This is a genomic window from Shewanella sp. SM101 (assembly GCF_025654465.1).
GTDB lineage: Bacteria > Pseudomonadota > Gammaproteobacteria > Enterobacterales > Shewanellaceae > Shewanella > Shewanella oncorhynchi.
This window is the reverse complement of the sequence record NZ_JAKKRH010000035.1, coordinates 1-50,307: the sequence shown is the minus strand read 5'-3', so window position 1 is coordinate 50,307 and position 50,307 is coordinate 1. Positions and strand designations below refer to the sequence as shown.

The following is a 50,307-nucleotide window of genomic DNA, read 5'->3' as shown; positions in this document are numbered from 1 at the left end:
TCGTCGCGGGAATTGTTGGGATAACGCACCAATGGAGCGTTTCTTTAGAAGTTTGAAATCTGAGTGGATACCCGCCAGTGGTTATGGGAATTTTACAGAAGCAGATAAAGAGATCACAAATTACATCACTGGATATTACAGTGAGACCAGACCCCATCAATATAATGGTGGGTTAACGCCAAATGAGTCAGAACGTTTATATTGGAATGACTCTAAAACCGTGGCCAATTTTACTTGACCACTACACTCGCTCGCGGGATGCAAGCGTAAAATAACAAGGATCTGTTATGAACTCACATCGAAAAGGCTTTAGCCTGATAGAAGTTATCACTACGATATCGATTTCAACAATCTTGTTAACAGTTGGAGCTCCTTCCTTGACCGAGCTCAGCGATCAGATAAGAGCTGATACCAATATTAAAACTATCCAGCAGACACTTCAATTTGCGCGAAATACAGCTGTTAGTTATGGTTATAGGGTCACAGTATGCCCACTCGTAAATGGGAAATGCACTCAAGATTGGCAAAAGGGATTAACAGTTTTCATTGATACAGGTGTAGTCGAAAGCTTCGATGCTAACGATAAAATTATTCGGGTCATTGATGAATTCGATTCGAAAGATTTTTTAACATACAATAAAAGTTCGATAAAATTTCAACCTGATGGATTAGCTTCTGGAAGTAATGGTACTTTCAAGTATTGCCCACGAACAATTGATAGCAAAAACTCCCGTGCAATCGTTGTTAATCAAGCGGGTAGAGTTCGCCTTTCTACCGCCAAAAATATCAATTGCAATTAAATTTAATTATATAAAAGCATAAAAATCAATTTATTGGGTATATTGAAAATATAGAATAGATACTGACCATTAGAGTCTCCTCGCATATACTTAGCTAAGTTTAACGAGGATAGCTACATGTTAATTATTTCAAGAGGATTTACCTTAGTCGAGCTGATGGTCACAATTGCCGTAGCAGCAATCTTACTAGCCATAGGGGTTCCATCACTTACGTCGCTATACGAAGGAACACGCAGTGCTAATGAAATACGAAAAATTAGTGATGTGTTTGCTTTTGCAAGAAACCAAGCTGTCAACTATGGCGCTACAGTAACAGTCTGCCCATACGCGGCATCACCATGCGGCACAGACTGGAATAAGGGGTTCAGTGTATATATTGACAATGGAGGTGCCAAGAATGTATTGAAAGTGATCGATAGTTTCAATACACACGATGTAATTTCCCTATCAGGGCCCGCCGATAAAAAAATTGATTTTACACCCGATGGTTTAGTCTCAGTTGAAACATCAATTATCTATTGTTCAAATGGGCAAAGTGACAATTCTAAAAGCATCAACATTAGCACTTCAGGTTTAATAAAAGAGGGCGCAGATGGGAAAAACTGCACATAAACTGTGGGAGACTAAATCTACCGTTCACTACCCTAAAATAATATTATCCTTAAATCGTTCGTTGTTAACATTTAAAAAATACATGCTGATGTTTATCTAGGTGTTAACTTATCCAACACTTGTGCCTTAGTATTAGTAAATTCCGCGTTTAATGCGACACACTCCTCAACACTATAGATGTAATATTTCGATCCATCATTTGATTGGCGAGTAGTACCAACAAGGCTAGCCATTCTCACATTCATTTCACTACTCTTCCAATGATAGAAGGCAATCTCAGCACTTTTCTTTGATGTAATGTAGCATTTGAAGTCTTGTTCGCTGACTGTCGCTCCAGAGTCAGCCCAAACTAAGCTTGGTAAGAAAGCCACCGTTATAAAGAGGTTTATTAATTTCATTTCCAACACTCCGCACTCGGACCTTTTGCCCCAGTATCTGATATTGTTAAAGGAGAGCACGAGGCATCACGGCTAGCCTGAACCCCTTGAGCAACTGCCTTAATCGTAAAGCTTGATGCACCACTTGATGATACAGAGTAATGTTTGTGTTCAGTGATATAAGGGTTGGCCCCTACAAGTTTTGTTAAATCTGTAGCATATTTTTTATTATCGAGATAATACTGTTCCTGCAAGTTTGCTATACGCATCAAAGCAGCTAACCCTTCTGATCTTGCACTCTGAGCAATGTACTGCGTATAAGAAGGGTATGCAATCGATGCCAAAATACCAATGATCACGACGGCGATCATCACCTCTATCAGGGTAAAACCTTTAAGTTGAACCTTCATAAATTAATAACTCATTCATTTATATGATAATAAATTTTATTAACACCTAACCCAGAAGCAACGTTGATTGTACCTGTATAATCCCCATTTTCATTTTTATCACCTTTACCAACTCCAATAATATAGATATAGGGATCTTTACCGGATTCAGGTGCAGGAATAACAATCTGTGGTGTATCCGGTACACGTTCACCCAGTTCATAATATAATTGAGAAAAGGATCTCGTTCCTTTGTGCAGATCGAACGGATATAATTTGCCAGAACCAGACACCAAACACACGTTATCGGCAACCGAGTCTGCAGGGGGAGAATAAGAAGTGAAATAAACTTTGCCTTGGACAATCAAGGCAGCAGTTAAACTCTTTTCACCTAGACCACTAAAATCATAGAACCAGCCGAGTTTTTTACCGAAACTTATGTTGTCGGCTTCAGACGCAGGTGCATTAGAAGTCACATCATAGAGATCATTGATTGTGATCGCCTCGGGAACATCACCGCCAGTAAAACTCTTAGTCACCACATTACGATCTTGCAATGTAAAAAACATATCATTGATATCAGTAGATGATGGGTGGGGTCGCGTTCCACTTCCAATCACCACCGCATCATAGGGAACATTTTGATAAGTTTTAGTCGTAGTAGTACCACTCTCTGTTGTCACCTTAACTTCGGATAAATTAGTAAACATCGTTTGTGCTACAACAGGTTCTGCATAAAAACGACGATTATTACTATCAGTACCACCTAAAGAAGCAAATTTAAATGCACTCCAACTCGACTTACTTGCACTTGGAAGATCAATACGCCAGACATTTGCACCGACATCGGAGGCATAAATCCTATCTGTATACCCATCATTATTACTATCAAGTACGGCGACTGAGTTTGGAATGCTATCCTGAATTCCCGAAAGTACTGTTGCACCCGATGCAGAGCCACCAAATGAATGAATCAAAGTTCCCTTCTCTGCATCGACAATATAAACCGCACGACCTACCGGAGAAGATGAAGGAGTTGCATCAAAACTAACATCGTAGCCACCACCAAAAATGAGTACAGGCTTTTCATAACCAACGATTTTCGTCACTATAGGTTCCGACCATGTTTGTCCAAGATCAGAAAAACCATCCGTTGATGGGTTAATAGTCCACATTAGAGAAGGGCTATCAGGGTTTGTCACATTGAGGGCATAATAAGACGATCCACCTCGACGCATCCCCATATAGACCCATGCTTTAATCACTTTACCCTCAGCATCAGTTTCTGTGTAAGCAACTGGAGATGAATCCATTCCGTATACTGTGTGTACACCTGAAGGATCATTACTTCTCAGTTCTGTTAAATTAGGCAATAACTCATAGGGAATAAAGCCCCAAGTCTCTGATACAGATTCGCCCGCATCTTTAAACATATGCACAACACCTTGATTAGTGCCAAGCATGATACGAATATCAGTCGCGCTTTTTGTGCCGAAATTGAGTGCTAGTGGCTTAGAATGAAGAGGATCACCCATAACATCATTACGTTTATCTGTCGTACTACCATCTTTATTATCGTCGTCGACATCTATCCCATTAAGCCAATTTAACGTATTAGCAAGCTCATCTACGCTAGTTCTCATATAGCTAGCTAGCGCAGCATCACCTCCTGCTGCAGTTTGTGCATTAGCAAGTGTTAAGGGCGTTAAACTGGAGGACCCATTTAAGTTACTTACAATATTCCTAACATCTTGCTTTCTAATTTGTGCCGCGACTCCGCCGACCTCAACTTTATTCCCATCCTTTTGCGCAACACAATCCGACCATATAGTACAGGCACCATCTTTAATATTGCCGTTATCTGCTATAGCTGCATTTCCTTTACTATCAACCAATGTACCATCTGCGGTTACTTTTAATTTTTTTAAATTACCGCTCCAACGAGGTCCTTTGCCTGGGAGAAACATAGCGTAATAAGCAGCATCAAATGTCTGAGTCCTATCAAAATTATTACTAGCAATACTTGGAGATGTAAAACTTGAATCAATATTCAAAATATTTGATAACGCATCATTAAGTGCATTCTGTAGTTCAAGACTGTTCTGAGCAGCAAAATATAAACCACCACCTCTTTTAGCCGTCTCAGCAAGTAAAGGTGCGGCATCTTCTGCACCTTTACTAAAACCAATAGTATAAGTACGAACATTCTGCATTTGCTCAGTATTTGAACTGTCCAATTTGTTAATTAAGTCGTTATTAAACATATAACTAGCTAATGCGGGCAAATAGCTTGCTGTATCTAGATTTTTAGAAAATGAAGAGTAATCCCCTTCCTTACTTCCAGTGGCAGTTAAACTAATAACGTCATTATTCGCATTTTTATCAACTGTTGGAGAGCCATCAGTGACATAGATAACATAAGCAATATCCGTACATACTTTAAATGGACTTGCGTAGTTACCACTCTTCTCCACTAAGCTGTCATACGGTGGTTTATTTCCAACATAAGAGCCATAATCTGTATCACTATGACCATATTTAACGCCCTTACCGGCAAAATAACGGTAAGCTTCATACATAGTCTCACATAGTGGTGTATTTGTTTTTGCCAGCAAATTATCAATAGTAGTTAATAAACTCGCACGCGTACTATCCGTCATCTGAGTAATGCCAGAGACAATTCGACCACCGTCTCGATTACCTTCATTTGGATAATTATAATTAAATACAGCAAGTCCAAAATCCACTGTTGGAGTTGAACTAATAATATTAGAAATCGCTTTCTTCGCAATTTCTAGTCTTGAAACTTTTACCGTTGGTAATTTTCCCGCTTTAGATAATCCGTACCATCTTAGGTAATTATCAGTGTACAAGGTAATAGGTTGTCCAACACCAAAGTCAGTATTATTGGCTGCGGCTAAAGCATTGGTCCAAGTTGTTCCTGGTAGTGAGGAAGTAAAATATGGATATGCTTTCTTTTTACTACCTGACCCCGTTGTTACCCCGTTAGCAGGAAATCCATTAGGATATGATGATGAATTACTCGGATTTATTTGAGAAATATCTTCCCAACAATCAATTACTTTTATTGCAGTACCATTTGTTTCAGGTAGTTCTTTCCAAACGCCAGTAGTACCACTTGATGTGAACTCTCTTATATACCCAGTAAAACGACCAAACTCTGCTAATGCAGCTTTGCTTTGACTACATCCATTTAAACTAGCTTTAAAATTACGCTTATCAGAGCTAGTATCAGGGGTGGGTAATCCCCCACCGCCAACAGCATAATAAATAAGAGTATCACTATACCCAGAACCACTTACGGCTGGGTAGTCATAGTTAGGGTCATAATCTACAACCTGAGTAATTTCTTCAGTTGACATACTTCCTGAGTTATCAAATATAACGAGCACTTTAGGTCTTGCACCCGTTCGAGTTGTTGATTCTTTTACATATAACTCAGTATCGTCACTAAAGGAGAAAGCCGACACAAAAGTCAGCGCAAGTAGTATAGAACAAGCCAGCTTTTTAATAATCATATCTAACTCCCAGTTAAAACTTCTTGCTCCACACCTGCGACAACAGTGAGTTGGCCCAGTTTATCTCTACCAAATTCTGCTGTACTACTAATCTCAACACGCCGACAGCTGATTAAATTACCACTATTTGGCCTTGTACTCCGCTGGCATCCAACATCTTTTGCACTAATGACAACATTACCTGCAGCATCAACTTCATAAGGAATTGGCATTAACGTTTGGTTAGAACCAAATTCAACCACAGATGAAATCTCAGATAGTTTGGCTAAGCTAGCACCTTTATTGGCTTCGATTGCCGCCTCTAAGCCACCATCAGCAATTGATTTAGCCTCAATCCGCTCAGAGCCTGCTCCAGACATACGCATAGATTGGGTCGAAATAACAGCCAAAGCGACACCAATAATAGTCATAAGCAACAATATGATAAGTGCAAAAAATAATACAATTCCTTTTTGTTTTTTCATCTTACCAACCTTCTAATTTCTAATTAACACTGGATTAGCAAGCACCATAGTCGTCGAAACTATCTTGCGTCGATAATGATCATTCAAATTTTTAATTTCCTTATCGCCCAGAGTATAAGTAGTTTCATTGGTGTAACTTTTATCTTCATCAATAGCACGAACCAACAAGAAAACCCTTAAGGCAACAAGCCTTTGAAATAATTCGTTGTCCCACATTAATGTGGTTACATTTTCTGCAGGCATAAAACTATCGGCGGTATCATCTCCATTACTATCAAAACCATAAAGAATACGCATATTCTCAATGCCTTCAACTAACTGCTCTTCGTTATTCATGCCATTATTCTTGGTTAATGTTTTTCGGCGTAGAACAGGTACAGAACCATCATTTTTAATAAAATAAATATGATGCTGATATTCCCAAAAACGAGAATTTTCGAGTACTGGATTGGGAGGATTACCGCCTTTAAACATCACAGCTTCATTCGAAGTTGCAGCCATATAAAAACGCTCGCCATTGGGATTAGTCACTGGTGGGCCAACTAATCTTTTAATTTGAATGACATCCGTATTCTGATTCACACCTGATAAGCAACTTAATGTATCCCCACTCTCGCCCTCTTCATATCCCCATAGACGCCTAAAGTGTGCAGGTTCAGCATTAGGTAAAGTACCGTTATTTACACCTGCACCAATACAATCATTTGCAACACCATCCCTCAAGGTCATATTGGTTCCAAGTACAAAATCAGTTCCCGTTATGTCCCCCATAAAACCTAACTGACTAATGTCTCTTTCCATGAGCGACAAAGCTATTCGTCCATTTTCTTGCAATTGGTTAAACTGGCTCGTTGTGATCACATTGGAAGAAGACATACTAAACATGCCAAAAAGCCCAAGAGTGAGAAATAAGCCAATGACCATAGAGACCATTAGCTCAACCAGCGACATCCCTTTCTCACAGTTTTTTAAATTATCCATACATAGTTAACCTAAATAATCATTGTCGAAAGAATAAAAAGCCGCCTACGCGTACCAATATCTTCTCCACATTCACTCCCAGAATAACTTGTACCCGCGCCCTCTCGGATCCCTCTCCACGCAATTGCGACCGTTACAGTTGAACCATCTACATTAATGCATGCTGTTGGAGAGTCTAACCCACCAACATTCTGGCTATCCATAACTTCAGCAGCCCCCATAAAACTCTGTTCCCACTGGTAAAGATCCCAAGCTTCAGTCTCTTCTGGAGTACATATACTCACTGCGCCAACAGCAACGTCACAAACATTACCGGGTTTACCCAGAGAGCCTGTATACTCACCATCGTAATTGACCAGTTGTGTTCTATTAAGCTTCATCCGGTTGATAATATCATTTGCATAATAGGAGGCTTGAGTTTGCTGAAAGGATTCAAAGCTGCCACGCTTTGCAACAATATGCAGATTAAAAATACCAATTAAGCCAATGACTAAGATCACTAACGCAACAAGCACTTCAATTAATGAGAAGCCCCGTTGAAATCCCCTTTGTGTCAACCTTTCGATTTTAGCCATAATTTTGACAAGCTTTTCAGCTATTTACCTTTTAAAATCTTAGTATTACGATAAAAATCACCAACAGTTAATAATAGATGAGTAAAATGTAAGTAGCCAGTAACATTAGCACATAAGCATTGACATCATTATGCTTTGAATGAATTTGAGACAATAAAAAAGAGGCTTATAGCCTCTTTTTTATTGTCGATTAAACAGTACACAGATTTAACGTAATTCGGCTGGCACAGCAAAAACAGTGTCTTCTTTACGCCCTTCAACTTCAGTCACAACACTAGGGGCAAGTTTAGCGATTGCTTGAACCACTTGTTGGACTAGGACCTCGGGGGCTGAAGCTCCTGCGGTGACGGCTACACGTGTAACATTATCAAACCAACTAGACTCAACATCATCTGCAGTATCCACCAGATAAGACTGGGTTCCTGTTTTCAATGCTAGCTCGCGTAAACGATTAGAGTTAGAGCTGTTTTTTGAGCCAACAACAATCAACAAATCAACGTCTGCAGATAAATTGCGTACCGCATCTTGACGATTCTGCGTTGCATAACAAATATCGTCTTTTCGCGGACCTTCTATAGAGGGAAACCTTTTTTGTAACGCAACAATAATGTCCAAAGTATCATCTACAGACAAAGTAGTTTGTGTCACGAAGCAGAGATTATTAGGATCGCGAACTTCCAAGGCTTCAACATCTGCAGGCGATTCAATCAGATAAACGCCACCATTAGGATTATCGTATTGCCCCATAGTACCCTCGACTTCAGGGTGCCCTTCATGGCCAATCAGGATGCACTCAATACCTTTGCGGCTGGCACGTGTCACCTGAAGATGTACTTTAGTCACTAAAGGACACGTTGCATCAAAGACTCTCAGCCCTCTCGCCTTTGCTTCTTGTCTCACCGCTTGAGATACACCATGGGCACTGAAAATAACAATGTTGTTATCAGGCACTTGATCTAACTCTTCGACAAAAACCGCACCGCGATCCTTCAGATTCTGCACGACATAGCGGTTATGCACGACTTCATGGCGAACATAGATAGGAGGCGAAAATAATTCCAACGCCCGTTCAACAATACTGATAGCACGATCAACACCCGCACAAAAACCGCGCGGGTTAGCGAGCATAATATTTAAACTTGGGCTAGTAGGATCGAGTTTCATCTTAAAATACCTTTACTACGTCCAGTTCAAAAGTGATCTTGTGTCCTGCCAGAGGATGATTAAGATCGACTGTGATGGAATCACCCGCAACATCACGGACTATACCTGGGATCTCACTACCACCAGGGCCGGCAAAACTCACAATCACGCCAGCCTCTAAATTCATGTCAGCCGGAAAACGGCTTCGATCTAGATAATGGATAGCATCAGGATTGGATTCGCCAAAGGCATCAATCGCTTCAAGCGTGAAACTGTGCTTATCACCTTCAGCAAGCGTCACCAGCTGCGCCTCAAATGCAGGACTTAAAGTACCATCACCCACATTTAATCGAGCCGGTTTACCCGAGGCTTTAGTGCTATCGGCAGTTGAGCCATCAGCAAGCACAATGTTCATGTGGCATAATAATGAACGTGTCACAGTCACTTTTTAACCCCTTCAGCGCTATCAGCTTCAGACTTATCGCTTACAAATGCATCCCAAATAATCAGCACTGCACCGACACAAATAGCAGCGTCGGCAATATTGAATGCTGGATAATGGCTCTTATTCCAGAAGAAATCGATAAAATCAACCACGAAACCATGCATCAATCGATCGACTAAATTACCTAAAGCACCACCAATCACTAAGGTGTAAGCTAGATTCAGTTTCCACAAAGAAGACGATTGCTTACGCAACCACACAGTCAATAACGTACTGAATCCAATCGCAACAATCGTAAACAGCCAGCGCTGCCAACCTCCAGCTTCACTTAAAAAACTAAAAGCTGCACCATAGTTACGTACATAAGTGAAATTAAAGAAGGGCAATAATTTCACTGATTCATACAAATCAAAATTGGCTAAGACCCATTGCTTAGATAGCTGATCGGCTAAAAACACCAATACAGCTACCCAATACCAACGTAAGCCACTGTCTTTCCAAGTTAATGGCATACAGATCCTTTACGCAAACTGACGAACTTCGCCGTCACCTTCAATATTGGTTACGCAGCGAGTACAAAGTGTTGGGTGAGCCTCAATAGTGCCAACCTCTTCTCTGTGGTGCCAACAACGCTCACATTTCTCAGCAGTGCTTGATGCGACCACTAATTTCAGTGATGCCAACTCAGTCTCAACCGCTTCCAATGTCGCATCGGCTAAAGGCAATACTTTGGCTTCAGAGGTCAACAACACAAATCTCAACTCATCGCCGATATGAGTTAATTGCTCAGTCAAGGTAGCATCCGCAAACAAGGTCACTTCAGCTTCTAATGAGCCACCGATACGTTTGTCACGACGCGCTTGTTCAATCACTTTGTTGACTTCATTACGCACGGTTAGTAACTGCTGCCAATAGTCATCGTTCAAATCAGTCGCTAAGGTGACTGATTTCAAACCTTGATACCATTCTTGGGTAAAGACATAAGCATCACGCTTGCCAGGCAGTAATTGCCATACTTCGTCAGCAGTGAAGCTTAAAATTGGCGCAATCCAACGCACCATGGCCTCAGAGATCAGATACAGCGCCGATTGACAACTACGGCGCGCATGGCCTTCTTGCTTAGCCGTATATTGGCGGTCTTTAATGATATCCAAATAGAAACTGCCTAACTCAACCGAGCAAAACTGCATCAGTTTTTGAGTCACTATATGGAAGTTATATTGATCATAGGCTTCGATGATTTCCTGTTGCAGCGCAGCGGCACGGCGAACAACCCAACGATCTAACGCCACCATATCTTCAACGGCCACTAAATCCTTAGCGGGCTCGAAACCGTTTAAGTTGGCTAATAAGAAACGCGCAGTGTTGCGAATACGACGATAGGCATCGGCACTGCGATTTAAGATTTCGTCTGAAACCGTCATCTCACCGCTGTAATCTGTTGCCGCAACCCATAAACGCAGAATGTCGGCGCCTAATTTGTTGGTTACCGTTTGTGGTGCAATCACGTTACCAATAGATTTTGACATCTTACGGCCTTTACCATCGACGGTAAAACCGTGGGTAAGCACTTGCTTATACGGTGCTTTGCCATTCATTGCGGTTGAAATCATCAAAGATGACATAAACCAACCGCGATGTTGATCGCTACCTTCAAGATACAAGTCAACACCGTGTCCGTGGAATTCAGGACGCGCCGCTACCACTGACGAGAAGGTTGAACCTGAGTCGAACCAAACGTCTAAGGTATCGGTTACTTTACGGTATTGTTCCGCTTCATCACCCAGCAATTCTGCGGCATCAAGGTCCCACCAAGCTTGAATACCCTGCTGTTCGATACGATTCGCCACGCGTTCCATTAACGACACGCTATCAGGGTGCAACTCTTCGGTTTCTCGGTTCACAAACAGCGTGATAGGCACACCCCAAGTACGTTGGCGTGAGATACACCAGTCAGGGCGGTTTTCAACCATTTTTTCGATACGACTTTGGCCCCAATCAGGGATCCATTGGGTTTGTTCGATTTCTTTCAATGCTTGCGTACGTAGGCCGTGGTTATCCATAGAGATGAACCACTGCGGTGTCGCACGGAAGATGATCGGTGTTTTGTGGCGCCAGCAATGTGGGTAGCTGTGACGATAAGCCACGTGATTCAGCAAGGCGCCTTTTTCTCTCAGCAAAGCTACAACGTTATCGTTGGCTTTAAAGACATGTTGTCCAGCAAAAAACTCAGTGTCAGGCTTATACACGCCGTTGTCGCCAACAGGGTTTGCCACTTCTAAACCGTACTTTTGACCGACAACAAAGTCGTCTTGACCATGACCCGGTGCAGTGTGAACGATACCGGTACCCGCATCAGTAGTGACGTGTTCGCCTAAAATTGCAGGCACATCAAAATCCAAGAACGGGTGATTAAAGCGGATAAGCTCAAGCGCGGCGCCTTTGGTTGTACCAAGCACTGTATGGCTTTCGATGTTATAGCGAGTCAGGCAAGATTCAACCAAGACTTCAGCTAAAATAAGCGCTTGCGTCACACCGTCTTTTTCGAATTCGACTAAGCTGTAATCCAGTTCAGGACTCAAAGACAAGGCGCGGTTCGCTGGTAGCGTCCATGGCGTGGTCGTCCAAATCACCATAGAAACAGGATGTGAGTAATCGCTTACCCCAAACTTAGCCGCAACAGCTTTGCTATCGGCAGCCACAAACGCCACATCAATAGCAGGTGATGTTTTGTCTTCGTATTCCACTTCAGCTTCAGCTAAGGCAGAACCGCAATCAGTACACCAATGCACTGGCTTAACGCCTTTATGTAAGTGACCACTCTCAATCACTTTCGATAAAGAACGAACAATATTAGCTTCCGTTGAAAAATCCATCGTTAAGTACGGATTTTGCCAATCACCCAGCACACCTAAACGGATAAAGTCTTCACGTTGACCGTTAACTTGCTCTGCAGCGTATTTACGGCATTCTTCACGGAATTCTGCCGCAGAGATTTTTTGACCTGGCTTACCCACTTTTTGCTCAACTTTCAGCTCAATAGGCAAACCATGGCAATCCCAACCTGGTACATAAGGTGCGTCAAAACCAGACATAGTTTTTGACTTAACAATAATGTCCTTGAGGATTTTATTAACTGAGTGACCAATATGAATACTGCCATTCGCATACGGTGGGCCGTCATGCAAAATGAAGGGAGTACGGCCAATTCGGCTATCACGGATCTGTTGATACAAACCGTCTTTTGTCCAGCGCTCTAACATCTCTGGCTCGCGATTTGCCAAATTACCACGCATCGGAAACTCTGTTTCCGGCAAATTCAAAGTAAATTTATAGTCGCTCATTGATCCTATACCGTTAATTAAACTGATAAATTTCAGCCTGCATCATTACCAAATAAAGCTCTGGCTTCATTTGCATCATTTAAAATCTGTTTTTTTAGCGCATCCAATGAGTCAAAAGGTTGCTCATCTCGGAGTTTAGCTACCAACTCGACTTCAACATGTTTGCCGTAAATGTCACCTTCAAAATCAAAAAGATGCACCTCAAGCTGACACACTTGACCGTTCACTGTCGGGCGAAACCCAATATTGGCGACGCCCTCATAAATATCGCTGTGATCCCAATAACATTTAACCGCAAACACACCGCGTACCGGCACAACATTGCGCTTTAAGGCGATATTAGCGGTGGGAAAACCAATGGTGCGGCCAATTTTTTGCCCATGCGCTACACGGCCACTCAAGGTAAAAGGATGTCCTAATAGGCGTCTCGCCTGTTCAAGATTGCCCTTCGCCAATTGTTCACGCACGGCAGTCGAGCTCACTCTTTGCGAGCCCAGCATAAAACTTTGAGTGCTGACCACGGTAAAGCCATATTGGATACCCGCCTGCACTAGCATTTCAAAATTGCCTTTACGGCCTTGACCAAAACAAAAATCATCACCGACGACGAGGTATTTGACACCCAGTTTGCGGACCAACAATTCTTCAATAAAATGCTCTGCAGGTTGATTAGCAAAAGTGCGATTAAAGTTAACACACACTAACCGCTCAACCCCGAGTTCATCGAGTAAAATGACTTTATCACGTAATAAACTTAAACGAGCCGGCGCGTTGTCGCCGCTAAACAATTCTTGCGGCTGAGGTTCAAACGTCATTAATGTCGATGGCAGCGATAACTGCTTCGCCTTCTGCACTAAGTTCGCAATCACCTGTGCATGACCACGATGGACGCCGTCAAAATTACCTATAGTCAATACACACCCGTGGTGGGATGACAAAATGTTATGTATACCGCGGATTAATTCCATAACGTTAGACAACTGCCAAGCGCAAATCGGCTGATTATATAACAGCTAGCGATGAGAATCAGCAATCAAGCTCCTCGTTTAATTGACCAAGGACGAATTCCGAGCAAAAGCAGACACAATAAATAACTGACTGCCCCAACTAAAATTAAGCCTATCAAGGCTTTCGCACGATCGAACAAATGCCAATCTAACCAAATTTGTTGTGAAGGCAAAAAGTAATACAAGACTACCACCATCAAGGCTGTAGAGACCACGGCTTTAGCAAAAAACACCATAGTCGGCCTAGAAACACGATAAACGCCAGCTAAATGCAAGCCTCGGTATAGTAATGTGGCGTTAAGCAATGCTGACATCGAAGTCGCAATCGCCAGTCCAACATACCCAAAAGGAATAGCAAACAGTAAGTTAAAGCCCATGTTTGTGATCATGGCAATAATGCCATAACGCACAGGTGTTTTGGTATCTTGACGAGAGTAATAGCCAGGAGCAAGCACCTTAATCAGCATAAAGCTAAGCAAACCACTGCCATAAGCCATCAAACTATAGGAAGCCATTTCAACATCATGCAATGAAAAAGCACCGCGCATAAATAATACCATCAACATAGGCTTTGCGAGCAAGATCAATCCCATCATAGCCGGTAGACCTAGCAGTAGAATCGCTTTAATCCCCCAATCCATCGTCTTGCCAAAGCCCGCACCTTCGTCATTCACATGGTTTCGTGACAGCGCAGGTAAAATCACAGTAGCAATCGCGATCCCAAACAATCCTAAGGGAAATTCGAGTAAACGGTCGGCATAATAGAGCCAACTTATTGAACCCGTCATCAAAAAACTGGCGATAAATGTATCAAATAGCAGGTTAATCTGTGAGACAGACACGCCAAACAATGCTGGGATCATCAAAGTTCTGATTTTCACCACGCCCGGGTGATGCCATCCCCAAGAAGGCTTGACGAGCGCATTTTCACGCAATAAAAAGGGAATTTGAAATAGGAACTGAATCAAACCACCACAAAAAACGCCCCAAGCCAAGGTAATCTCAGGCTGGGTTGATGTAGGCGCATAGAAAATAGCCGCCGCAATAATTGCCACATTGAGAAAAACGGGTGTAAAAGCCGATACCGCAAAACGGCCTCGGGTATTTAAAATTGAGCCCGCTAATGCCGTAAATGTGATAAACCACAGATAAGGAAAAGTAATTTTAAGCACAACGGTAGCGAGTTCAAATTTAGCACCATCTGGCTCGTTGTTAAGCCAAGCGATGAACCAACCACCACCGAATAAAGCTGACAACACAGGTGATGCAACCACCCCAAAAAGGGTCACTATTGTCACTAGTAAACCTAATGTGCCCGCAACTTTACTCAATAAATCACGAGTATCTTCTGCGGTATGTTTCTCTTGGTACTCAGTTAAAACAGGTACAAACGCCTGCGCAAAAGCCCCTTCAGCAAACAAACGGCGTAAAAAATTAGGAATTTTATTTGCAAAGAAAAACACATCAGCACTTGTCCCAGCGCCCATCAAATTAGCAACTACCACATCCCTAACTAGACCTAAAACTCGGGATATCAATGTCATAGCACTAACAATCAGGCCAGATTTTAATAATTTTCTACTCAAACGTCCCCCAGACCCATATCGAATTGATTAGGTGATACATCTCAAAAAATCGATTCAGGCTCTGTCACACTGCGGTAATAGCTGCTAGAATTGCGCCACATATTACACGAGTTGGGTCGAAGATAGCCAAGGCAGGTTGGATTAATTTATCTTTATGATGAATATTCAATCATAGTCATTGACAAAGTGACTAAATGCAGGCATATTCCTCGGCCTTTAAAAGTATCAAATCCAGTTTTTAGGAGTTGCACCTTGGCTAATAGCAAGTCTGCAAAGAAGCGCGCGCTTCAATCTGAAAAGCGTCGTCAGCATAACGCCAGCCGTCGCTCAATGTTACGTACATACGTTAAAAAAGTAATCGCTGCAATTAAAGCAGGCGATCACAAAACAGCAACAGAAGCTTTTGCTGTTGCACAACCAATCGTTGACCGTATGGCGACTAAAGGTCTTATTCACAAGAATAAAGCCGCTCGTCAAAAGGCACGTTTGAACGCTAAGATCAAAGCAATCGCTGCTTAATCTATAAAATAGCAAATGAAAAAAACCGGCAATTGCCGGTTTTTTTATATCTGAAAAACACTATTAATGACAATAAATGTTGTTCAATAAGTGAATCATCTCCCGTACTTCATCACTCTTGAGTGAATAAAATACCGTTTGCGCTTCTTTGCGTGTGGTTACTAAATTATCTTTGCGTAACCAAGCAAGATGTTGTGATAGTGCCGATTGACTTAAGCCTAATTTTTTATTCATTTCGCCAACGCACATTTCTCCTTCATTCAATAAATAACAAAGAATAAATAAACGGCGTTCGTTCGCGAGTGCCTTTAATAGCACTACGGCATGATCGGCTCGCTCCTGCATTAATTCAATATTCATTACGCACTTTCTCTCCTAAAACTAACCCCTGCGCTAATATAGCGTCGCCTTACGGATATAGTCGGGACATAAAGCACACTTTTTGCTAGATTGTTTTTAAAAATGGGACATGCTTAATAAAAATAAAGGAAATCTAATGAAACCCTATCAAACTACACTTCTCTCGAGTCTTTTAATCGGGAGTTTAAGTGCGTGCCAAACTCAAGTAGAAACTGCCCCTAGTGAAGTCATTCAATTACAACAGGCAGCATTATCTTCGCAATTAAGCTATGACTTAGTCGAGTCACTCACGGTTGAAGTGGGTCCAAGACTTGCTGGAAGCCCAAAAGATATCCTCGCCGTTAACTGGGCGATAAATAAACTGACCAGCCTTGGTTTTGACCGTGTTTATAAAGAAGCCGTACAAGTGCCAATTTGGGAGCGCGGTGAAGCCAAAGCCAAAATCACCGTCCCTGTAGAACAGCCGTTGGTCATTACTGCGCTTGGTGGCAGTATTGCGACTCCTGCTGGAGGTATACAAGCTAAAATCGCGCGCTTTGATAGCCTAGAGGCATTACAACAAGCCAAGCCTGAAGAGGTGCAAGGTAAGATTGTTTTTATTGACCAAAAAACAGAGCGCCATATCACTGGTGAAGGTTATGGTAAAAGCGTTAGTGGCCGCTCGAAAGGGGCAGTCGCTGCAGCGCAAAAAGGCGCAGTTGCTATCGTGATCCGCTCTATTGGCACAGATCATGACCGCATGGCCCATACTGGCATCATGCGCTACCAAGATGGCGTGCCTAAAATCCCCGCGGCTGCCATGTCAAATCCCGATGCTGATTTGGTTGGTGCATTACTAAAACGCGATCCTAATGCCCTGCTCGAATTGCATATGTCGCCAAAAAACTTAGGTTTTAATACTTCCTACAATGTCATTGCCGAAGTAAAGGGCAGTAGTAAGCCCAATGAAATAGTGCTCATTGGTGCTCATTTAGATTCCTGGGATGAGGGTACTGGCGCGATTGATGATGGCGCTGGTGTCGCCATTGTGACGGCTGCAGCCAAGCATATTCAAGATCTCCCCATAAAACCCGCTCGCACTGTTAGAGTCGTGCTATATGCCGCTGAAGAAGTTGGGCTCGTTGGCGGTAAAGCGTATACAGAGGCTCATAAAGCTGAATTACCGCTGCACTACATAGCTGCAGAGTCTGATTTTGGGGCCGGTAGAATTTATCAAATCGATACTAAAGTGAATGAGAACATATTCACAGAAGTGCAGCAGGCGCTCAGCCCTATGTCATTCAATGGCGTTGCACTGGGCAATAACCAAGCTTCTGGTGGGCCAGACGTATCTATGCTCCCCGCATTAGGTGTTCCAGTTGCATCTCTGAGGCAAGATGGCCACGATTATTTCGATTACCATCACACACCGAATGATACCTTAGATAAAATCGACCCTGCCGCATTGGCTCAAAACGTCGCCGCCTACGCACAATTTGCTTATATCATGGCAAATTCAACGGTGACATTAACGCCTTTAGTCACTCAATCTGAAAAATAGGCCATCAATGATATAGAGAACAGCATTAGCTGTTCTCTATCAATTAACATCTTATCGATATTTCGCTATTGCTCTTCACGTAAAAACGTTGGATTTGTTGGGGAACTCTGCTCTTCACTATAATAATAACCAGCAACATTAAATGCTTTTAATTCATCTAAAGTGTCAATTTGATGCGTAATGAGATATCTCGCCATCATGCCTCTAGCACGCTTAGCAAAAAAACTGATCACTTTATATTGACCATTTTTACAATCTTTAAATATGGGTGAAATTAATTGCCCTTGAAGTTTTTTAGGCTTTATTGCTTTGAAATATTCATTAGATGCAAGATTGACAATAATATCACTACTCGTTTCAGCGAGCGTTTCATTTACAGCTTGTGTTAATGTATCTCCCCAAAACTCATATAGGTTTTTACCTTTAGGATTAGAAAGCGCCGTGCCCATTTCTAAACGATAAGGCATAATTAAATCCAGCGGTCTGAGCAAACCGTAAAGTCCAGATAAAATACGTAGTTGTGACTGAGTTCGAGCAATTTCATCTTCAGACAATGTATCAGCATCAAAGCCAGTATACACATCGCCTCTAAAAGCAAAAATGGCCTGTTTTGCATTATCTAAACTAAAATCAGGCTGCCACTCCCCAAAACGTGCCGCATTTAAACCCGCAATCTTATCGCTCACCTTCATTAAAGTGGCGATGTCTGTAGGGGTCAATTGCCGACACACTTGGATCAACTCCTGACTATAAGTTAAAAAATCAGGTTGTGAATACACCTGCGTCAGTGGCGGCTGTTCAAAATCTAAGGTCTTCGCCGGCGAAACCAATATCAACATCAAAAACTCCCAACAGAAACAAAAATACATACCTATGATACTGAACGAGCATAAAAAAACCACGCTTTAACAGCGTGGTCTTTTCGATTACAACAATCAGTAATGCCTATTGTCGATACGCTAGGCTAATTAAAGCTTTTTAGCCGGCACAAGACTGGTATCTTGCCAAATATCATCATCAAGCTGATCCATCAACTCAGGAAATTTACTACGATCGAATTCTGGAGTCTTACCCGCGTTGATCTGTTCGCGATAATCATTGATAACGCGAATTGCCAGACCCGATAATAGTAATAGAGCAACAATGTTTACCGTCGCCATCAACCCCATCGAAACGTCAGCCAAGTTCCACACTAAACTTATCTTAGCGACGGCACCAAACATGACCATGCCAAGCACACACAAACGGAATAAAGGCAGTGCTTTGGTACTATTTCCCATTAAGTACATCACATTTGTTTCAGCGTATGAGTAATTGGCTATGATGGATGTAAAGCAGAATAAGAAAATAGCCACCGCAATAAATGCGCCCCCCCAGTCGCCAACGTGTGCAGACATGGCATTAATGGTTAATCGAATCCCATCATCACTCGAGCCAATATCCCCTGATAGCAGGATTATCGCAGCCGTTGCAGTACAGATAACGATAGTATCCGCAAACACACCCATCATCTGCACAAAACCTTGGGATGCTGGATGATTAGGGTTAGGCGATGCACTTGCCGCGACATTCGCCGCACTGCCCATGCCCGCTTCGTTCGAGAAAAGTCCACGAGCAATACCCGCTTGCATTGCCTGCGCGACAGTATAAGCCACGCCGCCAGCGGCAGCCTCTTGCCAACCAAAAGCACTTTTCACAATTAAGCTAATAATCGCAGGTAATTGTTCTAGGTTAAAAATAACGATAATGAAGGCTACAAGAATGTAGGCTAAGGCCATAATGGGGACAAGAAATTCAGATACTCGCGCGACTTTACGTAGACCACCGACAATCACAAATCCACTGGCAATCACTAGCCCAATCCCTACATAGGTTGGATTAAAACCAAATACTCGCTCCATGGCACCGGTAATAGTGTTAGCTTGTACTGCATTGAATACTAAACCAAAAGCAATGATCAAAAAGACAGCAAATAAAATGCCCATCCATTTCTGACCCAATCCTTTTTCCATGTAGTAGGAAGGACCACCGCGGAACTGGCCATTATGATCTCGGACTTTATAAACCTGCGCTAAGGTTGATTCAACCATAGCAGTCGCCATACCTAAAATAGCGATAAGCCACATCCAAAATACTGCACCTGGACCCGCAGCACCAATAGCAACAGCAACACCGGCCATATTACCAGCACCGACGCGTGCAGCCATACTTGTACAAAAGACTTGAAATGAAGAAAGACCGCTATCGCAACCTTGCCGACTCATGGTCATAACTTTGATGGAATGTTTAAAGTGGGTTAACTGAATAAAGGCAAGTCTAATGGTGAAATAGAGACCAGCTCCTACTAGTCCATATACTAACAACTTACCCCAAAGTAGCGCATTCAAAAAATTAACTATGGTTTCTAACATATTATTTTACTTCTTCCCGTAGCAAATGCTCCTCTAATTGTAATTAAAGGTACAACATCTGTGGTGAATGAATCCTTCCAAGTTAAAGGTAAGAATTTCGGTAGATTTATTTTTTCAAATTATCCTTCCGTGAATTTACAACATCACGGCTACCGAATTCAACGCAGCAAAATAGCACAGTATTCGAAATTGCTCATGTGATCAAGCTCGCGTTTGCACAGTTAAACGTCATTGACATCACGTCTTACAACACTAGCTAAGCTACTGTTAAAGCTAGATTAACAAAAGGTCTAAGTTGAGCTATTATTTTTAACAGCAAAAACAACTTTTAAAATTTGGATGTAGGGCACATTTTTGTAATAAAACTACAAATATAGTAACCCCATAGAAACTTCAATCATCTCTTGTTTGTTTTAGTGAGGCTTAACATGACACAAATACATGAAATCAATGCTCTGAAAAAGTATGTCAGAGCGACAAACTTTCTTGCGACCTCGCAAATTTACCTCAAACAAAACGTCTTACATAAACGTCCACTTGCCCATACTGATATCAAGCCACGTTTACTTGGCCATTGGGGTACCTGCCCAGGTATTAACTTTGTCTATGCCAACATTAACCGCTTGATAGTGAAGCATAACCGCTCTTTTATCTATTTAGTCGGTCCAGGCCATGGTTTTCCCGCTGTACAAGCAAACTTATTCATTGAAGGCTCTTTAAGTCATTTCTACCCAGAAACTATTCCCTACAATGAAACTGGCATCGAAGATATTTGTAAGAAGTTTTCTGCCGCTTATGGTTATCCTTCACATGCAAACCCTGAAGCACCTGGACAAATTCTTGAAGGTGGCGAATTAGGCTACTCACTCTCAGTAGGCTGGGGAGCAGTATTAGATAATCCAGATCTGATCGCAACCGTCTTAATTGGTGACGGCGAAGCAGAAACGGGACCATTAGCCGCATCTTGGTATGCAAACCGCTTAGTTTCACCAGCGACCAGCGGTGCAGTATTGCCAATTGTGCATATTAACGGCTATAAGATTTCCGGTCCTACCCGCATGGGACGTATGAGCCATGAAGAACTGGATCTTGAATTCCGTGGTCTTGGCTATTTCCCCATCATAGTTGATAACGAATTAGAAGAAGATATCTATGTGCAGATGACAAATGCCATGGATACCGCTTATACCATGATCAATGACATTCAACGTCGAGCACGCAGTGGCGAAGACGTAGTTAAACCAAAATGGCCAGTCATTTTAATGCGCACAGCCAAAGGTTGGACTGGTGTCAGTGAATATAAAGGTAAGAAATTAGAAGGTAACTGCGAATCGCATCAAGTAATCGTCAATAAATGTGCTACTGATAAGGGCCATTTAGATGCACTGGATAATTGGCTTGCCAGTTACGATTTCCAAGAACTCTATCAAATGAATGAAAAAGGCGAACTGATTTTTGATGCCGACATTTGTTCATTAATCCCACCCAAGCAACTTGCCTGTGGCCGTCAACATTTAACCTATGGTGGAGAAGTTGTTAGAGCATTATCCAATCCAGATCTTGAAAAACTCAGCTATGGACCAGAAGTACCACGTGGTCAACGTGGCTATTCAATGTTAAAAATGGGCGAATGGATGCGCGATGCATTCAAGTTAAACCGCGACCAACGTAATCTACGTATTTTTAGTCCTGACGAAACCTATTCAAATCAACTACAAGCTGTATTTGAAGAAACCGATCGTGCATGGCAGTGGCCAATTGAGAGTTGGGATGAAGATATGTCCCGTGAAGGTCGAGTCATTGAACTGCTTTCTGAAAACTTGCTTTTTGGCATGCTACATGGATACACAGTAACAGGCCGCCACGGCATGCTACCCACCTACGAAGCATTCTCACAAGTTATCTCATCGATGGCCGATCAGTACTGTAAATATGTCTACGCCAGCCAAGGCGTACATTTCCGTAAGCCACTGCCAGCCTGTAATGTCGTATTATCTTCATTACTTGAGCGCCAAGATCATAATGGCTATTCACATCAAAACCCATCTTTCCTTGGGGCTATGCTGGAGAAACATCCAAAAATAATCTCGGCTTACTTACCCGCAGATGCCAACAGCACATTGGTTTATACAGAACGAGCCTTCGCTGACCGTGACAAACTCAATATTCTGGTTGCAGGTAAAAAAGAGTTACCACAATGGCTAAGCTTGGAAGAAGCGCGTAAACAAACGAAAGACGGCGTAATGGTGTGGGATTTTGCCTCAGATGAGAATCCCGATATTGTGCTGGCAGGTTGTGGTGATTATGTCACTCAAGAATGTATGGCTTCTTTAGTATTAATAAGAGAACTCCTTCCAAGAGTGAAAATCCGCTTCGTTAGTGTCACTGAATTAAGCAGTGATGGCTTAGGTAGCCGCAAATTTAAAGAAAAACCTTGGTTAATGGACGAAATATTTACTCAAGATAAAGGCGTGGTATTCAACTACCATGGTTACCCAAATACAATCAAAAAGTTAATTTTTGATTACAAAGGCAGCCGTCGCTTCAGAATTAAAGGCTACGAAGAAGAAGGTTCAACAACAACGCCATTTGATATGGGTGTTCGTAACGGTACATCACGCTATCACCTTGTAATTGATATGGCTTACAAGCTGTTCCAACAGGGTGTTATTGATGAAACTATGCACGTCTCTATTACCACTGATATGCTGCAAAGATTAGTTGACCACCGCAACTATATTAAAGCGAATGGTGTAGACCCAGTGGAAATCGAAAATTGGGTATGGACACGCTAATAGAAACATCTAATTAACATTAGATTGTAATTTAAAGGCATTCTTCGGAGTGCCTTTTTTGCATTAAAAATACCAGTTACAGAATGACAACCTTTAAAAGGTTGATCTTAATACTGGAAAAAGTTAACAAACCAAGTGATAATTAACCGCTGGCTAAAATATCAAAGGATCCCCACACTAAGTGCTAGCAATGTTTTGCACAAAACCAGCAAAGCATAATTGGTGGAGAATCATAATCAATGGACGTAAATAAAATGATGAAGAACACATTAAAAGTAGTATTACTGACATCTCTGCTTCCACTCGCAGCCAGCGCATCTCAGGAACTTACACCTTGGTATGTTGGTGCCGGTTTAGGCGTTAATAACTACGAGCACGTTGCCACTCAGAACGGTGAAGACAGTCCATACGCTTGGGATGTTTTCGCAGGCTATATGTTCAACGATTACTTCGGTGCTGAAATCGGCTTCCGTGATTTAGGTAATGCAGATTGGATCGATGGTACTATCAGTAATGATGCAGGCGTTAAAGGTTCTACACTTGGACTAGTTGGTATTTGGCCACTAGCTAACCGCTGGAGCCTATCGGCTGAAGCCGGTGTTATGTACTATAGCCTTGAAAACAGCCAAAACAATGGTACTCCAAGTTCATACAGTACGAATGACTTTGCTCCATACATGGGTGCTGGTGTTGGTTACAACTTCACTGACAACTTAAAATTACAAGCTAAATATCGTCGTTATGAAAACTTAAACGATGATTACAATATTGTTGAAGCAGATAGCAACTATTGGGGCTTAGAATTAAGCTACCGCTTCGGTTCTGCTGCTGTTGTAGCTCCAGTTGCCGCTGCAGTCGTTGCCGCAGCACCTGTTGATTCTGACAACGATGGCGTTTATGACGACAAAGATCAATGTCCAGCAACACCAGCAACTCACAAAGTTGACTCTGTTGGCTGTACTATCTATGAAAACGTGAAGAACAAAGAAGACGTAGGTTCAATCCAGTTTGCTAACGATTCTGCTGTAGTTAAAAATGTTTACTACAAAGACATCGAAAGATTAGCTAACTATTTGAACAAAAACCCAGCTTTCACTGTTGAAATCGCAGGTCACGCCTCAAATGTAGGTAAACCAGAATACAACATGGAATTGTCTGACAAACGTGCTGACGCCGTTGCCAAGATTCTTGTAGAGAAATATGGTATCAGCGGAAGCCGCGTAACTTCTAACGGTTACGGTGTTACTCAGCCATTGGTTGCTGGTGATTCAAAAGAAGCTCACGCTGCGAACCGTCGCATCGAAGCTATCGTGACTACCACAACAAAACAACCTGTTCTGAAGTAATAGTACTTACTGAAGTAAAAAAGTCGCTGCTTGCAGCGACTTTTTGTTTTTGTGGGGTATACACTAGGACAAGCGACGCCCTCTATTGCAGCCAAGATGATAGCCCGTAGCTCGAACCATACCTTAATAGACATAAAATTGTCATTTTTGTAATTTTTTTACATTCAAGGTTGGAAAAGTTGGCAAAATCGCTTCTAATAGTCATCAGTGAATTCCGAGTTAAAACTGCTACCTGAGAAGGATGTTTTTCATGGCCAATACATTAGAGCAACTCAAGTTATATACCACTATCGTCGCTGACACAGGCGACATCGAAGCGATTAAACGCTACCAACCTGAAGATGCGACCACTAATCCATCACTCATCTTGAAAGCGGCTCAAATTCCTGAATATGAATCCCTTATAGATAACGCTATCGACTGGGCAAAATCACAAAGTACCGATCTCGTGCAGCAACTTGATGATGCCAGCGACAAACTAGCGGTCAATATCGGCGTAGAAATACTGAAACTCGTTCCTGGCCGTATTTCAACTGAAGTTGATGCCCGTTTATCATTCGATAAAGAAAAATCAATCGCTAAAGCCCATAAATTGGTTCGCCTATATAAAGAAGCGGGTGTAGATAAATCACGCATTCTGATCAAACTTGCTTCAACTTGGGAAGGCATTTGTGCCGCTAAAGAACTAGAGCAAGAAGGCATCAACTGCAACTTAACCCTACTATTTAGCTTTGCTCAAGCGCGTGCGTGTGCCGAAGCGGGTGCTTATCTCATTTCTCCTTTTGTAGGCCGCATACTTGATTGGTACAAAAAAGATACAGGTAAAGATTACAATGCCGTAAATGACCCTGGTGTCATTTCAGTGACTGAAATTTATAACTACTACAAACAACACGGTTTTGACACTGTTGTTATGGGTGCAAGTTTCCGTAATATCGGTGAAATTATTGAGCTAGCAGGTTGCGATCGTCTGACCATTGGCCCTTCTCTATTAGAAGAACTGGCTAATTCGCAAGTTGACATCACACCTAAACTGGTTGCAGCAACGACCACTGTCGCTGCAGAACCCCCATTGACTGAAGCACAATTCCGTTGGGACTTTAACCAAGATCCAATGGCGGTTGATAAGCTTGCCGAAGGCATTCGAAACTTTGCGATAGACCAAGGTAAGCTCGAAGTCATGCTCACGGCTAAGCTCACGGCTAAGCTCGCGAACTAAGCACTCTGGAGACGGTGAAATGACACTCTTGACCCAAAGCTCAACATGGCAAGCTTTATCAGCACACAGTAAAAATGTTCCGCATATGCGGGAATTGTTTGCAACTGACGCGGCACGTTTCAATAAAATGTCGCTATCAGCCTGTGGTTTATTACTGGATTACTCTAAAAACAGAGCAACAGCGGAAACGCTGGATCTGTTATTTGCGTTGGCAAGCAATAGCCAACTTGAAGCAAAAATCAAAGCGATGTTTGCAGGTGAAATCATTAACACCACAGAGAAGCGCGCCGTACTGCACACAGCGCTTCGCAGTACTGCAGAACAATCGATTATTGCAGAGGGTCAAGACATAGTTCCTGAAGTTCAACAAACTCTAGATAAGATGCAAGGGTTTGTGAACTCAGTGACGTCAGGTCAATGGAAAGGTTACACAGGTAAAGCGATAACCGATATTGTAAGTATTGGTATTGGCGGCTCTTTCCTAGGCCCCAAAATCGTCTCTCAAGCGTTGCGCCCTTATTGGAATCCCGAATTAAATTGTCACTTTGTGGCAAACGTCGACGGGACTTCTATTAGTGAGAAGCTGAAGTTATTGGATCCTGAAACGACCTTGTTCATCATGTCATCCAAATCTTTCGGGACACAGGAAACCTTAACTAATACCCTCACCGCAAGAGACTGGTTCCTAGCGAAAGGCGGTTTGCAGTCTGATGTGGCAAAACACTTTGTCGCAGTCACTTCAAACGTAGCAAAAGCGACAGATTTTGGTATCGATGCAAACAATATTTTCCCTATGTGGGATTGGGTTGGTGGCCGTTACTCTCTCTGGTCAGCGATTGGCTTACCGATTGCACTTTTGATCGGTATGGATAACTTCAGGGCTCTACTCACGGGTGCGCATCAGATGGATGAGCACTTCGCCACAGCGCCACTGACAGAGAATATGCCGGTTATCATGGGATTACTCTCCCTATGGTACGGAAACTTCTTTAATGCTCAGTCCCATGTCGTATTAACCTACGATCATTACCTACGTGGTTTACCCGCTTATTTCCAGCAGCTCGATATGGAAAGTAACGGTAAGTCAGTCACCTTAAATGGTACTGATGTTGACTACAGCACAGGTCCCGTCATTTGGGGGGGCGAAGGCACTAATGGCCAACATGCCTACCACCAGCTATTACATCAAGGTACCGCACTGATCCCTGCCGATTTCATTATGCCGCTGCAAAGCCATAATCCTATCGGTGAGCACCATGACCAATTAGCGTCAAACTGCTTCGGTCAAACCCAGGCCTTAATGCAAGGTCGTACTTTTGATGAAGCTTTAGCCGAACTTGCTAATAGCGCATTATCCGCCACAGAGAAGCAGCTGATCGCTCAACATAAAGTCATGCCTGGTAACAAGCCGAGCAACACCTTACTTATGGATAAGCTCACTCCAAGTACCCTAGGCGCTTTAATTGCCTTGTATGAACATAGAACCTTCGTTCAAGGTGCTATTTGGGATATCAACTCCTTCGATCAATGGGGTGTAGAACTCGGTAAGAATCTCGGTAACGATGTGTTAGCACGCATTGGCGCAGAGCAAGATTCCGATGCTTTAGATGCCTCAAGCAACGCATTGATTAACCTTTATCGACAAGGCAAAATCTAATCGAACAAAAAGCCAGCAATTGCTGGCTTTTTAATTCTACCCCGTTCTTTTTATTAAGTTTTCCTGCTTAACTCCGCTCTACTTCTGCATATAACATCAATGACATATCACTCAAAGTTCATTTCAACTTAACACAAATGAAACATAATTCTTGTACCCTGTTTTAAAAATATGTTATTTAATCGCTGACAAAACATACAACAACAGGAGGTTGCCATGGATCGTTTAGATTATGGTTGTGCGCTAGATGAAGTCGTTGAAAGACCCGATCGTTCGCGAGGCTCCAATAAAAAGCGTAAATGGCGTGAAATCGAAGCGTTAAAAGATAAGCATCGTTTGCTCAAAGAACTCCAAGAAATCGATAATAACTTTAACTACGACATTGATGCTATCCAGTTGTAATTACATGTTTATATGAGCTAGTTATCATTTCAAAACATGAATAGAAAAGCGCCCTTCGGCGCTTTTTTTATTTACAACTATTGGAGCAAACAGAATATAAGCGGGGGTATGACCTTACGAGCCGGAGCTTTAAAAACACATCAAAAAAACCAGTAAGTTACGATAAAAACCAACGTCATCAACACCGATAATACTTTACAAATCCCAACCAACTTTGGCTCACGAGACATCGCCGTCAGAATCAAAAATGTGCTCCTCAACCTTATAAAAACACCAGCTTAAGCCCACAATATGGACCCAATAAACTAAAGAGTATTAGTCAGACGCTGTGAGATAAACCCGTAAATCTTCAAATTCTTTCTGCTCTCGATCAAGAAACAAAGGATCATCGATCAGCGATTTCTGACACTCTAACTCAATAACTTGCCAATCTTGCTCAGTTAAACTTTTAGCTAACAAAGGAAATATTTCCCGTTCCTCCATCTGCATATGTCGCTCTTGCAATGCGACATACTCTGCAAAATCAACAATCAGTTTCTCGCGGGCAACCACAATATCACTGAGGATCAAGTTTAAAGTCGCCATCAAGGTGGCCGAGGATTGGATCACCGACTCATGTTCGGCACTCAATTTATCGATAGTATCGTTCGTTTTATGGGCTAGGTAGTAGGCATAAATAATGTCTTCAATGGGATGATGGCAACGTTCAGCATATCCTTGCATATATTCAACAATATCGCGCACGACGCTGAAGTTGATTGACTCACCTTCGGATAGTTTCATCTGCTTGTTTTTTAAAACATTTAGCAATACAGCTATATGTTTATGATCATGCATGAGTCTTTTAAGCATAATGCCTCCTGAATATGGGTCTGACTATTGATACTAGCCAAGTCGTGAACTAACACCAATATAACAGGCTAAAACCTGTTCACTTTATGACGTTGATCAAGTAAATCACATACCAAACAGTAAACAGACCACAAACATTAGCACGTCTCGGCATATTTCAGGGAAATTTAGCTGTTTATCTCACCACTTTGCGATTTCTAATCACTTTTTTATTCGTAAATACCACAACCACATAGTCATTTGGCAAGCTGATGTAATTGCTGTTGTAGCTTTTTAAACTCAAGTCTTAATACTTGCTGCGATTCGATTTGCTGCGCTTCATCGACATCCTTAACTGCAAGATACGGGTAATCTTTGAGCAGTTTTTGTTCCAGCACGAATGCTTGCTCAGTCTCCTTCGCTTCGATGAGGACTTGTAACCGATGTAAATACTCAGTCAATGACACTTGATTGATTTCAGCAGACTCAGATAATTTTTGTGCATTCATAGACCTTGCAGCGATAGCGGGGCTAATTGTATCCTGCTGCTCAATTGCTCCCAATGCGGCTTTAGCTTGCTGCATTTCCGTCTGTCTTTTATGTTCAGCCACGGCTTCTGTTTGCATTTTTAAAGATTGCATCGCTTCAGTATCAGCCATTCTTGCCATCGTTTGTGGCGCGGGGGCACTCATCACCATAGGACTTGGAACAAGTGTATCTTCGACTTGAGGTCGATTCAGCACCAGCAGACCAACAACAAGCACTAACGATGCCGCGCTCGATAACGCCCAAGGATGGCGTCGCCAGACAGAACTTGGCGCTTCAACGGCGGTTATTTTGCTTTGATGCATTTCAGCTAAGTGAGTTTGCGCCAGCTGTAAGATATCTTGATCGAGTTGCTGCGGTGGAACCTCTAAGGCCTGTTGGCGATACCAAGCCAGCACTTCCTGTTGTAATGCGCGCTCATCAGCACTTGAAGAATTACTCATGACCCGCCTCCTGCCATTTCGCGCTGACACAATCTTTTAGGCTTTGGTAAGCATAACGAATACGGCTTTTAGTCGCTTCTAAGGTCACGCCCGCAATGTCGCTAATTATGGCAGCCGTAAAACCCATTTCAATATTCAGGATAAATGCCTCTTTCTGAACTTGGGGTAACAGTGCGATACAGGCCTTTAGCAATAAGCTCTTTTGCGCTTCTTGCCACTGCACATCGGGCTTATCTTGCTCACCCGCCACAAAAGTATCGAGTCCGGCATCATCTTCATCAGTAGCGACTAAATCCACGGGCTTAACCGCCCGTACATGATCAATCAATAAGTTATGAGCGATACGATACAACCAGGTAGTAAACTTAGCACTGGCTTCATAGTTAGCCGCAGCGCGGATCACCCGCCCCCAGGTTTCTTGATACAAATCTTCAGCTAACTGCTTATCACCTAACTGGCGTACAAAATAGCGATAGAGTGCACCTTTGTGCTTCAGGTATAACTGTTCAAATGCTTTTGAATCGCCCTTGGCATAGCACAACATCAATTGCTCATCTGAGTGCTCATGGTTTGATAATTGCGCTATTGCTAATGCCACGGGAAATTCCTCATCATTGGGGTTAGCCCCACGAATTTACTTTTACTATTGTAATCTCTCATTGCGCGTATTGCTCTTGTCTCTCACTGGCTCGCCATGAAGCTTATCTTGGGGAGGAAAAGGTTTATCCGTACCATCGAATACCTTCTTAATCGGCACATGATTAGATTGCTCTATGGCCGCGGCGGTTTCCATTAATTGCACAAACTCATGGCGATATCCAAAGGGATCGTCCCCTAATGCCGAACGTGCTAACTGGCTTAACTTAGTATAATCAAATTGATGTAGATAATGGCTGCCATTCAGTAATTGCCCTAATCCTGCAACCGCTGCTGCAAATCTAAAATCATCACTCGCTTGTTCTAACAGCTTAACATTTTGGTCTAACCTGATGGGATAACTCAGTAACTGACTCTGTGTTTGCTCTGGCAGCTTGTATCTCAGTTTAAGGAAAGCGATTTCTTCACGGCTGTATTTTTCTTGCCCCGTTTGAGCATCAACGCCATATCTGAGTTTATCATTCGCCATCTGCCCTGCTTCAACATATCTTAATTCATATAAGGCAGTCACTGTATGACCCGCGCCAATTTCGCCCGCATCCACCTTATCGTTGTTGAAATCCTCCCGTGCTAAAGCACGATTCTCATAACCGATTAGACGATACTCAGACACTAAGGCCGGATTAAACTCCACTTGCACTTTGACGTCTTTAGCAATAGTGAACAAGCTTGAACTTAACTCGTCCACCAGCACTTTTCGCGCTTCATTCAGGGTATCGATATAGGCATAGTTACCATTGCCCTTATCCGCTAATTGCTCCATGAGTTGATCGTTGTAATTCCCCAAACCGAACCCTAAGGTTGTCAGGCCAATACCATGATCTTTTTCCTTCTCAATCAAGGCAATCAAATCATCAAAATCTGTCATACCAACGTTGAAATCACCATCAGTCGCGAGGATGACTCGATTAATACCATGGGGGATAAAATGCTTTTTCGCCAATTGATAGGCTTGTGTGATTCCTTGCCCACCATTGGTTGAACCACCTGGGCTCAATTGCTCTAACGCATAGGTTAAAGTTTGAGTGTCATTCCCCGACGCGCCATCGAGGACGATACCGGACGCCCCTGCATAAACCATAATAGAGACTTTATCCTGCGCGCTTAATTGCGCCGTCAGCAACTTGAGTGCTGTTTGCAGTAAAGGCAATTTATCGGTAGATGCCATAGAACCTGACACATCGAGCAAAAAGACTAAGTTACTGGCACCTAACTGAGATTTAGATAAGTCATACCCTTTAAGACCAATCCGTAACAGCATCATGTCATCGTTATAAGGGGATGGCGCAAGCTCTGTCGTAACGCTAAACGGCGCGGTATTTTTAGCAGGTAAAGGATAATCGTAGGCAAAATAATTAAGCATTTCCTCGACTCTGACTGTACCTTTCTCGGGCAAGCGCCCTTCCCTCAGCATCCGCCTTAAGGTGGCATAACTACCAGTATCAACATCGATGGAAAACGTCGATACTGGGATTTCTCCTGCCACCATGATGCCATTTTGCACCAGCGGCTCGAATTTATTTTGTGCTAACGGAATCGCAGCATAGTCTGACGGCATTGGAGCTATGCTCATTCCCATCACTGCACCATGGGTAGACATTTGCATCGGCGCCGCGACTCTGGCCATCTCAATCTGAGTAGCATCACGCATTTCAGCACGGCGCAGTGACACTTCTTTATGACTCTGCTCGGCTTGTAGCTCCGCTTGTCGTTGTTGAGCCTCAGAGCCTTTACCGCCACAGGCCGTTAAACTCAGCATGACTAAGAATAAAGCTGCGCTATTGCTCGCCGATATGCTGACGCTTCCCCAAGATAATAAGGAATGTGCAATGGTTTTCTGGGAGTATATTGTTTTCATGTTGAATGCCTTTGATGTTGACCTAAGGCTGTAAACGGTACAAATGACTAAAAGGGTTAAAGTATCAAAATATTTTACAAACCACTCTTAAATGAGAATCAAACAGCCTCCAAGCACACTATTTATACAAAACAAAGTATTTTCAATCGTTTTTGCAATCAAGCTCACACTGCGTCTTGTATCAGGTCACTAAAATAGAAGCTTGTTACTCGCCTCGCTATGGGACCCACTCGTGTCACACTCAGCTCATTTGTTTTCCCTAAGAATCGCCCACGCACTCACAGAAGCTTGCGTGAAGGATAAGTATTCGTTTAAACGTTTTGGGCAAGATCTTCTTGCAGGTCTCACTGTCGGCATTATTGCCATTCCGTTAGCAATGGCATTAGCCATTGCCAGTGGAGTTGCACCTCAATACGGTTTATACACTGCGATTGTCGGCGGCTTTATTATCGCCATATCTGGCGGCTCACGTTATAGCGTGTCAGGCCCGACAGCGGCATTCGTGGTATTGCTCTATCCAATAGCCCAACAATTTGGTTTAGCAGGATTATTAATCGCGACTGTGATGTCCGGAATGATACTCGTCGGCATGGCAATGCTGCGACTTGGCCGATTAATTTTGTATATCCCTGAATCCGTCACCTTAGGCTTTACCGCGGGGATAGGTGTCGTCATCGCTACCTTGCAGCTCAAAGATTTTTTCGGACTCGATATAGCCCAGATGCCAGAGCAATATCTGGCTAAGTTGATGACATTAGCTCAAGCCCTACCCTCGGTGCATTTACCTAGCCTACTGGTAGCATCCGCGACCTTAGCGACTATGCTACTTTGGCCAAAACTCAAAACACCCGTGCCAGCGCACCTTCCAGCTATTATACTCGGCACTATGTTCGCCTTGGTTCTCAATGCCATGGGTGCAGATATAGAAACCATAGGAACCCGTTTTCACTATCAACTGAGTGATGGCACCACAGGCATGGGAATTCCTGCCGTATTACCCAGTTTCGAATGGCCTTGGCTGCAAGCTGGCGCGAATGGCCAAGCCTTTCAGTTTAATCTCGCGACCTTTCAAGCCTTATTACCTGCCGCCTTTGCCATTGCCATGTTAGGCGCAATTGAATCACTACTTTGTGCAGTGGTACTCGATGGCATGACAGGTAAACGTCACAGTGCCAACAGTGAATTACTAGGGCAAGGTATAGGTAATATCATCACGCCGTTTTTTGGTGGTATTCCAGCCACTGCAGCAATTGCCCGTAGCGCGGCAAACGTCAAAGCAGGCGCTCAGAGCCCGATAGCTGCCATGATCCACGCCATAGTAGTCTTAATTGGTTTAGTCGCCTTAGCGGGCGTATTAGCTTATTTGCCCATGTCAGCCATGGCAGCCCTGCTACTTGTTGTGGCTTGGAACATGAGTGAAGCCCACAAAGCACTACATTTAATTAAAACTGCGCCCACCAGCGATATCATGGTTTTTGTCAGTTGCTTTTCATTAACGGTTATTTTCGACATGGTGATCGCCATCAGTGTGGGAATTATCCTTGCTGCCTTGCTGTTTATGAAAGAAATTGCCGAGATGACAAAGCTTTACGATATCAGCACCAACAAGCGTTATGTGGATCAAGAGCTACCTGCCGATTGGACTGTCCTCAAAATTAACGGGCCGCTATTCTTCGCTGCTGCTGACCGCATTTTCTCCGAAATCGCGAGTCTCACCGAAGATAAACAAGTGATAGTGCTTTATCTCGATGGAGTATCTATTCTGGATGCGGGAGGATTAGCCGCACTGACGAAGCTGATTGAAAAATGCAAAGCGAATAAGACTAAGCTCATTATCGCCGATCTGCAGTTCCAGCCCATCCGAACGCTGGCAAGAGCCAAGATCCAGCCAATTGAAGGTGTATTGAAGTTTTACTCGACCCTACGTGAAGCCATGACAGAAGCGCCAGTCATCACTCAGCAAACAGAAATCACTACGGATAAGCAAATACTGTAAACCTTGCAACCCAATATCAGCTGCTTATCACTGCAAACTAACGCCAAAGGCCAAAGGCCAACCTCAGTGTTGGTCTTTTTTATTGCTCCATCACCTCACCTATTCATCGCCGCGAAAGACGTTTTTTCACACGCAAAAACGGGCAGAAATCGCTAGGATCATGGTATTATTCAGCGCCATGATGCTAGCTACCGGTGACGGCGAGACAAGCATCAACTGTACCTAGACCTGAAACAAGGTCAAAATATAATTAAAATTAGTGAGTTAAGGAGTTATCATGCAAGCCCTTGTTGCTGTTGTTATGGGTTCTAAAAGTGATTGGCCCACAATGGAAGCCGCCGCTGAGATAATGGATAAACTGCAAGTGCCTTATCATGTTGAAGTGGTTTCCGCCCATAGAACGCCAGATAAACTCATGGAGTTTGCAGCCTCTGCCGCCGAACGTGGTTTTAAAATCATCATTGGTGGCGCTGGTGGTGCAGCGCACTTACCCGGTATGATTGCCTCTAAAACTCGCTTACCCGTATTAGGTGTACCAGTCCAAAGTAAAGCCCTATCCGGCATGGATAGCTTATTATCCATCGTTCAAATGCCAAAAGGCATCGCCGTCGGCACCTTAGCCATAGGTACAGCAGGCGCATTCAATGCGGGATTATTGGCCTGCCAAATCCTTGCGAATAACGATGCAGAATTAGCGGCTCGTGTTGACGCTTTCAGAGAAGAACAGACCCGTGCGGTACTGGACAATCCAGACCCGAGGGAAGTCTAATGACCCAGACAAGCACTAAACCTAAGGTTTGGGTATTAGGTAATGGTCAGCTGGGCGCCATGTTGACCCACGCTGGTGAGCCATTAGCGATTGAAGTTAACGCCGTCGATATCATGACGCCTTCGGATGACATTCTGCCACTCGCGCCCCACGACATTATTACCGCCGAGCGCGAACAGTGGCCAGAGTCCGCCCTGAGTTTACAACTCAGCTCACACCCCCATTTTGTTAATGGTCCGGTATTTAGCCGTTTAGCCGACCGTTTTAGCCAAAAGAGTCTACTCGACCAGCTCAACGTTCCCACGGCGCCTTGGACCTTAGTCGACGATAACACCCAAGTCGATACCCTGTATCAGCACTATGGTCCTAGAGTCTTGATGAAACGCCGTACTGGGGGTTATGACGGTAAAGGTCAACATTGGCTAAAAGAAGCCGAAGCGGGTGATATTCCAAACGATTGGCGTAACCTTGCGATTGCTGAGCAAGCGATTAATTTTGATGAAGAAGTATCATTGGTTGGCGTGCGTACTCGCAAAGGCGAATGTGTGTTTTATCCGCTGACGCTGAACTTACATCAGGACGGCATTTTAATGGCGTCGATTTCGCCACTAGCACGCTTAACCCCCTTGCAAGCCCAAGCCGAAACTATGCTCAGCGCTATTATGCACGAACTTGAATACGTTGGCGTAATGGCGATGGAATGCTTCCGTGTTGGCGATGAGTTACTGGTGAATGAGCTGGCACCGCGAGTGCACAACTCTGGCCATTGGACTCAAGCCGGAACCCATATGGATCAATTCCAGCTGCATCTTAGAGCACTTTGCGGAATTGCGATCCCACAGCCACAAGTGAATTTTCAGTGTGTTATGGTCAACCTTATCGGTATCGATAATGACCCTCGCTGGTTAAGTTTGCCCAATGCTGAGTTGTACTGGTACAACAAAGAAGTTCGCCCAGGCCGTAAAGTCGGACATTTAAACCTATCAGTGCCAAATCAAACTGTGCTCAACCAGAGCATAGCCGCACTGCAAACTTGGATGCCAATCCAATACCAAGCACCATTAGCTTGGATATTGGCCGAATACGCAGAAAATTCGCGTTAATTCAGTATTTAGTACCAAAATCACTGATATGAAATTGTTCACAGTTTCATATCAGTTTATATTTCAATTTTCGTTATATACTTAACTGAACTCAGTGTGAATACGTTAGTGATGTATAGCATTCAATGATTACTAGCAATGACACAGATAAAGGAATAGTCGAGTGAAATTAAGGGATAATTTCAAACGTAAGACCATAGATCGCTTAGATTATCGCTATCATCTGCTACTGCTTATAGTGCCGATATGTCTATTCATCCTGCTGTTTATCTTTAATGCACCCACAGAAAATTGGACTATCCTGCCCTTACTGTTTGTTTGCATCATTTATATTTTTGCCTACAGCCTAATTTACTATTTGCATCAGGGTCGTTTAACTCGACTATGGCAGCATTTAGAGCAAGTCGTCACCATCAACGATGCCATCTATGAACTCGCCCATCTCTCGAGCCATTATAAAAATGAGCATGCCTTTCTGGACGCCTTACTCAATAAAGCCGTGTACGTGATTAATGGTGCCGAAATGGGCAGCATCATTAAAATCAACGAGGTGAATAATAAACTGTATTTTGAATCTGTCGTGGGGCTCGATTTAGCAAAACTCAGACAACTGGATTTTACCTTAGAGCAAACTTTTGAATATCGACTCACTGAAGGGAGATGCGATCAAGTGGTGGTCATCAATGATATGAAGAATATCAATGCGGCTAGCACCTTAACGGAAGATGATCAAAAAGTGTTACTCTCAGTGTCGAAGCAGCCGATACGCTCAACCCTGTCTAGCCCAATTCGTATTGATGGCAAACTGTATGCCATGCTCAATCTCGATAGCAGTAGCCTTGGCGCCTTTAGCGATTACGACCGCAATCTTGTCTCTATCCTAACTCACGAAGCTAGCAATGCCATTGCGCTCTATCAGAAGTCACTGCAGATCACTAAACTCGCCAATTTTGATCCATTAACAGGACTTTATAATCGAAAGAATTTTGAAGATGAACTGCACCACTGGCAACACAAGCCTCACTTAGGCAGTTTTTTAATTATTATCGATATGGACAATCTCAAGTCCATTAATGATGCCTATGGGCACCAGATGGGTGATGTTGCCATCAAGCGAACAGCCACCGCCATGCTCACCTATTGGCAAAATAAAGGCATTATTTCCCGTTTTGGTGGCGATGAGTTTGTCGCTTTATGCCATGGGCCGTTAGCTCAAATTGAACAGGACTTAGATGATATGCGCAAAACCTTGAATCAAGGTTCAGAGCTTAGCCTAGGTTTTAGTTTTGGTATTGCCCCCTTCGAAGCCGATTGGTATCAATCCTTTAAGACTGCAGATCATGCTATGTATGAGCAAAAGCGTGCAAAGAAAAAAGCCATTCAGGCATTAGAAACCTTCGCAGTGAAAGCGCAATAAATCAATTGAAGTCAGGTGCTACAGCCAATGTCAAAAGGCTAATATCAACAATCAGTAAGCGTCGGAGTTTAAGATTTGAGTTTACTATCTCGATTAGCTATCTCGATTAAATATCTAAATTGAACACCGACAGTCAGCCATTCTCACTTAAGTGGCTGACAATGATATAGAAACGTAATCTTAACCAAAAAATAAACGCCACAGCCAAGATGAATCTAAATCTTCTTGGCAGGTTTTATATTGAGCCGCGTAGCGTTTCGACCTCGCATCCACCTTGTTCGCCACTTTCACTAACCACGCCTTAGATTTATAACTGCCACGGCGATAACCGCCCCAGCCTTCGTGATAATTAAGATACTGCGCCCGCGCATCCCATTTAGATACACCATTTATCTTATGGGTTTTGCTAATAAACCAGCCCATAAAATCCAAGGCATCATCGAAATCACTGCGGCTCGACCAACTGTTTCCCGTCTCACGCACATAATCATCCCACGTCATGGTCTTAGCCTGCGCATAACCATAGGCATCGCTGGCACGGCCAATAGGGATAAAACCTAAAAAGTATTCCATCGGTGGCGCGGCGTTGTGCTTGAATGAACTCTCTTGATACATCATAGCTAACGGCACATGCACTGGCACACCCCATTTATCACGGACATCTTTAGCGGCATCGTACCAATCTCTGTGTTCTTGAAATATCTCACACAAATTTTCGGGAGACTTAGGCGGAGATGTCGCGCAACCTGAAAAGATGCCGAGACTTGCGCAGAGTAAGATAGCGGAGGACTTATTCATTAATATCATGTTCTTTGGAGAGTTAGCTCGCGCCATGATGTCATAGACTCAGGCTGAGGCAAGCATAAAAAGCCTTTTTTGCGCTTAGAAGATCTCAGCGCTAGGGGCTAAATCAATATGACTTAAATCGTATGTTGCTGGCTTACCACTTGAACTTAACACTTTGGCTATTTCGTTTCGGGACTCAGCTCAAACTGACACTCATGATCTTCTTGCTGCCACACGCCGGGTTCCCAATACGCAGTGTCTTTACCCATATAGCGCTTATCGGTGTGAAATAACGCACCGATATGATAACGCTGATGACTTTCAACATTGAGCTTGAATACTTTGGGTGTCCGCGCGGCAAGCGTGACTGACAAACTTGGATCATCAATCAGCTCCGCAACGATAAATTCATATTCGCCAGGCGCTAACTGATAATTAGGCTTAGAAACGACTGCCTGCCCGTTTAAATGGGTCACCACCACTCGATACCAGTGAGTACTGGCATCGGGCTGCAAATAACCCGACACAGTACCACAGCCCAGTGGGTCTTCAGGTGACGCGGCGCAGCCAGATAACAAGGCACTGAACCCAATCAAAGCTGCGCGGGCACGTAGGCCAGTGAAAGAGAATAACCCCTCTTTCACGGCTTCACTCCAAAGTAATCTTCCAGATAATCATCGAATGAAACTGCACTCTGCGCCGCCTCTAGTTCAGCTTGCTTGTTAAGCGAACTCGATGCTTCAGCTTGATACTGCGCTATGGTCTTGCTCGACAAGGGATAATCGATAAAGTATTGGTAGTATTGCTGCGCTAACGTCATTACCCACTGACCATGATCTTGGCCCTTGTTGATCACGTTTTGAAGTACTTGTCCCGACAGGGTTAAATTCGGATCTTCAGCCGCTTTACGCCAATGGGCCAAAGCCACTTGATAATCCGTCCCCTCACCATCGAGCAATACTGCCAAAGGTTGCAAGGCATCAAACAACTCTTCTAACCAAGATTTAAGCGAACGTGAACCGTCTGCGGTTAATAACTCAAGCCCAGGTTTACGGCCTTCAAGCACCACAGCTTTAAGATTCGCGCTTAATCTCGCCTCTTCGCTCGCCTCAGACTTAGGCGACTGCGTTAATAAACAATAGAGCAGGAATAAATCAAGGAAACGCACTTGTGTCGCCTCAATGCCAACTGGGCTAAATGGATTAACATCCAACGCTCTCACTTCAATGTATTCCACCCCAGCACGGGCCAGAGCTTCAGACGGTTTCTCGCCACTACGTGTGACCCGTTTCGCACGGATTGGCGAGTAGAACTCGTTTTCAATCTGCAATACATTGGCATTAAGTTGACGATACTCACCATCGACTTTAACGCCGATATTAGCAAAGTTTGCTGAAGGCATTTTAGTGGCAGCATTCACGCCAGCCAGATACTCAGGCAAAGAGTTATAGCTGATATTTAGATCTTCTTGCTCTTTGTTGGTGTAGCCTAAATCACTCATACGCAACGAAGTAGCATAGGGCAGATACAGAGTTCCATGGCCCGTTTTTTCAAACTTGAGGTCGGTTTTTTGATCTTTAATAAAGGAGCTACATAACGCTGGCGAGGCACCAAATAAATAAGGTAGTACCCACACTAAACGGCGATAGTTACGGATCAAGCCGAAATAGGATTCTGAAATAAAATCATCGTAAGTTAACTCTTTATCACTTAACTCATACAGACTTTGCCATAATTCTTGCGATACCGAAAAGTTAAAGTGCACCCCAGAGATGATCTGCATCAGGGCGCCATAACGATAGGTTAACCCCTTACGATACAAGGTTTTCATCATGCCAGTATTCGATGAGCCATAGCGGGCAACGGGGATCTGTTGCTCATCTTTCACATAGCAAGGCATGCTCACGGGCCACAAACGCTGACCATTTAAGTGGCGCACGCTGAAGGCATGAGTCTCAGTTAACCCTGTGAGAAGTTGCTCAACATTGTGATTTACTGGCGTAATAAACTCGAGCAAGGCTTCACTGTAATCCGTCGTAATACGTGAATGCATTAACGCCGAGCCTAAGGCTTCGGGATGCGAGTCTGTAGCGAGATAACCAAACTCATCAATCCGCAACGCCTCACGTTCTATGCCACGTAACATACCCAAGAGTGCTGTGCGCCCATTGGCGTCCGAGAGATGTTGTACTAATTCATTGAATGACTTCAATTTGCGCTTCTCTAATTGGTGATTCGCTATCGCGACAAGGTTAACAGTCAGACCTTTATTTTGAGGCTTATCTTGCAAAATATGCCTCAAAATAAATCTAAACCTGTCTGTGGGGCAAGCCAAATTCACACCTTGTATGATTAAAAGCAGACGGTGACAGCTAATGCTGTCACCGTCTTTCGATGTAAATCCGGTAAATATAGAGCAAATAGTCGTTAACTAATGCCCCCGTCTATCTACCTATATAAGGGCGAAATACTAATTTACAATACTAAAGTTTCAATTGGATAGCCCAATACCGCTAAATCCGCTTCAATTGTCGCTTTATCTCCCACCACCAGAATCACCATTTTATTGATATCTAGCTCGGAAGCCGCGAGGGCATTGAGTTCATCTTTTGTTACAGTATTAATGATCTTGTCCTGTTGAGTCGTAAAATCTTGACTCAATTGGTAACGTTGGATCATCCGCATAAAGCCCGCTTTTTGATATGGTGTTTCATAATCAAGAGCTTGCCCTTGAGAGACTGAATTACGCATAAAGGCAAGTTCAGCATCTGTCATGCCCTGCTGCTGATAAGCACTGATTTCTTTTACAAACTCAATGAGTGCTTTCGCCGTCACGTCACTGCGAACGTTACTTGATGCGACAAAATCGCCCACTTCAGCACCGCCAGTAAAACGAGTGCGAGCACCATAGGTATAACCTTTATCCTCACGTAAATTCAGGTTGATACGGCTATTGAATGCGCCGCCTAACGGATAATTCATCAGATAGGATTTAAAATAATCGCCTGTGGCATCGTAAGGTAATGCGCGCTTGGCAATATTGATTACCGATTGCGCCGCACCAGGTTTATCAATCACATAAATTGTGCCGCCTTTTAATGCAGGGAGTGGCTTAAGTGGCGGTACCACAGCTGCTTCTCCTTTCCACTGGTTTAATCCCGCTAATTTAGGCAGCAATGCAGATTCAGATAAATTAGCAACAGTGACAATTTTAGCGTTGCCGCCTTGATACTGCTGGGCATAAAACGCTTTTACATCGGCTAACGTAAGCGCCGCGACAGAATCGAGCGTGCCAAGATCATTCACACCTAACGCATTGTCTTTACCGTATAACAAGGACGACAACGCCGTATCAGCCAGATAGCTAGGATCGGACTGCATATGCTGGATCTGTTGTAATTGCTGCTGTTTCACTCGCGCAAAGTCAGCTTCGCTGAATGCTGGCTGAAACAGCTTTTCTTCCATAATCGCCAGCGTCTCATCTAAATGTGCAGTCAGAGCCGATACTTTGATCGAACTTTGATATTCAGACGCACTAAAGTCGACACTACTACCTAGCATTTCTAAGGCTTGTGATAGTGCTTCACTGCTGCGCTTCTGGCTCGATTCATTAAGCATTTCCGCAGTCAGCGTTGCTAAGCCTGCTTTTTCGACGGGTATGAGTCTGTGGCCACCATTGAGATAAACAATTAACTCAACTGTTGGTGTTTCAGTACTTTGGGTGCCCATGACTTCGATGCCATTGGCTAAGGTTTTTGTCCAAATTTTAGGTACTTTAAGCATAGGTGCAACGCCAGATGCAGGCATCTTAGTCCGATCAAAACTTGAAACAAGTTCAGGCTTGGGCAAATCCCCCTCTACCGCAGTGTGTGCAATTGGCAACGTTGCAGGCGTGAAGTTATCTGCATGGGCAATAAGTGATGTCATTCCCTGCGGCACCACACTCATAACCACCATAGGTTTATCTTTAATGTATTGCTTAAACACGCGCATCACATCGTCTTTGGTCACATTGGCATAACGATTCAGATCTGAGGCAATCATGTTCGGATTGCCCGACAGCGTTTGGTTCATCGCTAAGGTCGACACTTTGCCAGAAACACTCTGCAGGCTATAAATGGTATCAGCCTCAAACTGCACTTTGACTTTTTGCAGATCATCATCAGTAACGCCACGTTGCTCAAACTCCTTAATCGAGTCGAGGATACGTTGCTCCAGATCCGCCAGTTTGCCGCCCTTTTCAGGATTGGCTAAAGCATAAATCGACATCTGACACGCAAGCTCTTGACAAGGATGACTCACATTAGCCTGCACCGCATAACCGTCCTTCACCAAGTTTTTATATAATAAGGATGTTTTACCACCACCTAAAATATTGGCTAACAGATCGAGCGCGGCCTCATCTGAATGTCTAGCGTATACAGTTGGAAAACCAATACGGATCAAAGGCAAGTGCACTTGATCTTCCATGGAGAGGTAACGCGTCTTGTCTAAGTTAACCAGCGCCTTTTGCTCTAACGAGACTTCAGGACCGCGGGGGATTTCACCAAAATATTTATTGACCCAAGCTAAGGTTTGCATTTCATCGAAATCGCCACCTATAGTCAAGGTCGCATTGTTAGGACCATACCAACGTTGGAAAAAGTGTTTAACATCGTCAACCGTGGCGCGATTAAGATCGTCCGGCCAGCCAATTACAGGCCAAGAATAAGGATGACCGACAGGGTACATAGCTTGGCTAAAACGCTCACTCATGCGGCCATAGGGCTGATTATCGATACGTTGTGCGCGCTCGTTTTTGACGGTTTCGCGCTGCACTTCGAATTTTTCACTAGTGAGTGCGGGCAACAAAAAGCCCATACGGTCCGACTCAAGCCACAACATTTTTTCTAATTGATTGTTGGGTACTGTCTCAAAATAATTGGTTCTGTCGGTATTGGTCGTGCCATTTAGGGTACCACCGGCTTCGGTAACCACTTCAAAATGCTGTTCATCGGCAACATGCTGCGAGCCTTGGAACATCATGTGTTCAAATAAATGCGCAAATCCCGAACGCCCAGCTAATTCACGGGCAGAGCCCACATGATAAGTGACGTCGACATGCACTAAGGGATCTGAATCATCTTGATGTAAAATAACCGTTAACCCATTGGCTAATTGGTACTTTTTGTAGGGGATCCCTACTTGCGAATCGGCCAATTGCACATTTTCGATAAGTTTAACGCCTGCGGGCAAGTTCACCGTAGTCGTTTCAGATGCACAACCCGCAAGTGCGGCAGAAATTGCGACCGCTAATATCCATTTCTTCAAAACATTCCCCTCATACATCAATGGGCCAAAATAAAGTGTTATAGCTAAAGTGCTGCGTAGCGTCATAGTGCGCTTAAATGATTAAGCATTGGGATTTATGACTCGCAAAATTAACACTAAGTTCCTATCTATACAGTAAATTCAGTCTAAACGGAAAAACACTCCCCGCCCTTGACCATTAAATGCATCCTAGAGCCATCATGCCATCCATTGCAGCACGGCAGCGGCAACAATTAAGTAACGAATTGTTTTACCGATTAAAATCATCACCAAAGAATGTATTAGCGGTAGCCTCAACCAACCCGCCAATAAACAGAGAATATCGCCGACAACTGGTGCCCATGAGAGTAACAACGCCCACACGCCGTAGCGTTCAATCAAGGCGAGCCCCTTTGCGTGTTTACCTGTCGCTAACGCTTCTGGTGATTTTGCGAGGCGACCTAAGCGACCTAAATAGAAACTGGTCATCGCGCCCAACGTATTGCCAATACTAGCCACCACGACCAGCGCAACCCAAGCCTCTGGGGTATTGTTTAATAACGCCACGAGTAAGACTTCAGATCCCCCCGGTAACAAAGTGGCCGCTAAAAAAGCGCCGGAGAACATAATACCTAACTCAGTCATAATGGCTTACTCAATGATAAATCTCTCTTTTTGTATTCAATGCGATGAGGTTTGCCATGGGTTAATTGAATGTTTCACTTAATCTTTTTACAACAAACTCACTTATCACAATAAGTTATAAGAAAAACGGTTTGTTATAACCCTAGCTCTGTCGATACAATAGGTTAACTATGGCAGGCAATAACCATGCGCATGACTGAGAGCGCGTTAACATCACGCTCAACTCGTTAAATACGAATCCTATCATCGCAGGCCTATTGGCTCACTCTTAATTTATTTTTCTGGAATATGCATGATCCTTCAAACCATTAGCCGCATTCCGTTTTGGCAAAAAGTCTTAGCAGGCTTTATCTTAGGTGCGCTCGTTGGCGTTATTTTAGGTGAAAGCGCCACAGTGCTAAAACCATTAGGTGATCTGTTCATTGGGGCCATTAAGATGTTGGTCGCGCCTTTGGTATTTTGTGCCATTGTCGTGAGTATCACATCGCTCAACTCGCAAACCAGTCTGAAACGCCTGAGCTTGAAAACTTTGGGTATGTTCATGCTGACAGGCACAATCGCCTCTCTGATCGGCTTAGCTGTGGGCTCAATGATCGACATGGGTGGCACCATGCAACTCACAACGACTGAAGTGCGCGAGCGTAATATTCCCGGTTTCGCACAAGTGTTGCTCGACATGATCCCTGTCAATCCTTTTGCTTCACTCGCTGAAGGCAAGGTACTGCAAATTATCGTGTTTGCAGCTTTGGTAGGTATCGCTATCAATAAAGTCGGCGAGAAAGCAGAGCCATTAAAACGCACCATTGAAGCAGGTGCTGAAGTCATGTTCCAACTGACTCGCATGGTCCTAAAACTCACTCCCATCGGTGTGTTTGGTTTAATGGCATGGGTTGTGGGTGAATATGGTTTATCAACCTTACTGCCTTTAGGTAAGTTTATCGGGGCTATCTACATTGCCGCCTTTATCCACATCATCTTCGTTTATGGCGGGTTAGTGAAGTTTGTTGGTGGTTTAAGCCCACTGCAATTTTTCCGTAAAGCTATGCCAGCACAGTTAGTCGCCTTTAGTACTTCCTCAAGTTTTGGTACTTTACCTGCGAGTACTCGTGCAGTCGAAACCATGGGCGTATCAAAGCGTTATAGTGCCTTTGTGATGCCATTAGGTGCGACCATGAATATGGACGGCTGTGGGGGTATTTACCCTGCGATAGCCGCTATCTTCATCGCTCAAATTTACAATATTCCGCTCGACACACTGGACTATGTGATGATCGCCGTGACTGCGACAGTGGCTTCTGTTGGTACCGCTGGCGTACCAGGAAGTGCGATGGTGATGTTAACTGTCACCTTAGGTGTGATTGGTCTGCCACTTGAAGGCATTGCCTTTATCGCCGCGATTGACCGTATTATCGATATGATCCGCACAGCAACTAACGTAACGGGCGATATGATGACTGCTGTTGTGATTGGTAAATCCGAAAATGAACTCGATGAAGCACAGTTCTATTCAAACGACAATCAAGACGTTACACCTGTGAGTTCGTAGCAATAACAATACTGTATAAAAAGTATTAAGCTAAATAATCAGTACCATTGACCACAGTAAGAGACCGCTTCGGCGGTCTCTTTTATTATCCTACAAACGGTCTTTAATCTATTGGCTTTAGAAGCCACAATCAACTTCGACAGTCCCTATAAACTGCAAAATAGGTTACTCAAATAAGATCAAGCTGTTAGACTCTAAAACTACTCTAACTCACACTTTAGCAGAACAAACAATGACGAGACTCTTCCTTATCCCGCTGATCCTATGTTTGTTTTGGACATTATTTTTAAAAGCCAACAAACTCACGCTAAAACAAGGCCGACGAGGTTTTATCTACATTATCGGTATAGGTGGCGGGCTGATTTTAATCCTTATGGCATTACTCTGGTTAACGGCTTAGGTTAATACCAAGGATTCATACTATAAATGAGTGACTTAACAAAAAGCCAACTCAATACTGAGTTGGCTTTAGTGATAAAACAGCGTTAACGACTAGAATAAATTCGAAGATAAACCCGCTAAATTTACCCACTCAGTCAAGCCCAATCAGTTAATCCACTCTGTCATCAGCCCAGCACGGCAAGTAAAATCCCAGCAGCCACAGCAGAACCTAGCACTCCTGCCACATTGGGTCCCATGGCGTGCATCAACAAGAAGTTATGTTGGTTGGCCTCTAATCCAACTTTGTTCACGACTCGTGCTGCCATAGGTACAGCCGACACCCCTGCGGCACCAATCAACGGATTAATCTTACCACCCGACAACTTACACATCAGTTTTGCCATCAATACACCTGCAGCAGTACCAATGCCAAATGCTAAAGCTCCCAATACCAAAATCCCTAAAGTTTCAAGCCGCAGGAATTGGTCGGCAGATAACTTAGAACCGACAGCTAACCCTAAGAAAATCGTAACGATATTGATAAGCTCGTTCTGCGCCGTTTTCGATAATCTATCCACCACGCCCGATTCACGCATCAAGTTACCAAGACAAAACATGCCCACTAGAGGTGTGGCAGCAGGTAAGAAGAGAATCGTTAATCCCAGTACCATCAAAGGGAAAATGATCTTTTCCTTCTTACTGACTTCGCGCAGCTGCTCCATTTTAATTTCGCGCTCAGCTTGGGTTGTCAGTAAGCGCATGATCGGCGGTTGAATAATCGGGACTAGTGCCATGTAGGAATAGGCCGCGACCGCAATCGCACCTAATAACTCAGGCGCCAGTTTTGAGGCGAGGAAAATCGCCGTTGGTCCATCAGCACCGCCAATAATCGCAATGGCCGCCGCGTCCTTCATAGTGAACTCAAATCCCGGCACTAAGTTCAGCGCTATTGCGCCAATCAGTGTCGCAAAAATCCCAAACTGCGCAGCAGCCCCTAATAACAGAGTTTTAGGATTCGCGATCAAGGCACTAAAGTCGGTCAGCGCACCAACACCCATAAAGATCAATAGCGGAAACACCCCAGTCTCAATCCCCACATGATAGGCGTAATACAGCATGCCACCTTCTTCGGTAAATCCCGCATGGGGAATGTTCGCCAGCACTGCACCAAAACCAATGGGCAACAATAGCAAAGGCTCAAAACCACGTACGATGGCGAGATACAAGAGCAAAGCGCCCACTGCCATCATCAACACTTGCCCGCCAGTAAAGTGAGCGATTCCCGTCTCGGCCCAAAAAGCTATTAAACCTTCCATAATGACTCCTACGCCAAGGCCAGTAATTGAGAACCCACAGACACTGAGTCACCTTCTTTCACCCAAATCTTAGCGATAATGCCATCGCCCTGTGCACGAATTTCAGTTTCCATCTTCATCGCCTCAAGGATGATCACGACATCGCCTTCACACACTCTATCGCCTGGAGAAACATGCACTTTGAAGATATTGCCCGACAGAGGCGCGCTCATTTCAAGCCTGATCTCTCCATGGCGCGCAGTTGGCATAGTGCTCGCCGTAGCAGTTTGCACGGCATGAACAATTTGGCCCTGTGGTTGGATTTGCGAAATCTCACCGCCGGCGGCGACTTCAACTACGTACTCTTGCCCTTCGACAGTTACCGTGTAGGTTTCAGGGCCACGATCCGCAGCATTAGTAGCAAGTGTCGCAGTCAACTCAGGTTTAGGCTCAAAGGCGCTTGGATCGTCACGATTCTTTAAGAACTGCAATCCTATTTGTAGGAAGAGTGCATAGGTCAGCACATCATCGTCATGCTCTGAAGATAGGCGAATGCCTTGTTCCTGTGCTTTATCAGCTAACTCAAGCCGTAACTTAGCCAGCTCCGGCTTTAATAAATCCGCAGGGCGACATGTAATAGCTTCAGCCCCTTGCAAGACTCTCGCTTGCAATGCAGCATCTACTGGCGCAGGCGTCGCGCCATATTCGCCCTTAAGCACGCCTTCAGTCTCTTTGGTCAGTGACTTGTAACGCTCACCCATTAGCACATTGATTACCGCCTGCGAGCCGACAATCTGCGATGTGGGCGTCACTAACGGCAAGAAACCTAAATCAGCACGTACGCGGGGAATTTCTTCCAATACCAAGTCCATCTTATCGGCCGCGCCTTGTTCCTTTAGTTGGCTCTCCATATTGGTCAGCATGCCACCAGGCACTTGTGCACGTAAAATACGCGAATCTATGCCTTTCAGCGCGCCTTCAAACTTAGCGTACTTCTTGCGCACGTCACGGAAGTAAGCGGCAATCTCCTCAAGCAACACCATATCGTAACCCGTGGCACGCTCAGTATCTTCCACCATAGCGATAACGGTTTCAGTTGCAGTATGTCCATAGGTTTGACTCATCGACGAAATTGCCGTATCGAGCACATCGATACCCGCTTCAATGGCTTTCTGATAAGTGGCGGTACTTAATCCTGTCGTCGCATGACAATGCATAGATAACACGAGTTGCGTTTGGGATTTTAGTCGACTGATAAGCTCAAACGCTTCCATAGGCTTAAGTAAGCCCGCCATATCTTTGATACACAAAGAATCACATCCCATATCTTCGAGACGTTTTGCCATATCAACCCAAGTCTCTATGGTATGCACAGGGCTAGTCGTGTATGAGATAGTCCCCTGCGCATGGCCGCCAACTTGGCGCACCGCTTTCACCGCAGTTTCGAGATTACGAACATCATTCATTGCATCGAAAATACGAAATACATCGACGCCATTAGTATGAGCACGCTCAACAAAACGCGTGACTAAATCATCGGCATAATGGCGATAACCTAATAAGTTTTGGCCACGCAGCAACATTTGCTGCGGCGTATCAGGCATTGCCTTTTTCAACTCACGAATTCTGTCCCAGGGATCTTCACCAAGATAACGAATACAGGCATCAAAAGTCGCCCCGCCCCAAGATTCCAATGACCAGAAACCGATCTTATTGAGTAACGGCGCTATAGGTAACATGTCATCAATGCGTAAGCGCGTCGCTAAAATGGATTGATGTGCGTCCCGCAATACGACATCAGTTAAAAATAATGGCTTAGCCACTGCTGTCGTAGAATTAGATACAAAAGTCATACTGCTCCCCATTACTTAATCTGTGAACGATACTGCTTTACCGCTAGTGAAATCGCAGCGACCATACTTGGCTCTAACGGTTTAGCATCAGATTGCGCTACCCTCTGCTGACTCTTAGCATGATTTTTAGCAAAACGTGCAGATGCAGCATCGACTGCACACCAACGCGCAACCAAATGAATCCCAAGGATTAGTACACTTAAAAATAAATAAACTAAGCCCATCCCCAAAAACATAATGCCAACGGCATCCAATAAAGATTGCGTTACATCCTCCATAGCTCCCCTACCCCTTACTCTCTAGATCCCTATCAACAGCGCGATTGCCCCAAAATCATCGCTATCGCATTACAAGTTCAAAATTCATCAAATGAACAGCTCCAAACTATGGTTCTTCCGTAAACAGACACATAGCGACCACCAATCAGAAAAATCGAATAAAAAATCACATTTCAAAGCTAACTAATCACACAACAAGAAAACCAGCTGAACTCAACCTGCTACGAACATAACCAATTGATAACAAAAAAACCATATCAATGTAAATTGGTCTTACCAATATTAAGTAGATCCACAGGCGGCAAGTTATTAATCCTCATAAATCGAGCGATTAATTCAATATTCCATAATGAAACAAGCATAATGTTGGATTTAAGCTGAAGTGATGTCTTAGGCTAAAAAATGATTCCTAAATTGAAAACAACGAGCATAGGAATAAATCAAGTGAAAAAATATGCAAATTTAACAATCCAAGTCACTGCTATTTGATTCTGAGAGAAGATAAAAAAGAATGTCGTTCTGAAGGCATTGATTGAAGAAGAGGAATGGGTTCAATCTAGACAAATTAAATCATCCATTTTGACAACTTAAGTATCCGCCTTGGTATCAACGCCGAGAAGTGCCCGACAATACGATCTGTGTATCGAACAGTTACCTTGAGAGATACGTAACAGTATTACCTCAGAAAACCTTAGCCTCTTAGTTATGCGCAGGATTAAGCAATAGGACAAGAACGAAATGAGGAAGCCTAAGAGCGACAAGTGAGTTGGCGAGTTGGTGAGTTGGTGAGTTGGTGAGTTGGTGAGTTGGTGAGTTGGTGAGTTGGTGAGTTGGTGAGTTGGTGAGTTGGTGAGTAATACCAATTATATTAATTATGTGATCTAATTGGTCATCAGTTTTTAATCATACAAAATATGAATCATCCCCACATCGCAGCCTTAGTAAAATCGGAGAAAAGTGCACGCAAACGTATGCGCTATCTTGCCTTACTCCATTTCACTGAAGGTCATTCTCGTACCGCCATCGCAAGCATGCTTAAGGTCAGTAGAACCAGTGTCAATCGCTGGGTCACCGCCTATTTAACCCATGGGCTGACTGGCCTT

General features: G+C 43.7%; 44 protein-coding genes. 17 read left to right on the top strand and 27 right to left on the bottom strand.

Annotated features, from left to right (window positions below; all coding sequences use genetic code 11):
- From L5M38_RS17755 to L5M38_RS17745, 3 genes are all read left to right on the top strand, one after another.
- The coding region (locus L5M38_RS17755; RefSeq protein ID WP_263146819.1) for an integrase core domain-containing protein at nt 1–238 on the top strand (238 nt) is incomplete at its 5' end.
- 49 nt (nt 239–287) lie between these two features.
- Nucleotides 288–800, top strand: a complete 513-nt coding sequence (locus L5M38_RS17750) for a GspH/FimT family pseudopilin (protein ID WP_263179861.1) — start codon at nt 288–290, stop codon at nt 798–800.
- A 117-nt stretch (nt 801–917) separates the two neighbouring features.
- Nucleotides 918–1,412 carry a GspH/FimT family pseudopilin gene (locus tag L5M38_RS17745; protein WP_263179860.1) on the top strand — a complete coding sequence of 165 codons (495 nt, stop codon included), beginning with the start codon at nt 918–920 and terminating at the stop codon, nt 1,410–1,412.
- Between the two features lie 92 nt (nt 1,413–1,504).
- Here the strand turns inward: L5M38_RS17745 and L5M38_RS17740 are convergent, their stop codons facing one another.
- From L5M38_RS17740 to murJ, 12 genes are all read right to left on the bottom strand, one after another.
- Nucleotides 1,505–1,810, bottom strand: coding sequence for a TapY2 family type IVa secretion system protein (locus L5M38_RS17740; RefSeq protein ID WP_113941310.1), 306 nt, complete (start codon nt 1,808–1,810; stop codon nt 1,505–1,507).
- Entirely contained in the window at nt 1,807–2,199 is a 393-nt protein-coding gene (locus L5M38_RS17735; RefSeq protein WP_131525276.1) for a type IV pilin protein, read from the bottom strand. The genes L5M38_RS17740 and L5M38_RS17735 overlap by 4 nt, the downstream gene beginning before the upstream one ends.
- A gap of 11 nt (nt 2,200–2,210) precedes the next feature.
- Nucleotides 2,211–5,717, bottom strand: coding sequence for a pilus assembly protein (locus L5M38_RS17730; RefSeq protein ID WP_263179859.1), 3,507 nt, complete (start codon nt 5,715–5,717; stop codon nt 2,211–2,213).
- A gap of 2 nt (nt 5,718–5,719) precedes the next feature.
- Nucleotides 5,720–6,181, bottom strand: coding sequence for a PilX N-terminal domain-containing pilus assembly protein (locus L5M38_RS17725; protein WP_263179857.1), 462 nt, complete (start codon nt 6,179–6,181; stop codon nt 5,720–5,722).
- A gap of 12 nt (nt 6,182–6,193) precedes the next feature.
- Complete coding sequence (locus L5M38_RS17720) at nt 6,194–7,162, bottom strand: PilW family protein (RefSeq protein ID WP_263179856.1); 969 nt, start codon at nt 7,160–7,162, stop codon at nt 6,194–6,196.
- An 11-nt stretch (nt 7,163–7,173) separates the two neighbouring features.
- Nucleotides 7,174–7,761 (bottom strand): type IV pilus modification protein PilV, encoded by a 588-nt coding sequence (gene pilV / locus L5M38_RS17715; protein WP_263179863.1) that lies wholly within the window; start codon nt 7,759–7,761, stop codon nt 7,174–7,176.
- 183 nt (nt 7,762–7,944) lie between these two features.
- Nucleotides 7,945–8,901, bottom strand: coding sequence for a 4-hydroxy-3-methylbut-2-enyl diphosphate reductase (gene ispH / locus L5M38_RS17710; RefSeq protein WP_028760920.1), 957 nt, complete (start codon nt 8,899–8,901; stop codon nt 7,945–7,947).
- A 1-nt stretch (nt 8,902) separates the two neighbouring features.
- Nucleotides 8,903–9,325 carry an FKBP-type peptidyl-prolyl cis-trans isomerase gene (fkpB, locus tag L5M38_RS17705; RefSeq protein ID WP_212601288.1) on the bottom strand — a complete coding sequence of 141 codons (423 nt, stop codon included), beginning with the start codon at nt 9,323–9,325 and terminating at the stop codon, nt 8,903–8,905.
- The gene (gene lspA, locus L5M38_RS17700; protein WP_028760922.1) at nt 9,322–9,837 is read right to left on the bottom strand and encodes a signal peptidase II; all 516 of its coding nucleotides are present in this window, start codon (nt 9,835–9,837) and stop codon (nt 9,322–9,324) included. The genes fkpB and lspA overlap by 4 nt, the downstream gene beginning before the upstream one ends.
- 9 nt (nt 9,838–9,846) lie before the next feature.
- Complete coding sequence (gene ileS, locus L5M38_RS17695; RefSeq protein ID WP_263179854.1) at nt 9,847–12,669, bottom strand: isoleucine--tRNA ligase; 2,823 nt, start codon at nt 12,667–12,669, stop codon at nt 9,847–9,849.
- 32 nt (nt 12,670–12,701) lie between these two features.
- Complete coding sequence (ribF, locus tag L5M38_RS17690; protein WP_263169559.1) at nt 12,702–13,637, bottom strand: bifunctional riboflavin kinase/FAD synthetase; 936 nt, start codon at nt 13,635–13,637, stop codon at nt 12,702–12,704.
- Between the two features lie 65 nt (nt 13,638–13,702).
- The gene (gene murJ, locus L5M38_RS17685; RefSeq protein ID WP_263179852.1) at nt 13,703–15,262 is read right to left on the bottom strand and encodes a murein biosynthesis integral membrane protein MurJ; all 1,560 of its coding nucleotides are present in this window, start codon (nt 15,260–15,262) and stop codon (nt 13,703–13,705) included.
- A gap of 252 nt (nt 15,263–15,514) precedes the next feature.
- On the opposite strand from murJ, the gene rpsT reads away from it, so the two are divergent.
- On the top strand, nt 15,515–15,781 hold the full coding sequence (rpsT, locus tag L5M38_RS17680; protein WP_011790375.1) for a 30S ribosomal protein S20: 267 nt from the start codon (nt 15,515–15,517) through the stop codon (nt 15,779–15,781).
- Between the two features lie 63 nt (nt 15,782–15,844).
- On the opposite strand, the gene L5M38_RS17675 is transcribed toward rpsT, so the two are convergent.
- On the bottom strand, nt 15,845–16,141 hold the full coding sequence (locus L5M38_RS17675; RefSeq protein ID WP_006084975.1) for an ArsR/SmtB family transcription factor: 297 nt from the start codon (nt 16,139–16,141) through the stop codon (nt 15,845–15,847).
- A gap of 136 nt (nt 16,142–16,277) precedes the next feature.
- Between L5M38_RS17675 and L5M38_RS17670 the strand changes: the two genes are divergently transcribed.
- Complete coding sequence (locus L5M38_RS17670; RefSeq protein WP_263179851.1) at nt 16,278–17,681, top strand: M28 family metallopeptidase; 1,404 nt, start codon at nt 16,278–16,280, stop codon at nt 17,679–17,681.
- Between the two features lie 65 nt (nt 17,682–17,746).
- Here the strand turns inward: L5M38_RS17670 and yaaA are convergent, their stop codons facing one another.
- Both yaaA and L5M38_RS17660 read right to left on the bottom strand, forming a co-directional pair.
- A complete protein-coding gene (yaaA, locus tag L5M38_RS17665; protein ID WP_263179849.1) occupies nt 17,747–18,520 on the bottom strand; it encodes a peroxide stress protein YaaA in 774 nt (257 codons plus the stop codon).
- A 129-nt stretch (nt 18,521–18,649) separates the two neighbouring features.
- Complete coding sequence (locus L5M38_RS17660) at nt 18,650–20,092, bottom strand: alanine/glycine:cation symporter family protein (protein WP_113941318.1); 1,443 nt, start codon at nt 20,090–20,092, stop codon at nt 18,650–18,652.
- Between the two features lie 428 nt (nt 20,093–20,520).
- On the opposite strand from L5M38_RS17660, the gene L5M38_RS17655 reads away from it, so the two are divergent.
- The 5 genes from L5M38_RS17655 (at nt 20,521) to L5M38_RS17635 (ending at nt 27,511) form a co-directional block, all read left to right on the top strand.
- Entirely contained in the window at nt 20,521–22,887 is a 2,367-nt protein-coding gene (locus L5M38_RS17655; protein WP_113941319.1) for a phosphoketolase family protein, read from the top strand.
- A gap of 239 nt (nt 22,888–23,126) precedes the next feature.
- A complete protein-coding gene (locus L5M38_RS17650) occupies nt 23,127–24,233 on the top strand; it encodes an OmpA family protein (protein WP_263169553.1) in 1,107 nt (368 codons plus the stop codon).
- A gap of 250 nt (nt 24,234–24,483) precedes the next feature.
- A complete protein-coding gene (gene tal / locus L5M38_RS17645) occupies nt 24,484–25,452 on the top strand; it encodes a transaldolase (protein WP_263179848.1) in 969 nt (322 codons plus the stop codon).
- Between the two features lie 19 nt (nt 25,453–25,471).
- On the top strand, nt 25,472–27,109 hold the full coding sequence (pgi, locus tag L5M38_RS17640; RefSeq protein ID WP_219252934.1) for a glucose-6-phosphate isomerase: 1,638 nt from the start codon (nt 25,472–25,474) through the stop codon (nt 27,107–27,109).
- A 216-nt stretch (nt 27,110–27,325) separates the two neighbouring features.
- Nucleotides 27,326–27,511, top strand: a complete 186-nt coding sequence (locus L5M38_RS17635; protein WP_006080618.1) for a DUF3545 family protein — start codon at nt 27,326–27,328, stop codon at nt 27,509–27,511.
- Between the two features lie 315 nt (nt 27,512–27,826).
- Here the strand turns inward: L5M38_RS17635 and L5M38_RS17630 are convergent, their stop codons facing one another.
- The 4 genes from L5M38_RS17630 to L5M38_RS17615 form a co-directional block, all read right to left on the bottom strand.
- Nucleotides 27,827–28,363, bottom strand: coding sequence for a hemerythrin domain-containing protein (locus L5M38_RS17630; RefSeq protein WP_105249947.1), 537 nt, complete (start codon nt 28,361–28,363; stop codon nt 27,827–27,829).
- A 236-nt stretch (nt 28,364–28,599) separates the two neighbouring features.
- A complete protein-coding gene (locus tag L5M38_RS17625; RefSeq protein WP_263169549.1) occupies nt 28,600–29,331 on the bottom strand; it encodes a hypothetical protein in 732 nt (243 codons plus the stop codon).
- The gene (locus L5M38_RS17620) at nt 29,324–29,929 is read right to left on the bottom strand and encodes a sigma-70 family RNA polymerase sigma factor (protein ID WP_263169547.1); all 606 of its coding nucleotides are present in this window, start codon (nt 29,927–29,929) and stop codon (nt 29,324–29,326) included. Before L5M38_RS17620 ends, L5M38_RS17625 begins: the two co-directional genes overlap by 8 nt.
- 45 nt (nt 29,930–29,974) lie before the next feature.
- Entirely contained in the window at nt 29,975–31,846 is a 1,872-nt protein-coding gene (locus tag L5M38_RS17615) for a vWA domain-containing protein (RefSeq protein ID WP_263179846.1), read from the bottom strand.
- A gap of 232 nt (nt 31,847–32,078) precedes the next feature.
- On the opposite strand from L5M38_RS17615, the gene dauA reads away from it, so the two are divergent.
- From dauA to L5M38_RS17595, 4 genes are all read left to right on the top strand, one after another.
- Nucleotides 32,079–33,842 (top strand): C4-dicarboxylic acid transporter DauA, encoded by a 1,764-nt coding sequence (dauA, locus tag L5M38_RS17610; RefSeq protein ID WP_263169542.1) that lies wholly within the window; start codon nt 32,079–32,081, stop codon nt 33,840–33,842.
- A gap of 277 nt (nt 33,843–34,119) precedes the next feature.
- The gene (gene purE / locus L5M38_RS17605) at nt 34,120–34,611 is read left to right on the top strand and encodes a 5-(carboxyamino)imidazole ribonucleotide mutase (protein WP_028760937.1); all 492 of its coding nucleotides are present in this window, start codon (nt 34,120–34,122) and stop codon (nt 34,609–34,611) included.
- Nucleotides 34,611–35,714 carry a 5-(carboxyamino)imidazole ribonucleotide synthase gene (purK, locus tag L5M38_RS17600; RefSeq protein WP_263169539.1) on the top strand — a complete coding sequence of 368 codons (1,104 nt, stop codon included), beginning with the start codon at nt 34,611–34,613 and terminating at the stop codon, nt 35,712–35,714. Before purE ends, purK begins: the two co-directional genes overlap by 1 nt.
- Nucleotides 35,715–35,877: 163 nt before the next feature.
- Complete coding sequence (locus tag L5M38_RS17595; protein ID WP_106649726.1) at nt 35,878–37,131, top strand: sensor domain-containing diguanylate cyclase; 1,254 nt, start codon at nt 35,878–35,880, stop codon at nt 37,129–37,131.
- A 180-nt stretch (nt 37,132–37,311) separates the two neighbouring features.
- Here the strand turns inward: L5M38_RS17595 and L5M38_RS17590 are convergent, their stop codons facing one another.
- The 5 genes from L5M38_RS17590 to L5M38_RS17570 form a co-directional block, all read right to left on the bottom strand.
- A complete protein-coding gene (locus L5M38_RS17590; RefSeq protein ID WP_317630251.1) occupies nt 37,312–37,929 on the bottom strand; it encodes a hypothetical protein in 618 nt (205 codons plus the stop codon).
- A 167-nt stretch (nt 37,930–38,096) separates the two neighbouring features.
- On the bottom strand, nt 38,097–38,561 hold the full coding sequence (locus L5M38_RS17585; protein ID WP_263179842.1) for a hypothetical protein: 465 nt from the start codon (nt 38,559–38,561) through the stop codon (nt 38,097–38,099).
- Nucleotides 38,558–40,207, bottom strand: a complete 1,650-nt coding sequence (gene gshA / locus L5M38_RS17580; RefSeq protein WP_263179841.1) for a glutamate--cysteine ligase — start codon at nt 40,205–40,207, stop codon at nt 38,558–38,560. The genes L5M38_RS17585 and gshA overlap by 4 nt, the downstream gene beginning before the upstream one ends.
- Before the next feature lie 185 nt (nt 40,208–40,392).
- A complete protein-coding gene (locus L5M38_RS17575) occupies nt 40,393–43,245 on the bottom strand; it encodes a M16 family metallopeptidase (RefSeq protein WP_263179862.1) in 2,853 nt (950 codons plus the stop codon).
- Nucleotides 43,246–43,425: 180 nt separating this feature from the next.
- Complete coding sequence (locus tag L5M38_RS17570) at nt 43,426–43,851, bottom strand: YqaA family protein (RefSeq protein ID WP_263179839.1); 426 nt, start codon at nt 43,849–43,851, stop codon at nt 43,426–43,428.
- 292 nt (nt 43,852–44,143) lie between these two features.
- Here L5M38_RS17570 and L5M38_RS17565 point away from each other — a divergent pair, with 292 nt between their 5' ends.
- Both L5M38_RS17565 and L5M38_RS17560 read left to right on the top strand, forming a co-directional pair.
- Complete coding sequence (locus tag L5M38_RS17565; RefSeq protein WP_173246311.1) at nt 44,144–45,397, top strand: dicarboxylate/amino acid:cation symporter; 1,254 nt, start codon at nt 44,144–44,146, stop codon at nt 45,395–45,397.
- A 232-nt stretch (nt 45,398–45,629) separates the two neighbouring features.
- Nucleotides 45,630–45,797, top strand: coding sequence for a hypothetical protein (locus L5M38_RS17560; protein ID WP_263179837.1), 168 nt, complete (start codon nt 45,630–45,632; stop codon nt 45,795–45,797).
- Between the two features lie 166 nt (nt 45,798–45,963).
- Here L5M38_RS17560 and L5M38_RS17555 read toward each other — a convergent pair whose 3' ends face one another.
- The 3 genes from L5M38_RS17555 to L5M38_RS17545 are packed head-to-tail and all read right to left on the bottom strand — an operon-like array spanning nt 45,964 to nt 49,204.
- Nucleotides 45,964–47,094 (bottom strand): sodium ion-translocating decarboxylase subunit beta, encoded by a 1,131-nt coding sequence (locus L5M38_RS17555; protein ID WP_168823572.1) that lies wholly within the window; start codon nt 47,092–47,094, stop codon nt 45,964–45,966.
- 8 nt (nt 47,095–47,102) lie between these two features.
- The gene (oadA, locus tag L5M38_RS17550) at nt 47,103–48,926 is read right to left on the bottom strand and encodes a sodium-extruding oxaloacetate decarboxylase subunit alpha (RefSeq protein ID WP_263179836.1); all 1,824 of its coding nucleotides are present in this window, start codon (nt 48,924–48,926) and stop codon (nt 47,103–47,105) included.
- Between the two features lie 11 nt (nt 48,927–48,937).
- Nucleotides 48,938–49,204, bottom strand: coding sequence for an OadG family transporter subunit (locus L5M38_RS17545; protein ID WP_263179833.1), 267 nt, complete (start codon nt 49,202–49,204; stop codon nt 48,938–48,940).
- 914 nt (nt 49,205–50,118) lie between these two features.
- Between L5M38_RS17545 and L5M38_RS17540 the strand changes: the two genes are divergently transcribed.
- The coding region (locus L5M38_RS17540; protein ID WP_263177467.1) for a helix-turn-helix domain-containing protein at nt 50,119–50,307 on the top strand (189 nt) is incomplete at its 3' end.

Bases quoted from the DNA above. Each gene is read 5' to 3' on its own strand.
- L5M38_RS17750 (WP_263179861.1), top strand. From the start codon at position 288: ATGAACTCACATCGAAAAGGCTTTAGCCTGATAGAAGTTATCACTACG.
- L5M38_RS17745 (WP_263179860.1), top strand. From the start codon at position 918: ATGTTAATTATTTCAAGAGGATTTACCTTAGTCGAGCTGATGGTCACA.
- L5M38_RS17740 (WP_113941310.1), bottom strand. From the start codon at position 1,810: ATGAAATTAATAAACCTCTTTATAACGGTGGCTTTCTTACCAAGCTTA.
- L5M38_RS17735 (WP_131525276.1), bottom strand. From the start codon at position 2,199: ATGAAGGTTCAACTTAAAGGTTTTACCCTGATAGAGGTGATGATCGCC.
- L5M38_RS17730 (WP_263179859.1), bottom strand. From the start codon at position 5,717: ATGATTATTAAAAAGCTGGCTTGTTCTATACTACTTGCGCTGACTTTT.
- L5M38_RS17725 (WP_263179857.1), bottom strand. From the start codon at position 6,181: ATGAAAAAACAAAAAGGAATTGTATTATTTTTTGCACTTATCATATTG.
- L5M38_RS17720 (WP_263179856.1), bottom strand. From the start codon at position 7,162: ATGGATAATTTAAAAAACTGTGAGAAAGGGATGTCGCTGGTTGAGCTA.
- ispH (WP_028760920.1), bottom strand. From the start codon at position 8,901: ATGAAACTCGATCCTACTAGCCCAAGTTTAAATATTATGCTCGCTAAC.
- lspA (WP_028760922.1), bottom strand. From the start codon at position 9,837: ATGCCATTAACTTGGAAAGACAGTGGCTTACGTTGGTATTGGGTAGCT.
- ileS (WP_263179854.1), bottom strand. From the start codon at position 12,669: ATGAGCGACTATAAATTTACTTTGAATTTGCCGGAAACAGAGTTTCCG.
- ribF (WP_263169559.1), bottom strand. From the start codon at position 13,637: ATGGAATTAATCCGCGGTATACATAACATTTTGTCATCCCACCACGGG.
- L5M38_RS17675 (WP_006084975.1), bottom strand. From the start codon at position 16,141: ATGAATATTGAATTAATGCAGGAGCGAGCCGATCATGCCGTAGTGCTA.
- L5M38_RS17670 (WP_263179851.1), top strand. From the start codon at position 16,278: ATGAAACCCTATCAAACTACACTTCTCTCGAGTCTTTTAATCGGGAGT.
- yaaA (WP_263179849.1), bottom strand. From the start codon at position 18,520: ATGTTGATATTGGTTTCGCCGGCGAAGACCTTAGATTTTGAACAGCCG.
- L5M38_RS17660 (WP_113941318.1), bottom strand. From the start codon at position 20,092: ATGTTAGAAACCATAGTTAATTTTTTGAATGCGCTACTTTGGGGTAAG.
- L5M38_RS17655 (WP_113941319.1), top strand. From the start codon at position 20,521: ATGACACAAATACATGAAATCAATGCTCTGAAAAAGTATGTCAGAGCG.
- L5M38_RS17650 (WP_263169553.1), top strand. From the start codon at position 23,127: ATGGACGTAAATAAAATGATGAAGAACACATTAAAAGTAGTATTACTG.
- tal (WP_263179848.1), top strand. From the start codon at position 24,484: ATGGCCAATACATTAGAGCAACTCAAGTTATATACCACTATCGTCGCT.
- pgi (WP_219252934.1), top strand. From the start codon at position 25,472: ATGACACTCTTGACCCAAAGCTCAACATGGCAAGCTTTATCAGCACAC.
- L5M38_RS17635 (WP_006080618.1), top strand. From the start codon at position 27,326: ATGGATCGTTTAGATTATGGTTGTGCGCTAGATGAAGTCGTTGAAAGA.
- L5M38_RS17630 (WP_105249947.1), bottom strand. From the start codon at position 28,363: ATGCTTAAAAGACTCATGCATGATCATAAACATATAGCTGTATTGCTA.
- L5M38_RS17625 (WP_263169549.1), bottom strand. From the start codon at position 29,331: ATGAGTAATTCTTCAAGTGCTGATGAGCGCGCATTACAACAGGAAGTG.
- L5M38_RS17615 (WP_263179846.1), bottom strand. From the start codon at position 31,846: ATGAAAACAATATACTCCCAGAAAACCATTGCACATTCCTTATTATCT.
- purE (WP_028760937.1), top strand. From the start codon at position 34,120: ATGCAAGCCCTTGTTGCTGTTGTTATGGGTTCTAAAAGTGATTGGCCC.
- purK (WP_263169539.1), top strand. From the start codon at position 34,611: ATGACCCAGACAAGCACTAAACCTAAGGTTTGGGTATTAGGTAATGGT.
- L5M38_RS17590 (WP_317630251.1), bottom strand. From the start codon at position 37,929: ATGAATAAGTCCTCCGCTATCTTACTCTGCGCAAGTCTCGGCATCTTT.
- L5M38_RS17575 (WP_263179862.1), bottom strand. From the start codon at position 43,245: ATGTATGAGGGGAATGTTTTGAAGAAATGGATATTAGCGGTCGCAATT.
- L5M38_RS17570 (WP_263179839.1), bottom strand. From the start codon at position 43,851: ATGACTGAGTTAGGTATTATGTTCTCCGGCGCTTTTTTAGCGGCCACT.
- L5M38_RS17565 (WP_173246311.1), top strand. From the start codon at position 44,144: ATGATCCTTCAAACCATTAGCCGCATTCCGTTTTGGCAAAAAGTCTTA.
- L5M38_RS17560 (WP_263179837.1), top strand. From the start codon at position 45,630: ATGACGAGACTCTTCCTTATCCCGCTGATCCTATGTTTGTTTTGGACA.
- L5M38_RS17555 (WP_168823572.1), bottom strand. From the start codon at position 47,094: ATGGAAGGTTTAATAGCTTTTTGGGCCGAGACGGGAATCGCTCACTTT.
- oadA (WP_263179836.1), bottom strand. From the start codon at position 48,926: ATGACTTTTGTATCTAATTCTACGACAGCAGTGGCTAAGCCATTATTT.
- L5M38_RS17545 (WP_263179833.1), bottom strand. From the start codon at position 49,204: ATGGAGGATGTAACGCAATCTTTATTGGATGCCGTTGGCATTATGTTT.